The sequence below is a fragment of the Alishewanella agri BL06 genome, from assembly GCF_000272005.1.
GTDB lineage: Bacteria > Pseudomonadota > Gammaproteobacteria > Enterobacterales > Alteromonadaceae > Alishewanella > Alishewanella agri.
This window is the reverse complement of the sequence record NZ_AKKU01000015.1, coordinates 1-56,769: the sequence shown is the minus strand read 5'-3', so window position 1 is coordinate 56,769 and position 56,769 is coordinate 1. Positions and strand designations below refer to the sequence as shown.

The window sequence follows — 56,769 nt, the reverse complement described above, 5'->3', positions numbered from 1 at the left end:
AACAGCAAAGCAGCACTAAGGCAGCGAAGTAAGCGGTAAGACGTAAATAAAAACTATTAATTTTCATTAAGTTTAAGTAAAGCACCTATCAGATAAATAAGCATATGCGATCTGTCCGGCGGCTGCGACTGTCGGGGCCTGATTTTTTCGCCGGTGTGCCTTGTAACTTGCATTCCGTACTACAGACGCGTACTTTAATCCATGTACCTTTGCTATTTAGAAGTTTTTAATCGGAAAAAAGAATGAAACGTTTACCCAGCATTAAACAATTACAGTACTTACTGGCGCTGCACGAGCATCAGCATTTTGGTCGTGCCGCCGATGCTTGCTATATCGGGCAGTCGACACTCAGCGCGGCAATTGCCAATCTGGAAGAAACCATGGACGCGCAGTTGCTGGAGCGTGATCACAAAACCTTTATTTTTACCCCTCTGGGTGAAGACGTGGTGCGCCAGGCGCGGCATATTATTGAACAGTGCGAGGAGCTGACCGATTTTGCCAAATCGCAGGGTAAACCAATGACCGGGCCATTCCGCCTCGGCTGCATCCCGACTATTGCGCCCTTTGTGCTCGGCGATGTGATGACGCTATGCCGCGAGCGTTATCCGGATTTACAGTTATTGCTCCGAGAGGACACATCGGATAATTCCTTGCATGCCTTAGGTGAAGGCCGGCTGGATATGGTATTACTGGCGCTCCCTTATGAAACCGGTGCCCTGCATACTGAAATTCTGGCGCAGGATCAGTTTAATCTGGTGTTGCACAGGGACTGGCAGGATCGCGGTTTTAATCAGGATATTAATCAGTGGCCGGATGAAAGTATCTTTTTGCTTGAGCGCGAGCATTGCCTCAGCGGGCATGCGGTAAAAGCCTGTGAGCTGGAAGATAGCCGTAAGGTCAACCCGTTTTTCGCCACCAGCCTGCATACCCTGACGCAAATGGTTAACAACAAACTGGGCGTGACCTTTATGCCGCAAATGGCGATCAACAGTGGCGTGTTGGAAGGCACCGAACTGATTAGTCAGCCGGCCGCTACGGGTAACGCCTATCGTGATATTGGTGTTGCCTGGCGCCCCACATCCAGTAAAGCTCGCAGCTATCAGCTGATGACGGCATTAATCGCTGAAGTGCTGCAAAAAAGGTGTCGTGGTAACGGCTAGCGCAGCGCGAAATCTGCTAACATAGCGCCCGCCGGATTGGCCGGTAAAGCCAGAGAGTGCATTATGTTAGTTAAAGACTTTAGTTTTGAGCTGCCCGAGCAGCTCATTGCCAGTGAACCCCAAGCCGAACGTTCGGCCAGCCGTTTGCTTTGTATGGACAAACAAAACGGCACACTTTCCCATTATATTTTCAAAGACATTCTGCAGCTGCTTAACCCGGGTGATCTGTTGGTATTTAACAATACCCGGGTCATTCCGGCGCGGCTATTCGGGCAGAAAGACTCCGGTGGTAAAGTCGAAGTATTGGTGGAGCGCTTACTCAACGAACAGCGCTTTTTAGCCCATATCCGGGCCAGCAAAGCCCCTAAAGTGGGCACTGAACTGCTATTAGAGCAGGAAGCCCGGGTGCGGATGGTGGCACGACATGACAGCCTGTTTGAGCTGGAATACCTCGCAACAGAGCCGGTGCTGAGTATGCTGGAACGGTTGGGGCATATGCCATTACCGCCCTATATTGCCCGTCCGGATACCGAAGCGGACAAGGCGCGCTATCAAACCGTGTATAACCAGAAACCCGGCGCTGTCGCTGCACCGACAGCGGGTTTACATTTTGACGAGCCGCTACTGGCTGCGTTACAGCAAAAGGGCATCGAATTCGCATACGTAACACTGCATGTGGGTGCCGGCACCTTTCAACCGGTGCGGGTAGACGAAATTAGCGCTCATAAAATGCACAGCGAGTATTTTGAAGTTGAACAACAGGTTGTCGATGCCATTACCGCCTGTAAAGCCCGCGGTAACCGAGTCGTTGCGGTAGGCACCACTTCGGTACGTTCGCTGGAATCAGCTGCGATGCAGCACGGTGGAGTACTGGCGCCTTTTAGCGGTGATACCGCTATCTTTATCTACCCCGGTTATCAGTTTAAGGTGATAGATGCCCTAATCACCAACTTCCATTTACCCGAGTCGACACTGATTATGCTGGTATCAGCGCTGAGTAGTCGCGAGCATATTATGGCGGCCTACCAAACCGCGATTGCGGAAAAATATCGTTTTTATTCCTATGGCGACGCCATGTTTATCAGTTAGAGACGGTCTTCTGATATACTGCTGCACACAGCCGTGGCAACCCGCTACGTGCTTTGCGATGACAAAAGTGCCGGACTGTTTTTCCGGCCAGATGAGGTTACAACGTGAAATTTGAACTACTGGCCACCGACGGCAAAGCCCGTCGCGGGCAATTGATTTTTCAGCGCGGTGTGGTAGATACGCCCGCTTTTATGCCGGTAGGTACTTACGGTACGGTAAAAGGCATGACGCCAGAAGAGCTGGACGCCACCGGCGCGCAAATCTGCCTGGGCAATACCTTTCATTTAATGCTGCGTCCTGGTACGGAGATTATCCGCAAGCATGGCGACCTGCACGACTTTATGCACTGGCATAAACCGATTCTGACCGATTCGGGTGGTTTTCAGGTGTTTAGCCTCGGTGAGCTGCGTAAGATTACCGAAGAGGGCGTGAAATTCCGCTCGCCGCTCAATGGCGAAAAAATTATGCTGACACCGGAGCGCTCAATGGAAGTGCAGCGTGACCTGGGTTCGGATATCGTGATGATTTTCGATGAGTGCACGCCTTATCCTGCGACTGAACCCCAGGCGCGCAAATCTATGGAGTTATCACTACGCTGGGCTAAACGTTCGAAAGACGCCCATGGCGATAACCCCTCCGCCTTGTTTGGTATTATTCAGGGCGGCATGTATCCGCACCTGCGTGATATTTCGCTGCAAGGTCTGGAAGAGATTGGCTTTGATGGCTACGCCATCGGCGGGCTGTCAGTAGGTGAACCGAAAGCCGATATGATCAATATCCTGAATCACACCACCGATAAGATGCCGGCACAGAAGCCGCGCTATCTGATGGGTGTCGGTAAGCCAGAAGATATTGTTGAGGCGGTGCGCCGCGGCGTCGATATGTTTGATTGTGTGATGCCAACCCGTAACGCCCGTAACGGCCATTTGTTTGTGTCGGACGGGGTGGTGAAGATCCGTAACGCCAAACACAAGGATGATACGGCGCCACTGGATAAAGAATGTGATTGCTACACTTGTAAAAATTATTCCCGTGCATATTTACATCATCTGGACCGTTGCAACGAGATCCTGGGGGCGCGGCTGAATACGATTCATAACCTGCATCATTATCAGAAACTGATGCAAGGATTGCGGGCAGCTATTGCCGCTGGTAAGTTGGACGACTTTGTGGCAGATTTCTATGCCAAACGTGGCCTGCCGGTACCAGCGCTGAGCGCCGCTACAAACGAATAACGCATTACAATACTTAAAGGGGATACATATGAGTTTATTTATTAACCAAGCCTACGCTGATACTGCCGCTGCACCGCAAGGTGGTGGTTGGGATCTGATTATTATGCTGCTGGCTTTTGGTCTGATTTTCTATTTTCTGATCTACCGGCCACAAGCGAAACGCGTGAAAGAGCACCGTAATCTGATGGCCGCTTTAGGCAAAGGTGACGAAGTACTGACCCAGGGCGGTCTGGTAGGTCGGATTACCAAAATTGCTGAAGATAAAGATTTTATTGTTATCGCGTTAAACGATAACACTGAAGTCACGGTGCAAAAAGGTGCGGTAAGCGCTGTGTTGCCAAAAGGCACCTTAAAGTCACTGTAATGCAGTAAGGGTAGCGCTGGCTGAACGGCGCTACCCTCTCTGGTAAGCGGTACTGATATAAAAGGAACTCTGAGTGTTAAACCAAAATCCGCTCTGGCGGTACTTCGTGGTAATAGGGGTACTGCTGCTGGCATTGGTGTATGCCATGCCCAATTTATATCCGGAAGATCCGGCACTAAATATTAACGCTACCCGCGGTGGCGCGGTATCAGAAACCACAAGGCAACAGCTGGAGCAGGCTTTCACCAGCGCCGGTATTACCCCTAAAGCGGTCACGCTGGAAGCCGGGCAGGTATTGGCCCGTTTTCAATCGGCGGAAGAGCAGTTACGGGCAAGGCAGGTTGCCACCGAGTTACTGGGTAACGTTAACTATGTTACGGCGTTAAACCTGGTACCGACCACACCGGACTGGTTGGCCTCAATTGGCGCCAGCCCAATGAAATTAGGTCTGGACTTACGCGGTGGTGTGCATTTCCTGATGGCGGTCGATATGAAAGCCGCTATGGATAAGAATATCAATGATCTGGTACAGGCTTTCCGTGCTGACTTGCGTGAAGCTCGGGTTCGTTATCGCTCAGTAGCTGCAGATTTAGAGCGTGGCGAAGTGCAGATCCTGCTGCGTTCAGCGGAAGATGTAACGGCAGCCCGCAGTGCGCTGAGTAAAATTGACCGGGAGTTTGTGTTTAGCGAGGGTGCTGCCGAGTTTAGTTTGAATGTCACACTGAGTGAGAATCGGATTAAAGAAATCCGGGAATATGCGTTAAATCAAAACATTACTATTATCCGCAATCGGGTAAACGAAATTGGCGTTGCTGAGCCACTGGTGCAACGTCAGGGCGCTGACCGGATTATCGTACAGCTGCCGGGCGTGCAGGATCCGGCGCAAGCCAAAGAAATTCTGGGTGCCACGGCAACCTTGGAATTCCGTCTGGTCGATGAGCAGGGTGACTTAGCCGCGGCCTTAAATGGTCGTTTACCGCCAGGTGCCGGTTTATATTATGACCGCAGCGGTCAGCCTTATCTGCTGGAAAACCGGGTGATGTTAACCGGTGAGCATATTACCAATGCCAGCTCAAGTTATGATGAAATGGGTCAGCCACAAGTTAATATCTCGCTGGATGCGCAAGGTGGTAATTTGCTGTCTACCGCAACGCGCGATTCAATTGGTCGTCGCATGGCCACCGTCTTTATCGAATACAAGCCGGGTGAAGAGTTACAGGCAGACGGGACCCCGGTTTTGGTCAAGCATGAAGAAGTGATTAATGCTGCTACCATTCAGGCGCGGCTTGGCCGCAGCTTCCGCATTACCGGTATTGGTAACCCGGCCGAAGCGCAGAACCTGGCGTTGTTATTGCGAGCCGGTGCGCTGATTGCCCCGACCCAAATTATCGAAGAACGTACTATCGGTCCAAGCTTAGGTCAGGAGAATATTGATCTGGGTATGACGGCGATTATGTGGGGTATGGTGGTGGTGCTGATCTTTATGGTCGTCTACTACAAGGTGTTTGGCCTGATTGCCAACTGTGCGCTGGTGGCTAATCTGGTGCTGATAGTGGGTGTGATGTCGATGATTCCGGGCGCTACCCTGACCTTACCCGGTATGGCGGGTATCGTATTAACGGTAGGTATGGCGGTTGATGCTAACGTACTGATCTTTGAGCGGATCCGCGAAGAGTTGGCTGAGGGCCGCTCGGTACAGCAGGCCATCCATCAGGGTTATGATCGCGCCTTTGCCACTATTGCCGACTCTAATATTACGACCTTACTGGTGGCACTCATCCTGTTTGGTATTGGTACCGGCCCGGTTAAAGGCTTTGCTATTACGCTGGCGATTGGTATTTTAACCTCGATTTTCACTGCGGTAGTGGGTACCCGCTTACTGGTGAATCTGTTCTGGGGCGGCCGTCGTGTACAGTCGCTGCCAATGTAAGGAGGCACAGTGAGAATTTTTAGTTTTTCTGAAGCACTAAACTTTATGCGCTTCAAATGGCCGGCGCTGATGTTGTCAGCGTTGCTGGTGCTTGGCTCGCTCGGCTTGTTAGCGGTAAAAGGCATTAACTGGGGCCTGGATTTTACCGGTGGTACCGTGTTGGAAGTCGGCTTTACGCAAGATGCGGATCTGACGCAGGTTCGCAATGTGCTGGCCGAGCGCGGTTATGCGGATGCCGTGGTGCAATATTTTGGCTCAAGCCAGGATATTTCAATCCGGATTGCGCCGCGTGACGGTGTGGAACAAAGCCGGATTTCTAATGAAATTCTGACGGCGCTGGCCCAAACAACCGCCGATGGCGTTGAAATGCGCCGTATTGAGTTTGTCGGGCCTTCCGTTGGCGGTGAACTGCGCGAGCAAGGTGGCTTAGCCATGCTGGTTGCTCTGCTGGGTATCTTACTGTACGTTGGTATGCGCTTTGAATGGCGTTTGTCGGTAGGTGCGGTACTGGCATTGGCCCACGACGTCATCATTACGCTTGGCTTGTTCTCGTTACTGCAACTGGAATTCGACCTGACGGTACTGGCGGCGATCTTGGCGTTAATCGGTTATTCGATTAACGATACTATAGTGGTGTTTGACCGTATTCGTGAAAGCTTCCGTAAGTTGCGTGATGCCACTGCCGAAGAAACCGTGAACGATGCCGTAACGTCAACGCTAAACCGGACTGTGGTGACCTCGTTAACCACCATAGTAGTATTAGTCGTGCTGTTTTATATGGGCGGTGCCTTAATTCATAACTTTGCGACGGCGCTGTTATTTGGTATTGCGATTGGTACCTATTCGTCGGTCTTTGTCGCCAGCGGTATCGCTGTGCAACTGGGGCTGAATCGCGAAGATATGCTACCGCCGCCACCGCCGGAAAAAGAAGGCGAGGGTACTGAGCCGCTAATGTAATTTGGTACGAGTTGTGCTAAAAATGCCAGTCAATGACTGGCATTTTTTATGGAGTAAAGCGTGAGTAAACAACATGCACCGGGTTTTCTGGCCTTAGTTGCGGCGGCCAAAGCGCAGATTAAGGAAATATCCATTGATGAGCTGCTGAGCCATCAGGAACCCTATGTGTTACTGGATATCCGCGAAGATCATGAATGGTTAGCCGGGCACTTGCCAGAGGCGATGCATCTGGGTAAGGGGATTATTGAACGCGATATCGAGCAAACCGTACCGGATAAGAAGCAAAAGATCGTGTTGTACTGCGGCGGTGGCTATCGCTCAGCCTTATCTGCACAAACCTTACAGCAAATGGGGTATCAGCAGGTATTAAGCTTAGCTGGCGGTTACCGCGAGTGGCAGCAGCGCAATTTGCCGCTGGTCCGGCCCTAAGCGGGCCCTGTGTGCTGCCAAGCTGCCGGCGCAGCAATTAATGCTGCTGCGCCAAGACACTCTGTAAGGCTCTTACATCCATGCCACTGGGATGCTGATACACCCGTAAGCCGAATTCAGGTAAAATTGCCAGCAAGTGGTCGAAAATATCTGACTGAATACCCTCATACTCTAACCAAGCAGTGGTACTGGTAAAGCAATAAATTTCTAACGGTAAGCCGTCAGCTGATGGTGCCAGTTGCCGGACCATGCAGGTCATATTCTGATGAATACTGGCGTGATGTTTCAGATAATTCAGGACATACGCACGAAAAGTGCCGATATTGGTAATGCGGCGGGTATTTACCGGCTCCTTGCCTTTCTCGGCTAATGTCTGGTTCCATTCGTCGATCTCGCGCTGTTTAGCTGCCAGGTAGCTCTGTAACAAACGAAAGCGGCTCAAACGGCTTATTTGCTCAGTATCCAGAAAACTGACACTTTGCTGATCCAACATCAGGCTACGTTTAATGCGACGGCCACCAGACTCCTGCATCCCGCGCCAGTTTTTAAACGGATCTGTCATAAAACGCCGGGTTGGGATGGTGGTGATGGTGCGGTCCCAGTTCTGAATCTTTACGGTATGCAGCGCGATGTCAATGACATCACCATCAGCATTTAATTGTGGCATTTCGACCCAATCGCCGACCCGAATCACATCATTGGATGAAATTTGCACACTGGCAACCAGCGATAGCAAAGTATCCTGAAAAATCAACATCAGCACGGCCGCCATTGCACCCAAGCCCGACAGCAAAATCAGCGGTGAACGATCAAAGAGGGCGGCAATCATCAGGATCAGGGCGACGGCATAGATCACAATCTTTAACAGCTGGATATAGCCTTTAATCGGTTTGTTGTTAGCGTCTGGCCGACGCGAATACAAAGTATTAATCAGCGTAAGCAGATTACTGATAGCAATAGCGATGGTCAGCACGACAAAGGCATTGCTAACATTAATGGTAACTGTCGTCAGCAGTTCCGGCAGCTGCGGTACCCGGCTAATCAGGGTGGAGATCACCAGCGCCGGCACCACATTTGCCAGGCGGTTTACAAAACGAAAATCCAGTCCGCGCTGCTCACATTGCTGCTTTTGTAAACCTAATAAGCGGAATACCGCCCGTAATAAAATATGTTTAACAATAAAGTTCGCCAGCCATGCCAAGCTGAGTAAAATAGCCAGGCCTGCCCACATTGCCAGCTGACCATGCTCCGCCGACCAGGTGTCAACTAGTGCCCATTGTTCTTGCATAGTTTCCTCATAACCATCTGCAGCCGGCTTATCTGCCAGCAAACCAGAGCCTAGTCTGCCGCTTGCATGGAAAAGTTGCAAAAAAAAAAATCCGGCAAGCGCCGGATTTTCAGGATTAGCTTAGCTTACTTAGCCAGAGTTTCTGATAAGTGTGGACGCATATCTTTAACCATCGCCTGCAGCACTTTCGGGCTGGCAGCAACGATATTACCACTCTTCATATGGTTATTGCCGCCGGCAAAGTCACAGACCATACCACCGGCTTCACGCACAATCAGTTCACCGGCAGCGATATCCCATGGCTTTAAGCCGATTTCCCAGAAGCCATCAAAGCGACCCGCTGCAACATAGGCTAAATCCAGTGCGGCCGAGCCGGTACGGCGCATATCAGCGCAATCGGCAAAGAAGCTGTTAAAGATTTTGCTGTAGCTGTCTAAATGGTGTTTGGCTTTAAACGGAAAACCGGTGGCCAGGATAGTGCCTTCCAAATCCGGTAAATTATTAACCCGGATGCGGGTACCATTTAACTGCGCGCCACGGCCACGTGAGGCAGTAAACAGCTCACCACGCAGCGGATCGAAGATCACTGCCTGGTCTAATTTACCCTGGTGTTTTAAGGCGATGGAGACCGCGAAGTGCGGAATGCCTTTAATAAAGTTGGTGGTGCCATCCAGCGGATCAATAATCCATTGGAATTCGCTGTCATTATTACCGTAATCGCCATGCTCTTCGCCAACAATACCGTGGGTTGGGAAGGATTTCTTTAATACAGCCACGATAGCCTGTTCAGCTTCACGATCAACGTTGGTGACGAAGTCGTTAGTGCCTTTCTGTAGTTTCTGAACCATGTCCAGCTGGCCACAGGCCCGGGCGATAACATTACCTGCGCTGCGCGCAGCACGGATTGCGATGTTTAACATCGGATGCATAGCGATTACCTTATTTGTAAAGAGCTGTATAAAGAACAATCAAAAGAGCGGCGCGTATTGTAGCCGCTGGGCGGAAAAAGTAAAGCTTTGTGCAGTGAATTCGTGTTTGCTATGCTCGCTGGTAGCCGTCGGTCGCGGAAAAAGTCATGACAGAGTCTAAATACCCCCAACAAGCGCTGGCCGAGCCGGTTTGGCTTAGCGACTGGCAAGCTAGCTGGCCGGCACAAGCTGCCGCTGAAGCAGCGTTACTCAGAGCGCGCTGGCCACAATTTTTCTGCGGTCGCATCGAGCATTTTGGCAGCACTGCCATTCCGGGGATGCCTGCCAAACCCATTATTGATTTATTAGTGGAAGTTGCAGATTTAGAACAGATCCGGGACCAGGCTGCGCCATTGATGGCAGCTGAGGGATATCAACTATTTTGGTGGCCAAAGGTTAAAGGCGAGCAGGAGATAGACTATCTGTGGTTTATTAAACGCAACGCCGAGGGGCGGCGTAGCCATCATTTGCATATGCTGACGCCAGATTCGGAGCATTGGCAGAAGCTGATATTTTGTCATTATTTGCAGCAGCATCCGCTTGTGGCTGCTGAGTACGCCAGGATTAAACGTCAGGCTGCAGCAGATTTTGCTGACGATCGCCAGGCGTACAATCTGGCGAAAGCGCATTTTATCCGGCAATTAATGGCTCGTATCGCTGCGTCGTCATAAAAAAGTCATTTTAAACGCGTTTAATGCATGACAACTTTAACTTAGGGTTTTGTTATGACCAGCCTATTTTTCTTGCGCCACGCCACTGCCGAAGTAATTCGCCCCGGTCAGTTGGATATTGACCGCTGTTTAATTGAAAAAGGCCGGTTGCAGGCACGCAAGGTGGCTAACTTTATGTTGAAGTACAATCTGACACCGCAGTTGGTGCTAAGCAGCCCTTACCCCAGAGCTAGCCAAACAGCAGCTATCGTCAGTAAGGTGGCAAGGTTACCGCCGGCTGAGGAACGGGATTGGCTGGCACTAGAAACGCCAACCAGTCAGGCGTTAACCGCACTGCAGCAGGCCAGCTTGGCCTGGCCGCAGCAGGTGTTGCTGGTTGGGCATGAACCGGACTTCTCGGCGTTAATCAGCGCTTTGCTCGGTGCTGAGCAGCCACTGCTAAAGGTACGTAAGGCCTCGTTAACCTGTCTTGATCTGCAGCAGGACAACGCCTGCTTGCAGTGGTCCATCCCGGTGCGACTGATGGATTAGCTGGTCGCGAATAATTTGCGTTCAGTGTTTGAAAAACAGCGCTGTAGCGCCGCTATGACTGTGTTACACTCGAACGATAATCTGCAGTGGACCAGACGTAGATGAGTGTAGATCAGGCCGTAACACCCATGATGCAAAAGCTCAATGCCCGCGTGCTCGGCAGTGGCAGCCAGACATTGGTAATGGCGCACGGTTTTGGTTGTGATCAGCGGATCTGGCAAAAACTTCTGCCGCAGCTGCAGTCTTTACCATTAAAGCTGGTGTTATTCGATTATGCCGGCTGTGGTGGCAGTCAGGTTGATGAAGACGCAATTGCGGATTACCCTGATTTACAGGCCTATGCCGATGACCTACTGGCTTTGCTGGCGGAACTGCAACTCAGTTCAGTGTTGTTACTGGCGCACTCTATTAGTAGTGCGATCGGTATGCTAGCGGCAATCCGCCAGCCGCAGCGCTTTAAGAAAGTTCTGGCGATTACCCCTTCAGCCCGTTATCAGAATGCACCGGATTATTACGGCGGTTTTGACACGGCTGATATTGAGCAGTTATTACAGCTAATGGCACAAAACCAGTTTGGCTGGGCAGGCATCTTAGCGCCCAAGGTGTTGGATGAGCCCGAGAATTCAGTGGTAAGCCAGCAGTTGACGCAGAGTTTTTTAAGTAACAACCCGGCGTTTAGCCGCCATTTTGCCCGCTTAGTATTTTATGTCGACATCCGTGCAGCTTTACCACAAGTGCCGATACCAGTAACGATTTTTTATACTAAGGCCGATATGATAGTGCCGCAGCAAGCCATTGATTACCTGGTCGCCAAGCTACCACAAGCCAGAGCGGTATTGCTAAATGTCCGCGGCCATTATCCGCAGCTTTGTCAGCCGCAACTGTTAGCAGAGCAGATTAAACGGGAGCTCGGTTATGGTGTTGTTTGAACTGGATCAGCTACCTTGCGGTATCCTGACATTATCCGCGCGGCAGAAAATTCTGGCTATTAATCTGCCACTGCGCAGTTGGCTTGGTTACTCTGAACAGTTTTTATTGCAGCAGGATATTTATCAGCTATTGCCGCCGGCCAGTCGGGTGCTGTTTTTGGCCCATGTGTTACCGGCGATTCAACACTACGGTAAGCTGAGCGGCTGCTATCTGACGCTGCGTAAGCAAAATGGCCATCAAATCGAAATGCTGGCCAGCGGTAAGGCCATTGCCCCGGAGCATGGTGCGGCAGAGCCCACCTACCAGCTGGCATTGTTGCCGGTGCCAAAAAGCTAAACAGGCTGCCAAAATGGCAACCTGTTTTATTTCAGGTTTGACAATGTATTAATGGCGGAAATGCCGCACACCGGTAAATACCATCGCCATGCCGTGCTCGTCGGCGGCGGCAATCACTTCGGCATCGCGCATTGAGCCACCTGGCTGAATCACTGCCGTAATACCGGCAGCTGCAGCGGCATCAATACCGTCGCGGAACGGGAAGAAGGCATCTGAGGCCATCACTGACCCTTTTACTTCCAGTTTCTCGTCTGCGGCTTTAATACCGGCAATTTTTGCGCTATAAACGCGGCTCATCTGGCCGGCGCCGACACCAATGGTCATGCTGTCTTTCACATAAACAATGGCATTGGATTTGACAAACTTCGCGACCTTCCAGCAGAACAGCAGATCTTTTAGCTCTTGCGCTGTCGGTTGCCGTTTGGTCACCACTTTCAAATCCGACTCGCTGATGCGGTGCTGATCGCGATCTTGCAGTAAGATACCGCCATTAACCTGTTTAATATCCAGCGCCGGTGCCGCAGCGGCAAAGTCGCCACACACCAATAAGCGCACATTCGGCTTGCTCGCCACTACGGCAACGGCTTCCGCACTGGCGCTAGGGGCAATAATCACTTCGACAAACTGCCGGCTAACAATTTCTTTAGCGGTAGTGACATCCAGCTCACGGTTAAAAGCAATAATGCCACCGAAAGCCGAGGTCGGATCCGTGCTGTAAGCGCGGTTATAGGCTTCCAAAATGCTCTCGCCAATCGCGACACCACAAGGGTTAGCGTGTTTAACAATCACACAGGCCGGTTCGGCAAACTCTTTAACACACTCCAGCGCCGCATCGGTATCCGCGATATTATTGTAAGACAGCGCCTTACCCTGCAGCTGCGTCGCGGTCGAGACGCAAGCCTCAGTGGCGTTGGCATCAACATAGAACGCGGCTTGCTGGTGGCCGTTTTCGCCGTAACGTAAGTCCTGTTTCTTCACAAACTGGCTGTTAAAGGTGCGCGGGAAACGGCTGGCGGCTTCTTCGCTGCCATAAGCCGGTAACATGGCACCAAAGTAATTGGCAATCATGCCATCGTACTGTGCCGTATGTTCAAAGGCGCTGATCGCCAGGCTAAAGCGGGTTTCTAAGGTGGTGGCGCCATTATTGGCGTTAAGCTCAGCCAGTACTTTCGGATAATCACTGGCCTTGACGATAATGGTAACGTCCTGATGGTTTTTCGCGGCGGCACGCACCATAGTCGGGCCACCGATATCGATATTTTCTACCGCATCAGCCAAGGTGCAACCCGGTTTAGCGACCGTATTGGCAAAGGGATACAGGTTCACCACTACCAGATCAATAGGGCCAATATTATTGGCTACCATTACCGCTTCGTCGGTGCCGCGGCGCGCCAGAATACCGCCGTGAATTTTCGGGTGCAGGGTCTTTACCCGGCCATCCATAATTTCCGGATGACCGGTGTAGTCTGATACTTCAATCACGGCGATACCTTGCTCGGCCAACAGTTTGGCGGTACCACCGGTAGACAGGATCTCAACCTGCATTGCGGCCAGGGCTTTGGCAAATTCTACAATACCGGTTTTATCAGATACGCTTAATAAAGCGCGGCGCACAGGGCGAAGTGTATTCATCAGCGGGTTCTCTTTGTCACGGTTGTCGTCACGGTTGTCACAGAAACGAATGCTTGCTATTGCTTGCTTCAGGCTGGCTGCAGCTGCCAGCCTGCTATTTTTTTCACTAGGGCGTGTTGACATTTGCTTCTTGTTTTTGCAGCCGTTTGGCTGGTGTTTATACAAGGCAGAGCTTGTGATGTGTAGTTATTCTACATGAACAAGCGATAACGCAGTAGAAACGCCAGCCAAACGCTGCCCGAAGGGTTCGCGCTGGCGGCGCTTTGCTCTTTGTCACTCGTCACTTATTTAGAATAACTAAACCGCACTCCTCGTTTCGCGATCAAAGCGCCGCCAGTGCGAACAAAATCTAAGCAGCAAACGTCAACACGCCCTAAGTTTAGCCAATAAAAAAGCACCCGAAGGTGCTTTTAGCGGGGCCGACCCCGCGTGGCATTATGACATGCCGTATTGTTTTAACTTTTTGCGCAGCGTGCCGCGGTTGATACCCATCAGGTTAGCGGCACGGGTTTGGTTGCCGCGGGTATATTTCATTACTTCTTCCAGTAATGGCCGCTCTAATTCAGATAATACCAGCTCGTACAGATCGTTAACGTCCTGGCCGTTTAACTGTTGCAGGTAGTTGGCAACAGCTTTTTGGACGGCACTGGATAAGGCCTGTGGCTTTTCCTGAGACTGAACGTGGGCGTTAGTGATAAATGGCGAAGTAACGTTCGAATTAAACATTGCTTTTCTCTTTTACGTTAGGTTGCTGCTAGTTTATGAAAATAGCTATTTAAGGCATCCAGCTGCACGTTGGCATGCTCAATACCGTTGAATTCACTACGAAATAACCCGTCTGGATCATGCTCTGCCAGGTACCAGCCCACATGTTTGCGGGCGATACGGGCACCGGCATAGTCACCATATAACTGGTGCAAGCCCTGCACATGTTCCAGCATGATTTGCTGCACTTCGCTAACCGAAGGCGCAGCCAGTTTCTCCCCTGTTGCCAGATAGTGCACCACTTCCCGGAAAATCCATGGCCGACCCTGGGCCGCGCGACCAATCATAATGGCGTCGGCGCCGGTGTAGTCGAGCACGAATTGCGCTTTTTCCGGTGAGGTTATATCACCATTGGCGATGACCGGTATCTTCACTTGCTGCTTAATCGCAGCAATGGTGTCGTACTCGGCTTCTCCTTTATACATACAGGCTTTGGTGCGGCCATGCACCGCCAGTGCCTGAATGCCGTTATCCTCGGCAATGCGGGCGATTTGCACGCCATTGCGATGTTCCGGGTCCCAGCCAGTGCGGATCTTCAGTGTTACCGGTACCTTAACGGCCTGTACCACTGCCCGCACGATTTGCTCTACCAGCTCCGGGTATTGCAACAGGGCTGAGCCTGCCAGCTTTTTATTCACCTTTTTCGCCGGGCAACCCATATTAATGTCGATAATATCGGCGCCGATGTCGACGTTATACTGCGCGGCGGCAGCCATTTGTTCCGGATCGCTGCCGGCAATTTGCACTGAGCGAATGCCAGACTCCTGGCGATGGCCCATCCGATTTTGTGACTTTTCGCTTTGCCAGACCTGCGGATTGCTCGACAGCATCTCTGACACAGCTAAAGCCGCACCAAACCGGCGGCAGAGTTCACGAAAAGTGTGATCGGTTACCCCAGCCATCGGAGCGCAGATCACCTGATTCGCTAACTGATATGGACCTATGCGCACCACTGATTCCAAGGCTCTGTCCTCAAGGGGCGCTAAGTTTACGGATTTTTACCACTAAAGCAAAGGCTGTTTTTTAAACAATTTTTGCTTTTTTTTGCCCTTTCAGGGATTGACATTCCCTAAAAGGCTGAAAATAAGTGTTTTCCGAAAAGCAGGCCCGCGAATTTACTGCATGTCATTAAAAGATAATTTAACTGTTGCTGTTTTTTGCAACAGTAGCCAGCAAAACATAATCGGCTGAATTGGGCCTGAATCAGGCGATTTTTCGTGCGCTTAAGCGCACCCATTCTTCCTGTACTGCGATAGGGTCAAACTCAAATTCGCTGGCATAGGCCGCCATGACGCTTTGTGCCTGACTCTCCAGAATACCGGATAACGCCAGTAAACCGCCCGGCTTAACATAGGCGCTGATAATGGCAGAGAGTTCCGCCAACGGGCCGGCCAGGATATTGGCCACCACCACATCGGCCTGTAAGCTCGGTTGATCTTTGGGTAAATACAATTCAATTTTCCCGGCTACGCCATTACGCTCGGCGTTGGCTTTGGAAGCCATAATCGCCTGCGGGTCAATATCGATACCGACCACCCGACTGGCGCCAAGTTTCAGCGCGGCAATGCCGAGAATGCCGGAGCCGCAGCCAAAATCGACCACGGTTTGTGCCGGTTCGATATACTGATCCAGCCATTGCATACAGAGTGCGGTGGTAGGGTGGGTACCGGTACCAAAGGCCAGGCCCGGATCCAGCAGCACGTTAACGGCAGTGGGGTCAGGAATATCGCGCCAACTGGGGCAAACCCAAAGACGCTGGCCAAATTTAATCGGGTGGAAGTTATCCATCCACTCGCGTTCCCAGTCTTTATCTTCCAGCTGTTCCAGCTTATAGCTGAGGCCTTCTTTAAACAGCGCCGTGCTTTCTAGCTGCCTCAGCACTTTTTGCATCGGGTGTTCAGCATCAAATAAGCCCATTACCACGGTATTTTCCCAGTACAGGATTTCCCCCGGCAGCGGCTCATAAATTGGCGTATCTTTGGCATCAAGAAAGGTTACCGCCTGGGCGCCCCAGCTCATCAGCATATCGCTGACCTGCTCGGCTTTTTTCTCAGTGGTGGTGACCCGCAGTTGGATCCAGGGCATGATAAAACCTCAGCTCGCCAATAAAGGGGCGATATTGTATACCCAAACGCCGGATTTTGCTCGTCACGAAACCAGGAAAATAAAAAAAGGAGCCATGCAGTAATGCCGGTCAGTTAAGCTGACCGGCATTTTTCTTTCTAACAGGGTATTTCTGCTTACTCGACTTTATACACCGTGGGTAACATCGCTCTCGTCGTCCAGGTAGTAAGAAGTAAGACGCCATTTCGGTAATATTCATCACTACCCGTGGGACTCTTCCTGGCGCAACATAGGGTAATGTCGCTAACTGGAATACGATGTAACTTGCTGATTCTTTGAAGCTCAGCTGACTTGGCGTGATATCTTTTCCTAACGAGGCAGCCATAAGTACCATCTGATACCGGATCAAGTTATAGGCCAGCAATACTCCCCACAGCTCTTGTTTCACCATATCTGGTTTTCTTGAGCGCAGTGTGTAGGTATTCTGCAACATTGACTGCTTTATTTCCCTGAAGCCCAGTTCGATTTCCCAGCGGGTCGAGTATAAATCAACAATGTCAGCGGCAGGAAAACGCATCGGGTCTACCAAAGAGCAGAGTATTTTGACTTCTTTGTCTTTAATGGTTTTAGTCAGCAATCTCGCTTCAATCGTATGCGGTAAGTCTGCGAATTTCTTGCGTGATTGGGGCGTCGTTGTCAGTCGTACCAGTTGATCCTGTTTGCCCAATGACCGAATGACTTCATACTGTGTATGCTTCTTCAATGGCAGTAACCAATGGCGTTGTTCACCTGTGCTTTGCCACTTATAAAGCAAACCCAGTGAGTAAAACCCCTTATCGAATATTGTCAGAGAGTTATCACTGGTATGAGGGATTAGGTCCTCAGCTAAAATCATCTCATTAGTATCAACACTGTCAAACCGGCTGGCGGTGAGCAAATGGCTCGTTAACTCCATCTGACATACCATTCGAATTTGTGGGTAGCAGGCTTCTCCCGTGTGCGACTTCGTTCTGGCGAATGCGGCACTATTCTCGGGTGTATCTTCGGTGCGAAACACGACACCATCCACACCTAATAGCGTTAATCCGCACCAATTGGGATGGTCAGCTTGCTGATTCCAATGTCCAGCGGTGAGATTAAATATATGCTCTATCGCTTCGTAGCCTAAACGCTGCCTGGCCTGTACGACGGCACTTGGCGCAACATAAGGTACTTTGCCTGGCAACAAGATATCCATCTGAGATACAAGCTGTTTTATAGACATATTACGAAACAGGGCCATACCCAGTACTGCCCATACCATTTGCTCCATGGGAAGACGGCGAGTTCTGATCGTGGATACACCGGCAATGCTAAGCCCTGTTTCAATAAGTCCAGGGTCTAAAACATCTGACAAACTATCAAAGTCAACGGTATGACTATTTACTAAAACGGTTTCCAGCGCTTGGCTAATATGCATAAAAAAAGCCTACAGAGTTCATTCTGTAGGCCTTTATATACCAACTACTGGATCGGTCAACCGATCTGAAAAGCTATTAACTGATCGGCATTAAGCCATGCAGGCTCCTTTTCACGTGCGAATACCGCGGCTTACTTAATACCCAGTTTCTTTTCCAGATAGTGGATATTGGTGCCGCCTTGGCAGAAACCGGCATCGCGCATAATGTCTTTATGCAGCGGGATATTGGTTTTAATGCCCTCAACCAGTAACTCGTCCAGTGCGTTACGCATCCGGGCGATGGCGATATCACGGCTCTCACCGTAGGTAATCAGCTTGCCAACCATGGAGTCGTAGTTTGGCGGTACGCTGTAATCGGCATAGATATGCGAATCCCAACGGATGCCGTTACCACCTGGTGGATGGAAGCGGGTGATTTTACCTGGTGACGGAATAAAGCTCACCGGATCTTCGGCGTTAATCCGGCATTCCACCGCATGGCCACGGATCACGATATCTTCCTGCTTAATGGTCAGAGGCATGCCAGAGGCAATGCGTAGCTGCTCTTTAATCAGGTCGACGCCGGTGATCATCTCAGTAACCGGGTGTTCTACCTGAATGCGGGTATTCATCTCGATAAAGAAGAATTCGCCGTTTTCAAACAGGAACTCGAAAGTACCGGCGCCGCGGTAGTTCATCACCTTACAGGCATCGACACAACGACCACCGATAAAGGCACGCAGCTCTGGTGTAATGCCTGGTGCCGGTGCTTCTTCCACCACTTTTTGATGGCGGCGCTGCATTGAACAGTCACGTTCACCTAAGTGAATCGCATTGCCCTGACCATCCGCCAGCACCTGAATTTCGATATGACGTGGGTTTTCCAGGAATTTCTCCATATACACCATGTCATTACCAAAGGCGGCCTTGGCTTCGGCCTTGGTCATTTCAATTGAGCTAACCAGTTCTTCTTCGCTACGCACCACGCGCATACCGCGGCCACCACCGCCACCGGCAGCCTTAACGATAATAGGGTAACCAATGCGTTTCGCGATCGCTTTATTGGTTGCTGCATCATCGCCGACTGCGCCGTCTGAGCCCGGTACACAGGGTACGCCGGCTTTTTTCATCGCTTCAATGGCAGAAACCTTATCACCCATCAGCCGGATCGAATCCGGGTGCGGGCCGATAAAGACCAGGCCGCTTTCTTCAACCTGCTGCGCAAAGTCAGCGCGCTCGGCTAAAAAACCGTAACCCGGGTGGATGGCCTGGGCATTAGTCACTTCGGCCGCCGCAATCAGCGCGGGGATATTTAAATAGCTTTGTGGTGACGGTGCCGGGCCGATACAGATAGTTTCATCGGCCAGCAGCACGTGCTTTAAATTACGGTCAACCGTGGAGTGCACGGCTACCGTCTTGATCCCGAGCTCTTTGCAGGCGCGCAGAATGCGCAGCGCAATTTCGCCTCGGTTTGCGATCAGGACTTTTTCCAGCATCAGAGCGTCCTTATCTTATTCGATAATAAATAGCGGTTGATCGAATTCTACCGGCTCGCCGTTTTCAACCAGAATTTCTTTTACCACCCCGGCCTTGTCAGACTGGATTTGGTTCATCATCTTCATCGCTTCGACGATACAGAGCGTATCACCGACTTTCACGCTCTGGCCGACTTCAACAAAGTTTTTCGAGGTTGGCGAAGCGGCGCGATAGAAAGAGCCGACCATTGGTGATTTAACCACGTGACCAGACACCGCAGGTTGGGCAGCGGCTGGAGCTGCGGCCACAGGTGCGGCGGCAGGAGCGGCAACAGGTGCCGGAGCCGGGGCAGCATAATGCATCGGCGCTGGGGCATAGTGCTGCGCCGGGCCATTACGGCTGATACGTACCGACTCTTCACCCTCGGTAATTTCCAGCTCAGAAATGCCTGATTCTTCCAGCAGTTCGATCAATTTTTTAATTTTTCTAATGTCCATCTTTTTCGCCTGATTGAGTTAATTTTGGTTGTGTGGTCGTAACAGTGATACCGCCGCATCCAGAGCATAGTGGTAGCCTCTGGCGCCCAGGCCACAAATGACCCCTTTGGCGATATCAGATAAATAAGAGTGTTGGCGGAAAGCTTCCCGGGCATGCACATTGGATAAATGTACTTCGATAAAGGGAATCGCCACTGATAACAGTGCATCACGCAGCGCAATGCTGGTATGGGTAAAGGCACCGGGATTGATAATAATAAAATCCTGCTGCTGATAACTTTGCTGAATGGCGTCAATCAATTGATGCTCGGCATTGGATTGTAGTGCCGTCAGCGTCACGTTAAGCTCTGCTGCTTGTTGTTGCAAGTCGGCGACAATTTGCGCCAGCGTTGCGGCACCATAGGTCGCAGGCTCCCGAATACCCAGCATATTCAGATTAGGGCCATTCAATAACAGAATGCGTAAATTCGCGGTCATTAATTAAGTTATCCTGTCTTTTCCCGGAAGATGTCAGCAAGTGTTGCCGTAGCTGTTAGATGCACACTTTACGGCCAATTCGGGCACCTTGTCGATGCCTGTCTGACAGATCCGCGCCTTATTATAGTGAAATCGCCGCAAATGGCAGCAAAATACTGGTCTTATCAGCCAGTAGCCATCTGGATGGTTAGGATCTCGGCGACCTAAAGGGGGAGACAAGAGGAAAGGACACGGCTGCAGCCTGGCTTGCTGCAGCCGCCCATTATTATTGCATCATCGCCTGTAAATGATTGGCAAAGGCGCTGGCATTCATAAAGCCGGTGACGCGGCTTTGCTTTAGTTCGCTGCCATCTGGGGCGAAAAATAGCAGGGTAGGTAAACCCAACACCTGATAGCTATCCAGCAGCGCCTGATCTTTGCGGGTCATCCGGGTGACATCAATTTTAATCAGCCGCATCTGTGAGGTGAGGGCGGTAACCTCCGGCCTTGGAAAGGTCAATTGCTCAAACTCTTTACAGGCTACGCACCACTCGGCATACAGGTCGACCAATGCATACTGACCGGCCGCTTTGGCCTTCTGCAGTTGCTGCGCGAGCTCATCGGCATCTTTTACCACGATAAAGCCGAGCGCATTAATATTTTCGCCCTCTGCGCTAATCGTTGCCTGCGGCAGAGCCGGGCTGGCCGGGCGGTAATACTGTAAATTCAGCCAGAAGATACCCAGTAACAACAGCTGTGCCAGCACTGCGACACTGGCTTTAGCGTTGACACTGCTTAGGCTGAACAGCAAGCGATATAAATAAAATACCAGCGCCAGCGTTAAGACGGTGCCAAGGGCTAACACAATCCAGAAAGGTAAAAAGCGCTCTAGCAGGATCAGTGGCACCGCCAGTAACAGGAAGCCAAAGATATTTTTGACCGCGTTCATCCAGTTGCCGGCTTTTGGCAGCAGGCGACCGCCTGAGGTACCGAGTAATAACAAAGGTAAACCCATCCCCAGGCTCAGCACATAAAGCGTCAGGGCGCCAAGGGCCAGATCGCCGCTTTGCGCCACATATAACAGTGCCGCAGATAGCGGGGCTGTGGTGCAGGGCGAGGCAATCAGGCCGGATAACGCGCCCATCACAAAGGCGCCTTTTAGCGAGCCGCCCTGTTGTTTGTTACTGACGCCCGCCACCCTTTCCTGCCAGCGGGCTGGCAGTTGCAGATTAAAGACGCCAAACATCGCCAAGGCCAGCAGTACGAAGATCACCGCAGCGACGATTAACACGGCCGGATGCTGCATTGCCGCCTGGAATTTTACGCCTAAACTGGCGACCACCAGCCCTAGCAGGGAGTAGGTCAGCGCCATACCCTGCACATAAGACATCGATAAGCCAAAGGCGCGTTTGGTCGATAACCGCTGGCCGTGGCCGACAATAATGCTACTTAGAATCGGATACATCGGAAACACGCAGGGGGTAAAGGACAGCCCTAAGCCGAGCAGGAAAAATACGCCCAGACTCACCAGCACTGAGCCTTCGCTTAAGCGCTCCAATAAGCCAAACTGGCTGGAGACCGGCGCTGTTGTCGCTAAGCTGGCGCTGGTTTCAGACTGGCCAGGCTGGGTCAGTGGAATTTCTACCGTGGTTGGCGGATAACACAGACCGGCTTCGGCACAGCCCATAAATTGCATCCGAAAGAGTGCATCTTCATCGATATCTGACAGCGGGATTTTTAGCTGCAGCTGATGGTAATAGACTTCGGTTTTACCAAAGAATTCATCTTCAATACTGATACTGGCCGGATAGGTCGGATGCGAAAAGCTGACCGCCACGCCGCCAAACTTAAACTTATCGCGATACATATAGTAGCCATCGGCGATAGTCCAGCTTAGCAACAGCTCGTTATCCTGCTGGCGGTAGTCCAGCACAAAGGCCTGTTCCACCGGTAAAAATTGTGGCTGGCCCTGCAACAGGCTTTGCAGCACAGCATTATTATTCGTCGGGCTGGTTTGCGGGCTTTGCTGCTGCGCAGTCGCCGTGCTGGTTAGCAACAGGAACAGTAGGGGCAGCAGCAGTAGATAACAACAGCGTTTAATCACAGGTAACCTCATTAATCCAGGCGGCATAAGCCTGATTCAGCTGACAAAACTCAACGGCGATAATTTCCGGCACAGCATACGGGTGAATGGCGCTTATGGCTTGCTCAATTGCGGTAAAGTTCCGCTTTGGCGCTTTAAGTTGCAACTGAATTTCCACCGCCTGCTCCAGTTTGCCTTGCCAGATATAACTGGATTGTACCGCGGGTAGCCGGTTAACACAGGCCACCAGCCGTTGCTGTAACAGCTGGGTGCTAATGGCCGTTGCCGTTGCCTCATCCGGGCAGTTACACAGGATCAGCAGATAATCGCGCATATCAGACCTTGGTTTTTCGTTAGGTTAGCACCATTGTACGGTAAACCGTGGCTGTGTTTTGCGGAATTTTTTTCGGCCAGCCCTTGGAATTTTTTTCGGTTCGCCCCATATAGCGAGCACACAAAATTTAACTGTCACGTTAAAACCCAAACGCTTTAGGAGATAGAGCATGAATATTCGTCCATTACATGATCGTGTCATCATCAAACGTACCGACGCTGAGAGCAAGTCTGCCGGTGGCATCGTTCTGACTGGTGCTTCCGCAGAAAAATCAACACGCGGTGTCGTAGTAGCAGTGGGCAATGGTCGTATTTTAGATAACGGCGATGTGAAACCACTGGACGTTAAGGTTGGCGACAAGGTTCTGTTCGGTGCCTATGTAGAGCGCACTGAGAAAATTGATGGTCAGGAATATGTGATCACCAAAGAAGATAACATCTTAGGTGTGATCCTGGATTAATTTCCCCTTTCTCTTTCTGATTAACAATTAACGACTTTTAAGGATACGAAAATGGCTGCAAAAGACGTACGTTTTGGCGATGAAGCCCGTAACAAGATGCTGAAAGGCGTAAACATTCTGGCGAACGCTGTGCGCGTTACTTTAGGTCCAAAAGGCCGTAACGTGATTCTGGACAAATCGTTCGGTGCTCCTCTGATCACCAAAGACGGTGTGTCAGTTGCCAAAGAAATCGAGCTGGAAGATAAGTTCGAGAACATGGGCGCCCAGATGGTAAAAGAAGTGGCGTCTAAGGCCAATGACGAAGCCGGTGACGGTACCACTACCGCTACGGTACTGGCACAAAACATTATTAATGAAGGTGTGAAAGCCGTTGCTGCCGGTATGAATCCAATGGATTTAAAACGTGGTATCGACAAAGCTGTCATCGCCGCCGTAGCCGAATTAAAAGCCCTGTCACAGCCATGTGCAGACAGCAAAGCTATTGCGCAGGTAGGTACTATCTCTGCTAACTCTGATGATGAAATTGGCCAGATCATTGCCAATGCCATGGACAAAGTGGGTAAAGAAGGTGTGATCACCGTTGAAGAAGGCCAGGGCCTGAACAACGAGCTGGATGTGGTTGAAGGTATGCAATTCGACCGCGGTTACCTGTCTCCGTACTTTATCAACAATCAGGAAGCGGGCCAGGTTGAACTGGATAACCCCTTTATCCTGACTGTGGATAAGAAAATTTCTAATATCCGCGAATTACTGCCGGTACTGGAAGGCGTAGCCAAATCAGGTAAGCCACTGCTGATTATTGCTGAAGACGTCGAAGGCGAAGCCTTAGCGACTTTAGTTGTCAACAATATGCGCGGTATCGTGAAGATCTCTGCCGTGAAAGCGCCAGGCTTCGGTGACCGTCGTAAAGCGATGCTGCAGGATATCGCTACCCTGACTGGCGGTACCGTGATTTCAGAAGAAATCGGTATGGAACTGGAAAAAGCCACGCTGGAAGACTTAGGTACAGCGAAGCGCATCGTGATCACCAAAGACAATACCACTATTATCGATGGTGCCGGTGAGCAAGCGGCTATTGACGCCCGCGTCAAGCAAATCCGTCAGCAAATCGAAGAAGCGACCTCTGACTATGATAAAGAAAAACTGCAAGAGCGTCTGGCCAAACTGGCTGGCGGTGTCGCAGTAATCAAAGTTGGTGCGGCCACTGAAATCGAAATGAAAGAGAAGAAACACCGCGTAGAAGATGCCTTACACGCTACCCGTGCTGCGGTAGAAGAGGGTGTGGTTCCTGGCGGTGGTGTAGCCCTGGTGCGTGTCGCGGCCAAGCTAACTGGCTTAACCGGTGCCAACGAAGATCAAACGCACGGTATTAAGATCGCACTGCGCGCAATGGAAGCGCCACTGCGTCAGATCGTATCTAACGCCGGTGAAGAGCCATCAGTCGTCGTTAACAAGGTTAAAGAAGGTACCGGTAACTACGGTTACAACGCTGCGACCGACGTATACGGCGATATGCTGGAAATGGGTATCCTGGATCCAACCAAAGTGACCCGTTCTGCACTACAGTTCGCTGCATCTGTTGGTTCGCTGATGATTACCACCGAAGCGATGGTGACCGAGCTGCCAAAAGAAGAGAAGCCAATGCCAGATATGAGCGGCATGGGCGGTATGGGCGGCATGATGTGATGTAAATCACTGATTTTATTGAAAAAGCTCTGCGGGAAACCGCAGGGCTTTTTTATTGCCCATTCAGCTTGCATAAATTTTGCGCCGGCTATACTTTGTACAGGTTGATAGAAGGTCTATTCAGACCACAGGAGAACACCATGCGTAACAGTCTTTTAGTGTTAACAATGCTGGCAGCGTTCGGTATTGCTGATGCGCAAGCGGCAGCTGCCGAAGTGAAAGTGACGTTCGAGCAGCCTGAAAAATTTACCGATATCCGACCAACCAACGAATCTCGCAGTCGTTATGAACAGAAAGTACTGAAGTCAGTTGAGAAAATCTTTACTGATTTGGCTGCCAAAATGCCAGAGGGCTATCAGTGGCAAGTGACGGTAACCGATATCGATTTGGCCGGTGATGTTGACTATTTTGCCGGGCCAAGCGGCCAGGCGCTGCGTATTGTAAAAGATATTTATTCACCTGCAGTGCGCTTTAGTCATAGCTTGCGTGATAACTATGGTGAAGAAGTGTTAAGCGGTGAAGAAAAACTGCGGGATATGGCGTTCTTGCAGCGGTTAAGTAAAACCGGTACCCGTCCTGAATTTGAGCACGAACAGTTGATGTTACAAGACTGGTTTAATAAGACTGTGCAGCCAGCAGTAACGCAACATGCAGCAGTAGCGCCAAAAGTCAGTAATTAGGCCGCCACTCCCCACCTTGCCATCATAACAACAGCCGGCGCAGTGCCGGCTGTTTTTTTAGGCTACTATCTGTTTGGCGGTCAGCCCTATCAGGCTTTTACGGCAATCCGCAGCTCTGCCAGGGTTTTATGTAATAACTGTAACTGCTGCACTACGCGTTGCAAAGTGGCAGTATTAAATTGCTGGCTGTGGCGCATTGCGGCGATTTGTTCCGCTGTTTCTGCCAGATAGGGCATAAAGCGATTGCTCTCAACCTTAAACCCCGCATCTTTAGCAAACACCGCCTGATATTTCGCCTGGCCTTGCTGTTGTAACTGCTCCAGTATGGCATCGGCGTCTAACGCCTTGCGATAAAGCTCTTTCAGATTTTCATCCAGCTGTTGTAACAGAGTATCCATAGCTATAAGTCTTTCCGGATTAAATACGGCTATTATGCCATAGCCCGCTTAGTGACGCTGCCGGGCGCAGCATTTTTTCACTTGCCCGTTTGCAATTGCGTGCTTTTGTTATATTATATCGTCTCGTGGAATGCAGAGGGTTTGGTTGTGCTGGCAAAGGCAAGGCTGTTATTTGATAAGTTCGGTATTATGGTCACATCACTCTGTGCCATTCACTGCATTTTATTGCCGGTGATCCTGCCTGTATTACCGCTGTTGGGTTTAACTGCTGCTCATAACCATGCCTTTGAAGGTTTTGTATTGTTATTTACTATGGTGCTGGGCTTTATTACGCTGTTTATCGGCTTTCATCGTTATCACCGCAAACTCTACCCATTTTATTCGCTGTTCTTAGGTGGTTTTATTTACTGGCAGCGCGGTGCCTGGGGGCATGAGTACGAGCATTTAATTCTGGTGATTGGCGCCTCGCTCGTCGTGTTTGCCCATATTATGAATATGCGGCTTTGCAATCAGTGTAATAGCTGTGAAACCGATGATAAAAAACCTGCTTAAAGCAGGTTTTTTTACATCAGGTGGTTGTGGTTTTATGTCAGAAGCTTGCGGCTGCGCGCCGGATAATTAGTAAAAACCCCATCGACACCGAGCGCCTTTAGCCGCGCTAAATCATCTGCCTCATCTACCGTATAAACATAAAGCTGCAGTTGCCGGGCTTTGGCATCGGCAACCAGCGCCGCATCGATAAAGCCGGCATCACAGTGTACTGAGTACGCCTGCAATTGCGTAGCGAAGGCGCAATTGTCGATAGGCAGTGAAGCCGTTAGCGCACCGGTTTTTAGCTCAGGCCGCGCCGCTTTTACGGCGGCCAACAGTTTATGATTAAAGGAGGAAATCAGCAGGCTGTTAAGATCATAGTTCAGCTCGCGCTCAGCGCGCTGCAACAGTTTTAGCAAAGGTTCGAGCGTATCCGCTCCCTTTAATTCGATATTTAGCCAACAGCGGCCTTGTACCAGCTGTAGCACCTGCCACAATAGCGGGATCGGCTCGCCGGCACCGGCGTCGATAGTGGCCAGTTGTGCCAGGCTATGCTGGTAAATACTGCCGCGGCCATTGGTGGTGCGCTGCAGATGCGGATCGTGGATCACAATCAGTTCGCCTTCTACCGCAAACACATCCAGCTCGATAGCATCTGCGCCCTGGGCTAAGGCCTGGCGAAACGCCAGCAGGGTATTTTCCGGATACTCACCACTGGCGCCGCGATGGGCAATAATCTGCATCTTAGTCCGCCATCTTGGCTGGCTTAATATTGGCAAAGGCGGTGCCCATACGGGTCACTGTGCCCGGCTGTTGGTCAGCTAAAAAGTCGATGCTGCCATGCGGGAACGCCAGAATCACAGTAGAGCCCAGTTTAAAACGGCCCATCTCAGCGCCCTTTTCCAGTCTGATGCTGTTTAAACCCTCAGCCGGATATTGCCAGCGAAATACCTCTTTACCGGTCGGTGGTGTGACGGTGCCCGCCCAAACGGTTTCGATACTGGCTACGATAGTGGCGCCAACCAATACCAATGCCATAGGGCCGAATTCAGTATCAAAAATGGTTACTACTCGTTCATTACGGGCAAACAGATCCGGGACATTTTCAGCGGTCAGCGGGTTTACTGAGAATAGCTCGCCCGGTACATAGATCATCTCGCGCAGGGTGCCGCTAACCGGCATATGGATACGGTGGTAATCTTTGGGCGCCAGATAAATGGTAGCGAATTTACCGCCAGCAAAAGGCTCCGCCGTTTCGGCTTTACCGCCGAGCAGACTTTGCAGGCTGTAATCGTGGTTTTTTGCCTGCACCAGCTGGCCAGCGACGATATCGCCGAGCTGGCTGATGGCACCGTCTACCGGGTGCGCGACGATGGCAGGATCGGCGACCAGCGGCCGGATACCGTCTTTCAGCGGCCGGGTAAAGAACTCATTAAAGCTGGCATAGTCACTGGCTTTTTCATGCCTGGCTTCCTGCATATTGATCTTATAGGCTTTGATAAACAGGCTAATCAGGGCATGACTGATAAAACCCAGTTTCGCTGCGGCCAGATAACCCACCAAACGTGATAACAGGTGCTTGGGTAACAGGTATTGCAGAGTGATTTTAAATTTATCCATAAGATGTCAGCTACTCGTATTGAAAGACTAAAAGTTAAAAATAATGCGGTTTATCCTGCGCCATACTGTGCAGGATTTTCTGGTAACTCTCGTAGCGTAGCGGGCTGATCTCGCCCTCTGCTACGGCATGCTGAATAGCACAGCCCGGATCGGTCAGATGCTTACAGTCGCGGAACTTACACCGGCCCAGCCAGGGCCGGAACTCGATAAAGCCGTTGGTCACTTCCTCCGGCGATAAATGCCAGAGTGCAAACTCGCGAATACCCGGTGAATCAATCAGCTTGCCGCCTTCCGGCAGGTGATACAGCCGGGAAACCGTGGTGGTATGCTGGCCCAGACCCGATACTTCTGATACTTCCTGCGTCGCGGCCGCCAGGCCCGGCATCAGGGTATTCATCAGCGATGACTTGCCGACGCCCGACTGGCCGACAAAGATGCTGGTACCGCTATGCAGATACTGTAGCAGCTCGGCCATACCTTGACCGGTTTTGGCACTGACCAGCAGGCAGGCGTAGCCCATCTGCCGGTACAGTTGCAGTTGTTGGTCGAGCGCCTGTTGTTCAGTTTCGGGTAATAAGTCGATTTTATTAATGACCAGTAGCGGTTTAATGCCGGTGATTTCTGAGGCCACCAGATAACGGTCGATAATATTTAACGACAGCGCCGGCAGGATGGCGGAGACAATAATCATTAAATCGATATTGGCGGCGACCGGTTTTAAGCCATCATAAAAATCCGGGCGTAGCAGTACCGAGTGCCGTTCTGCCACCGCTTCAATCACGCCATCAATGCTGCCGGTCGGTTGTTTGCTGCGGCGCCAGCTGACCTGGTCGCCGGTCACCACCGAACTGATAGTGCGGCGCATATTACAGCGCACCACAGCACCGCTCGTATCTTCGACATCGGCATGCTGACCAAAGCGGCTAAGCACTAACCCCGGTTCCGGCGGGTGCAGTAGGGCGTCGTCCCAGTCACTGGCACTGGCTTTATTGCTGCGTTTTAGCCGCCGCTGCTCATTGTCGGCAATACGTTGATGCTGGCGTTGATTCAGGTGTTTTTTCTTGGTCACGGTTTACCGTTTTGCTGGCTTTAGCTATCACAGTTGGTTTCTGGGGTGTATCATACCTGTAAAGCGCCCGCGGACAAAGCCATCTGGCTTCGATATAGCTGAGGAAACTATGGCAGTAAATGATACTAATCTGATTTGGCTGGATCTGGAAATGACCGGCCTGGAACCGAAAACCGACGTCATTTTGGAAATGGCGACCATCGTTACCGACAGTCAGTTAAATATTCTGGCCGAGGGCCCGGTATTTGCGATTAAGACGGCGGACGAGATTCTGGATAATATGGACCCCTGGTGTGTAGAGCAGCATGGCAAAAGCGGTTTGACTGCCCGTTGTCGTGCCAGCACGGTGACGCTGGCAGAGGCTGAGCAGCAAACCATCGCCTTTTTAAGCCAATATGTGAGCAAGGGCAAATCCCCGATGTGTGGGAACAGCATTGGTCAGGACCGGCGTTTTTTGGCGGAGTATGCGCCAGAGCTGGAAGCCTTCTTCCATTACCGTAATTTAGATGTCAGCACGGTAAAAGAACTGGCGCGGCGCTGGCATCCTGAGGTGCTGAACAAGGTGCAAAAGAGCAGCAGCCACCTGGCGCTGGACGATATCCGTGAGTCAATTGCTGAATTAGTCACCTATCGCCAATATTTTTTTCGTTTACCCTGAAAAAAACCTTGCATCGGGCGACTGATTTTGTAAAATGCGCGCCATCAGACGCAAGATTAACCTCGTTAATCACTGCGACCCGATGCGAGTTTAGCTCAGCTGGTAGAGCGCGACCTTGCCAAGGTCGAGGTCACGAGTTCGAACCTCGTAACTCGCTCCAAATTCAACACAAAGCAGCCTACTGGCTGCTTTGTCGTTTCTGGTTACTGGGCAGCTGGCAGCAACGAAGCTATGCTTGCCAAATAAGAATTTTTTGTTAAATTTTGCGCGGGTCTGACGCTGCCGCGCTATACTCAGGCACTATCGATAAGCCGTTGTAGAGGACTGCGTATGGTTAAGTCCCCTTGTGTGCGTAATTGTTGTCTGGATCAGCAGGACTGTTGCCTTGGCTGCGGCCGTTTACTCAGTGAAATTACCGAATGGCATCAGGCCTCAAGCGCCCGACAGCAACAAATTTGTGTGCTGGCGGCAGCTCGCCAGGCACAGCGTGATGCCCAACTTAGCCAGCATCTCTGGGCAAGCCCTTCTGAATAATCCGCACCAGTCTTTCGGTACTACGTGGTAACAGATTCTGCGCCAGATAGCTTTTTTGTTTTTGTTGCTGCAAGGCCCACTCAATATGTTCGGCAACCAGCGGCGTCGCTGTTGGCTGTGCCTGCTTAAGCGAGGCGACAATTTCCGGCTGGTAGGGGGCATTACCCAGCGCCACTGCCAGGTTGCGCTGCCAACGTTCAAAACCAATACGCCGGATGGCACTGCCTTCGGTCAGGCGCAGGAAGGTCGTTTCATCCCACTGAAATAATGCCAGCAGCGATTGATCCTGCCACTGCGGCCGGCGTTGAAAATCCGGCTCCGCAGTCAGCGGTGCCTGCCGGTTCACCGGGCATACCAGCTGGCAATCATCACAGCCGTAAATGCGATTACCCAGTAAGGGTCTGAATTCCGTTGGAATGGCGCCTTTCAGCTCAATTGTCAGATAGGAGATGCAGCGGCGGGCATCAACGACATAGGGCGCAACGATAGCGCCGGTAGGGCAGCTGGTAATACAGGCGACGCAGCTGCCGCAATCGCCGGGGTGTGGTTGGTCAACCGGCAGTTCCAGATTAACCAGTAACTCGCCGAGAAAAAACCAGGAACCGGCTTCTTCAGCCAGCAGTAGACTGTGTTTCCCTATCCAGCCCAGGCCGGCTTGCTGCGCTAAAGGCCGTTCTAAAATCGGCGCCGAATCTACAAAGGGCCGGCCGTCCAGATCCGAGATCAGGGTGGCAATTTTTTGTCCCAGTTGCTTTAAGCGGTTACGCATTAATTTATGATAATCGCGACCCAGCGCATAGCGGCTGATATAGGCCTGGCTGGGGTCGGCCAGATTCGTGGCAAAGGCCGCCGCTTTTGGCAGGTAATCCAGGCGCACGCTGATTACACTCAAGGTCCCCGGATGCAGCCCGGCAGGTCTGGCGCGCAACATGCCATGCTCTGCCATATACTGCATTTCACCATGGTAACCGGCGTCCAGCCACTGCTGTAAACGCTGTTCTTGTTCTGCACCCAGCTGTGGCCGGCTAATGCCACAGGCCTGAAAGCCCAGCTCTTTGGCCCAGGCTTTAATCTGATTGCGGATCTTTTCTGCTTGCATGTTATAACGCCTGTTAAGAAGGCTTTATATTATCACAACTTACTTTTGGCAGCCGCGTTGTGTCACTAACCGGAACTAATCGGCAACTTAGACGTCCAATGGCGGTATTTTATTGGTTTTACTGGCTGTCTGGCTTGTTCCTTTGTTACCATAGCCAGCCAGAAAGTGATATCAAGCACGGTAGGATCAGATAGTGAGTCAACACCACCTTACACTGCAATCAGAAGCTGCTACCCTGGCCCTGGCGGCAAGATTAGCCGGCCTGTTGCATGGTGGTATGGTGGTGTTTTTGCAAGGTGACCTGGGGGCTGGGAAAACGACCTTTTGCCGTGGGCTGATTCAGGCGCTGGGGCATCCGGGCGCGGTAAAAAGCCCGACCTATACGCTGGTCGAACCCTATCAGTTGGCGGAGTTGCAGGTATATCACTTTGATTTATATCGGCTGCATGATCCGGAAGAGCTGGAATTTATGGGCATAAGGGATTACTTTAATCCAAACAGCTTATGTTTAATCGAATGGCCGGAGCGGGGCGCCGGTTATTTGCCGCAAGCCGATTTACAATTACAACTGACTCAGCAGGGAGAACTGCGCACTTTGCAGTTAGTAGCGGGCAGTCAGGCAGGCAGTAAAATAATAACGATATTGACGGATAATGAGCAAAAATAACGCGCTGTCACTGCTGGTTCTGGTCTTAATCTGTTTATTTGCCGCACCGCTGGTGCAGGCAAGCGCGCAGGTACAAAGTGTGCGGATTGCTCCGGCATCGGATAATACGCGGGTGGTCTTTGATTTGGCATCGGCGCCGGATTTTAAATACTTTACCCTCGATAAACCTGATCGTTTAGTGATTGATCTCAGTAACGTTCGAGGTAGCCCGGCGTTACCAGCCAGCAACGGGCAATCGCCGTTGATTAGCGGCATTCGTAGCAGTGGTGGTCAGGGCAAGATGCGTATTGTGCTCGATCTGACCCAAACGATAAAGCCGAATGTGTTTGCGTTAACCCCGGTGGACAGTTTCGGGCACCGGCTGGTTGTCGATCTACCGCTGACGGCCAGCGCTGCGGCCAGTAGCGCTAATGCCAGCCAGGCCAGTCGTCCTGTGGCAACAACTCCAGCCAATACTACGCCGGCCAGAACACCGGTACCTGCCAGTATTCGGGCAGCGCGCGATATTATTATTGCCGTAGATGCCGGGCATGGTGGAAACGACCCTGGTTCTATTGGTCCTTCCGGCACTTTTGAGAAAAACCTGACCTTGCCATTAGCCAAAGCCTTGGTTGAACGTTTTAACCGTGAGCCTGGTATGAAAGCGGCGCTGGTGCGTACCGGCGATTATTATATTCCGGTCAATAACCGCACTGATATTGCCCGGCGGTTGCAAGCCGATCTTTTGATTTCCGTGCATGCCGATGCTTTTACTTCGCCACATCCGCGCGGCGCTGCCGTCTGGGTTTTATCACTGCGTCGCGCTACCTCAGAAGTGGGCCGGATGTTGGAACAAACCGAGCGTCACGGTGAACTGTTAGGTGGCGTGGCCGAGGTGATTAAAGACTCGGCCAATGAACGCTATCTGGCACAAACGGTACTGGACTTGTCGATGAATCATTCGATGGTCACTGCGCATCAGGTGGCGAATCAGGTGTTATCTGAGATGGGTAAAATTACTACCTTGCATAAGCGCGAACCGCAGGCCGCCAGTTTAGGGGTATTACGAGCGCCCGATATTCCATCGATTTTGGTTGAAGTGGGTTTTATTTCCAATCCACAGGAAGAGCGCTTATTACGGACGCCTGGCCATCAGCAAAAACTGGTGCAATCCATTTTTAATGGTGTGCGCCGGCACTTTGAGTTGTCGCCACCGGCAGATTCGTTGTTCGCCCAGCGTCGGGCGAAAGAACACCGTGTTCAGGCTGGCGAATCGCTGTCACTACTGGCGCAACGTTATAATGTGTCGATAGACGAGTTACGCACGCACAATCAGTTACGTTCTGATAGCCTGCGTATCGGTCAGGTGTTACGGATCCCCTGAGATGCCCATTCAATTATTGCCGCCGCAGCTGGCGAACCAGATTGCTGCCGGTGAGGTGGTAGAGCGCCCGGCATCAGTGGTAAAAGAACTGGTAGAGAACAGCCTGGACGCCGGTGCGACGCAAATCGAGCTGGAAATAGAGAAGGGCGGCAGTAAGAAAATCCTGATCCGCGACAATGGCAATGGTATTGCCGAGCAGGAACTGGTGCTGGCGTTAAGCCGGCATGCGACCAGTAAGATCAGTAGCCTGGCCGATTTGGAGCAAATTTGTAGTCTCGGCTTTCGCGGTGAAGCTCTCGCCAGTATCAGCTCGGTCTCCCGGTTAACTCTGACCTCAAAACCGGCCGCGCAGGATAAAGCCTGGCAAGCCAGTGCTGAAGGCCGGGACATGGCGGTGCAGGTGCGGCCCGCTGCCCATCCGGATGGCACCAGTATCGAAGTGCTTGATCTGTTCTTCAATACCCCAGCCCGGCGGCGTTTTTTACGCAGCGATAAAACCGAATTTAGTCATATTGATGAGCTGGTCAAACGGCTGGCGCTGAGCCGGTTTGATGTTAGCTGGTCGTTAACCCATAACGGCCAGCCGATACGCCGGTTACCTCTTTGCCAGCATCAGGGCGCGCGGCAAAAGCGCTTAGCGGCGATCTGTGGCCGGGCTTTTGCTGAACAGGCAGTGTGGATTGAAAATCAGTATCAGCAAATCCGCCTTAGTGGCTGGATTTTGCCGCCTGCCGCTTGCCAGACACAGGCCGCCTGCCAGTACAGTTATGTTAACGGCCGGATGATGCGGGATAAATTGCTGAATCATGCAATCCGGCAGGCGTACGGTGAACAACTCAGCGCCGAACAACAACCGGCCTTTGTGTTATATCTGGAGTTAGCGCCATCCGAAGTGGATGTTAATGTGCATCCGGCAAAACATGAGGTGCGTTTTCATCAGGCGCGACTGGTACATGATTTTGTGGTCAGTGCTTTAGCAGATGCGCTGCAGCAAAGCTTGGCAATGGCGGCGCCACCCAGCACAGCGCAAACCGGCATCAAGCCTAGCCCTACCTCAGCGGAGCCGGTTGCAACTTGGCCGGCTATCACTAAAGATAACCATTATCAAAGGCCGCTGCAGGCGGATAGCAACAGTCCTGCTGGGCGAAGTGTCGGTGAAGGGCGACTGCAATTCACTGCTCAAAATCCGGTGGGCAAGGTCAATTCTTCGCAGCGAAGCAGCTTAACGGGTGGCCCTGGCAAAGAGGTTAACACTAGCACCGTTAACGCTCAGCTGACGTATCTGGCCAGTAGCACTGCACAAGCCCTGCCGCAAAAGGCGCAGGGTTCTTACCTTCTGGTTGAGAACCGCTATGTGCTCTGGTCAGAGCAACAGCAATTATATCTGCAAGATCTGACGCAAGCTGCGGCCCTGGCATGGCAGCAGCAAGTAGTCAGCGCGCCCTTATTGTTACCGCTGCGGCTACAACTGATAACACCAGAATTAGACTGGCTGCTGCAACAAGCTGCGGCACTGGAAGAGCTGGGTTTTGATCTGTTGATCAGAGATAATACCGCCATTATCCGGGCGGTACCGCAGTGGTTGCGGCACACGGCGATCAGTGACTGGTTTAGTTTAATGCTGCAGCAAGGTCGCCAAGCGCAGCAAGCGGTCACAGCGACAGTGCTATTAGCGCTACTACTATCAGCCAATTTTCTGCAGGCAGAAATTTTGTTAAACTCTTATTCACAGCTCTTAACATCGCAGCATCCGACGGCACAACTGCTGAATGTTGCCGCCTGGGCAGACAGCTTACCGGAGCGCGGTCATGGCAGTTGAACAGCCGGTGATCTGTATTATGGGGCCCACCGCCTCAGGTAAAACGGCACTGGCAATAGCGTTAAAACAGCATTTGCAAACCGCCGAGTTAATCAGCGTTGATAGCGCGCTGGTGTATCGGGGCATGGATATTGGTACCGCTAAACCCGATGCGGCAGAGCAAGCGGCAGCGCCGCATTATTTGCTGGATATCCGTGATCCGGCTGACAGCTACTCAGCGGCGGATTTTCGTGCTGATGCGCTGGCATTAATTGCTGACATCAGAGCGCGGGGTAATACACCGATTCTGGTTGGTGGCACTATGCTCTATTTCAAGGCGTTATTGCAGGGCATTTCCAGCTTACCGGCCGCAGATCCGGCAGTACGGGCGGAACTCGAAGCCGAAGCGGCTGTCAAAGGCTGGACAGCGTTACATGCAGAGTTAGCCTTAGTGGATCCCGTATCAGCAAGCAGGATCCATCCGAATGATCCACAGCGGATTAACCGGGCGCTTGAGGTATACCGGATTTCCGGGCAAAGCTTGACCGAACTGACCGCAGCCGCCGGTGAGCCGCTGCCTTACCCGGTACGGCAATTTGCGATAGCGCCGGTTGATCGTGCCCTGCTGCATCAGCGTATAGAACAACGCTTTTTGCAGATGTTAGCGCAAGGCTTTGAACAGGAAGTGCGACAGTTATATCAACGCGGCGATTTGCATCCGGACTTACCTTCGATGCGCTGTGTCGGCTATCGTCAGATGTGGGATTATCTGGACGGTAAAATTGATTATCCGACCATGGTCAGTCAAGGCATCGCAGCAACCCGGCAGCTGGCAAAACGTCAGTTGACCTGGCTGCGTAGCTGGCCCGATTTGATCTGGTTAAAAACAGAAGCAGAACTGTCAGAAAACTTGCAAGCTGTCGTTTCTTCGCTAAGCTAAAAATGGCAGCAAAAATTTCACGTTTAACAACTTGAAATAAAAAAAATAATACCTATATCAGGCATACTTAATAAAAAAGGAAAGCGTGACATGGCAAAAGGCCAATCATTACAAGACCCATTTTTGAACACCTTAAGACGGGAACGCATTCCTGTTTCAATTTACTTGGTGAATGGGATTAAATTACAGGGGCAGGTTGAGTCTTTCGATCAGTTCGTGATTTTGCTGAAAAATACAGTCAGCCAAATGGTTTATAAACACGCCATTTCTACCGTGGTACCAGCACGTGCAGTCAATACGATGACCAGCCAGAATGGTACTGCCGACGATAACGAGGATGTTGAATAATTAGCGGAGTAACAGCGCTTGTTTGATCTGGCTGAGCCGGCTGAGCAAGCCGTACTGGTACACGTTAATTTCCCGCAGGAACACTCAACCGAAGATCTGCAGGAGCTACGGATGTTAGTAGCTTCTGCGGGTGTGGTTGTGTTGGGAGAATTATCCTGCAGTCGACAGGCTCCTGATGCCAAACTGTTTATTGGCTCGGGCAAGGCTGCCGAGCTCGCCGCCCTGGTCGCTGACACGGGCGCGACAGTGGTGATTTTCAATAACGAGTTAAGTCCGAGTCAGACACGAAATCTGGAGCGTTTGTGTCAGGCGCGGGTTATTGATCGCACCAGCCTGATCCTGGATATCTTTGCCCAACGCGCCCGAACCTATGAAGGCAAGCTGCAAGTCGAGCTGGCGCAGCTGCAACACCTCGCATCCCGATTAATCCGTGGTTTCGATAATGAGCGGCAAAAAGGCGGTATCGGTTTGCGCGGTCCGGGTGAAACCCGCTTGGAAACTGACCGTCGGCTGTTGCGCGACAGAGTAAAGGCGTTAAAAATCCGGCTGGATAAACTAGGCCGGCAGCGTGAGCAGGGCCGTCGCGCCCGGCAGCGCTCAGAGCAGCCGGTACTCTCCATCGTTGGCTACACCAATGCCGGCAAATCAACCTTATTTAACCGTCTGACCACCGCGGAAGTTTATGCGGCTGACCAGCTATTTGCGACGCTCGATCCGACGCTGCGTCGTATTGAGCTACCGCAGTTTGGCGAGGCGATCCTGGCCGATACCGTTGGCTTTATCCGACACTTGCCACATGATTTAGTGGCCGCATTTAAGTCAACCCTGCAGGAAACCCGGGATGCCGATTTACAGCTACATGTGATTGATGCCGCCGATGCCCGACGGGCAGAAAATATGCGGCAAGTGCAGCTGGTGTTAACAGAAATTGACGCTGCTGAGGTGCCTCAATTACTGGTTTACAACAAAATTGACCAGTTAGCGCAGTCTCCCCGTATTGATTATAACGAACAGGGGTTACCCGAGGCAGTTTGGTTATCTGCGAAAACCGGTGCTGGTCTGGATTTGCTGCAACAGGCAGTTATCCAGTTACTGTCACAGCAGCATTTGCAGCTTGTACTGCGTCTGCCGCCGCGACTTAGCCAAATTCGGGCACAATTATTTGCCTTACAAGCAGTGCAGCATGAACAGTATCAGGAAGACGGTAGCTGTGAGTTGAGCTTAAAAATAACGGCAGCGAACTGGGCCCGATTGTTAAAGCAATGCGAGCAGCCGCTGGAAAACTATATCGTCAGGCCGCCAGTTTTTTGATACATTAACCTTTGATAGCAACTTTATAAGTGGAGTTAAGCATGGCTTGGAATGAGCCGGGCAATAACGGCAAGAATAACGACCCCTGGAAGCAAGGTGGTCGGGATCAAGGCCCGCCCGATTTAGATGAAGTGTTTCGCAATTTCGGTAAGAAATTTGGCGGTATCTTTGGCGGTAAGGGTAATAACACCGGTGGTAATGGTGCCTCTGCACTGATGACGGTGATTATTGTTGTCGCCCTACTGGTATGGGGCCTGAGCGGTTTCTATACCATTAAAGATGCGGAACGCGGCGTTGTCCTGCGCTTTGGCCAGTACCACACTGAAGTGGGCGCTGGTATCCATTGGAAACCCACCTTTATTGATACTGTGACCCCGGTTAACACTCAGGAAGTTCGTTCACTGCGCACTGATGGTTTTATGTTAACTCAGGATCAAAACCTGGTTCGGGTGACCTTTGAAATTCAATACCGCATTTTCAATGCCCGCCAATACCTGTTCTCAGTAGTGGATGCCGATCGTAGCTTACGCGAAGCCACTGATGCAGCACTACGTTTTGTGATTGGTCATTCTATTATGGATGACGTTCTGACCCGTGGCCGTGAAGTCGTGCGGCAAAATACCCGTCAGGAACTGGAAAGCATTATTCAGCCTTATAACATGGGTCTGACGCTGGTGGATGTTAACTTCCGTGATGCCCGGCCACCGGAAGAAGTGCGTGATGCTTTCGACGATGCCATCAAAGCGCAGGAAGATCAGGAGCGTTTCGTGCAGGAAGCAACGGCTTATGCCCGTGAAGTGGAACCGCGCGCCCGTGGCCAGGTCAACCGCGTAATGCAGGAAGCCGAAGCCTATAAACAGCAAATCGTGTTGAAAGCTCAGGGTGAAGTGGCCCGTTTCGAACAGCTGTTGCCACAGTACCTGGCTGCGCCACAAGTGACCCGGGATCGGATGTATCTTGAGACGATGGAACAGGTTTACAGCAGTACCTCGAAAATTCTGGTTGATGTCAAAAACAGCAACAACCTGATGTATTTGCCGCTGGATCAGCTAATGAAACAAGGCGCCGCCAGTGCGACCAATACTCCGGCCAGCCAGCCGGTGCGCCCAAGCCTGGATAGCAGTAATGCCCCAGTGCAGCAAGTGCCGGTTCGCAGCAGTTCACCACGCAGTGCAAGTGGGAGGTAACATCGGATGAAGAATTTTATTATTGCTATTGTAGTTGTGGTTGCGCTGATTGTGGTATCGGCTATTTTCGTAGTGCCGGAAGGGCAGCGTGCCATTGTCACTCAGTTCGGCAAGATTCAGCGTGATGCGGAAAACCGGGTGCTGGTTTATGAGCCGGGTTTGCACTTTAAATTGCCGGTAATCCAGGAAGTGCGCAAACTTGACGCCCGGGTGCAAACTCTGGACGATCAGGCAGATCGTTTCGTGACCGCTGAGAAAAAAGACCTGTTAGTGGATAGCTATGTTAAGTGGCGGATTAAGGACTTTGGTGCTTTCTTCTTATCTACCGGTGGTATTAAGTCCCAAGCTGAAGTGCTGTTAAAGCAGTATATCAATAACGGTTTACGGACCGAGTTTGGTAGCCGCACCATTCAGGAAATTGTCTCTGGCGAACGGACCCAGTTAATGCAAAGCGCCTTATCGCAAGCGGCGCAGGCAGCCAATGAGCTGGGTATCGAAGTGATTGATGTGCGGGTAAAGCAAATTAACCTGCCAACCGAGATCAGTGATTCGATCTTTGCCCGGATGCGTGCTGAGCGAAAAGCGGTAGCCGATGAACACCGCGCCCGTGGCCGGGAGCAGGCAGAGATTATCCGTGCCGATGTTGATGCCCGCGTTACCGTTATGCTGGCGGATGCCGAGCGGAATTCGCGTACCGTGCGCGGTGAAGGTGATGCGACAGCAGCGAAAGTCTATGCTGATATGTATAGTAAAAATGCCGAGTTCTATGCTTTTGTACGCAGCTTAGAGGCGTATCGCAACAGCTTTAATTCGAAGAATGATGTGTTGGTGGTACAACCTGACAACGATTTCTTCAAATATATGCGTTCTGATAAAGTTAGCAACTAACCGCTGTTTGACCGATAGAAAAGGCCCTGTATGGGCCTTTTTGCTATAAAACCGGTTCGGACAAAGCCAGAGGGTAGGGTATGTATCAACAGTTTTATCAACATTTTCTTGGCGCTAACCAAGGCAAGCAACACTTTGCCTGCCATTCTCATCACTATTGGCCGGACGTAACCCGCGATGCGCAGTTGGCCTACTGGGATGACAGTGCGCGCTTGGTGGATGATAAGTGGCAGCTGATCTTTGGTCAGAAAATTCCGCATACACAACAGCTTATCGCTGATGTCCTAAACTTACCACAGCCGGAACAAATTGTGTTCGCCGCTAATACGCACGAGTTTGTGATGCGACTGCTCAGCTGCTTCGATTGGCAACGGCCGTTAAGAGTACTGACCACTGACAGCGAGTTTTACAGCTTTCAACGCCAGATTAAGCGTCTAAGCGAGTTAGCTAATATAGACGTGGTACAGATCCCAACCGAGCCCTTTGCCACTTTTAGCGAGAGATTTACCGCAGCCGCCGCTGCCGATGATTATCAGCTGGTGTTTTGCAGTCAGGTATTTTTTAACTCTGGCTATGCGATTGCCGATCTGCCAACCTTTGTCAAAGGTCTGGCAGAGGTAACGACAGCGATGCTGGTGATTGATGGCTACCATGGTTTTATGGCTTTACCGACCGATCTGGCAGAAATTGCTGAGCGGATTTTTTATCTGGCGGGCAGCTACAAATATGCGCAGGGTGGTGAGGGCTGCTGTTTTATGGCAGTGCCCACAGGTTGTCAACTGCGCCCACTCTATACCGGCTGGTTCGCTGAATTTGGTACTCTGGCGGCACAGAAATCGGCTTTAGTGCTGTATAGCGAGGACGGTTACCGCTTTGCTGGTGCGACTATGGATTTTACTGCTTTGTACCGTTTGGAAGCCGCTTTGTTGCTGTTTAAACAACAAGGTATTACGGTGGGCAGGATCCATCAGTATGTGCAGCAGCTGCAACAGCATTTTTTAACCTTAATCGATAAGCTTGAGCACCCGCTGTTAAACCGTAGTAACTTGTTGTTATCTGAACCGGCACACGGACACTTTTTTACCTTTCGGCTGGCTAGTGCCAGTCAGGTCGCAGAACTGGCCGCGCATCTAAAACATCATGCTATCGAGACAGATTACCGTGCAGATCGGTTGCGGTTTGGTTTTGCCTTGTATCAGAACGCTGATCAGTTCGATTTATCTTGCCTTAAATCCTTATAAATCAATTAGTTTAATTGGCCATGAAAAATCATGGCCTTTTTTTCGTCTGGACGGCTGAAACTTCGGCGGGCTTTTGTTAAAATCCACGCCTAATTTTTTCCGTGATGTGGGAACCATGGCTAAGAACGTCGTTGTGCTCGGCACCCAATGGGGTGACGAAGGTAAAGGTAAGATTGTTGACTTATTAACCGATAAAGCCAGCTATGTGGTGCGCTATCAGGGCGGCCATAATGCCGGGCATACATTGGTGATTAACGGTGAGAAAACGGTATTGCACCTGATCCCGTCCGGTATTTTGCGTGATAACGTAAAATGTGTGATTGGTAATGGCGTAGTGTTATCACCGGAAGCTTTCTTAAAAGAAATGACCATGCTGGAACAGCGCGGCGTGCCGGTTAAAGACCGTTTACTGGTTAGCGAAGCCTGTCCATTAATTCTGCCATTCCACGTTGCTCTTGATGTTGCCCGCGAAAAAGCCCGTGGCGATAAGCCAATCGGTACTACCGGCCGCGGTATTGGCCCGGCTTATGAAGACAAAGTTGCGCGTCGTGGTTTGCGGGTAGGTGATTTGTTTAATCCGGAACTGTTTGCTGAGAAGCTGAAAACAGTAATGGATCTGCATAACTTTACCCTGACCCAATATTATAAAGTGGATGCCATTGATTATCAGACCACGCTGGACAATGCGCTGGCAATGGCCGACTTACTGAAATCGCTGGTGGTTGACGTCACTGAGCTGTTAGATCAGGCGCGCAAAAACGGCCAGCGCATTATGTTCGAAGGTGCGCAGGGCACGCTACTGGATATTGACCACGGTACCTATCCTTACGTCACATCCTCCAATACAACGGCCGGTGGCGTAGCAACCGGCTGTGGTTTTGGCCCGCGTTATCTGGATTATGTGTTGGGTATCGTTAAAGCCTACACGACTCGCGTCGGTTCAGGCCCGTTCCCAACAGAGCTGGATTGCGCCATCGGCGAACACCTGGGAGTAAAAGGTCACGAATTTGGTGCCACTACTGGCCGTAAACGTCGCTGTGGCTGGTTTGATGCCGTGGCTGTGCGCCGTGCCGTGCAGCTGAACAGTATTTCCGGTTTCTGTTTAACCAAGCTGGACGTACTGGATGGCCTGGAAACAGTGAAAATCTGTATTGGCTATCGTCAGCCTGACGGCTCTGTATTACAGACGCCGCCTCTGGCTGCAGAAGGCTTTGAGCTGGTGCAACCGGTCTACGAAGAAATGCCCGGCTGGAGCGAAACGACCTTTGGTATTCAGCAACTGGAGCAATTGCCACAAGCGGCCCGTAACTATATCAAGCGGTTGGAAGAAGTGACCGGTGTGCCAATTGACATAGTGTCAACTGGCCCGGATCGGGTACAAACCATTGTGCTGACCCATCCATTCGCGGATTAAGCGCTGAATCGTCAAATAACGCTGCCACCTGGCAGCGTTTTTTTTACCCGGATTTTGCCGGCAAAGCAGGTATGCTTTAACTCAAGCTGTGCTATAACCAAACTTTGGCAATAATTAAGACGTAAGCTTTTTGCTAAATTAAGCGGTGCTGATGGAGGAATACGATGTTGATGCGCTTGGTGGTGTTTACGGCGTTAATGCTGTTGGCTGGCTGTGGTGGCTCAGACAGCCAGCCGGTTGCTCCTGGTAATGCGGAGCTTTGTCAGCAAACTAGTATCAACGCCCGGATAGGTTGTGAGCTCAGCCGTAATTATTTGTGGTACCGGGAGCTACGCAATCCGGCGCCAGACAGTTTCAGTAATCCGCAAGACTATTTTTATGCCAGTCTGGCAGCGCGGGACAATTACAGTTTTATGTTAACCGAACAGGAATACCAGGACCGCTTTATTAATGCGGTATTTTTCGGTTTTGGCTTTGCCAGCCAGCGTGCTGATAACGCTTCGGCGCTACAGGTGATCTATGTTTACCCACAAAGCCCCGCCGCTGAACAAGGATTAAAACGCGGTGACAAAATCGTCACTATTGAGGGGATCAGCGTCAGTGAATGGCTGAGCGGCTTTGACAGTGGTCGTTATAGTAGTGAAGACATTTATGGCCCAAATCAGGCCGGAGTGGTGCGTAATTTTGTTTGGCGACAGCCTGATGGTGTTGAGCAGCGGGCGGATCTGGTAAAGAGCCGGGTGTCGACCAATACCGTGTTGCATCGTTCCGTGCAGCAACTGGCAGCGCGCAAAGTTGGTTATCTGGTGTTTAATAGTTTTATCGAGCTGTCCGAAACAGAGCTGGAGCAAGCCTTCGCGTATTTTAATCAGCAACAGATTGACGAGTTAATTTTGGATTTGCGCTATAACGGCGGCGGACTGATCCGGGTGGCAAATCAGTTAAGTTCGCATATTGCCTATCCGCAGCTGCAAGGCAAAGTGTTTGTGAAATACCGCTATAATGATAAAAATACTGCCAGTAACAACACGGTATTGTTCTCACTTGGTCAGGGGCGCACCCTGTTAAATCTGTCACGGGTCTTGGTGTTAACTACTCCCGGCAGCTGCTCGTCGAGTGAATTGGTCATTAACTCCCTCAGTCCTTTTATCGATGTCATTCAGATTGGTGAGCGTACCTGTGGTAAGCCGGTGGGGCAGATTCCGACACCTGTTGGCAATTTCCGTTTATTTGCGATCAATTTTCAAACCGTTAATGCGTTGGACTTTGGAGACTACTTTAATGGTCTGACACCAAATTGTGCCATTACGCCAGCTGTAGTGGGTGATTGGGGTGTACCTAATGATCCCTTATATGCGGCAGCGGTTGATTACATTCAGCTTGGCCGCTGTCCGGCAGTGAGTTTAGCCAGCGCGTCGGCGGAACCAAGTGGCCTGCTGCAGCAAACTGCCACTGCCGTACGTAATCAACCCAGCTGGCGGTTTTATAATGAGCAGTAAGCTGGCGCAAAATTTGCTAAGATTTTCCAGACCCAACCTTAACAACGGTAATCTGACGCTATGCGAAAATCTTCAGCTCTGACAGCACTCATCACCTTGCTGCTGATTCCGGTATTATCAGCGCAGGAGCTGCAACCGGTAGAGTTATATACTCAGGATGAACTGCTGAAAATGATTCGGGTAAATAGTCATTTACAGCGGGTTAAGGCAGATGAATGTCAGCTGGTGCAGGATATCGAAGCCCGGGCTGAGATCATGAAGCTACCATCTTACCAGTTTTTGTTTGGCGATATGCTGGCCTATGGCGTTTGCGTGCCACGTGACGTGGAGCGTGGTTGGGATTTTATGTTGCAGGCAGCATCTCAGGGACTACCGGAGGGGCTGGAACAAATTGGCCGCTATTATCATATTGGCCGTTTTGTGCAGCAGGATCTGGCGAAAGCGATTATCTATTTACGCGAAGCGGCGGCGATGGGTAATTTAAAGGCGCAGCTGCGGCTGGCGGAAATTCTGGTCGCGGGGCAAGGTAGTCCAAACGATTTCGAGCAAGCTTATCGCTGGTTACATCATAGCATTACCGCAGATCAGGCAACTCATGCTAAAATCAATCGCCTGAAAAAACAGCTGGCAGACAAGATGCCAGCACGGGTAGTGGCGAATGCCGAACGCCCTGTCAGATGAAATTCATCTCATTTTCTCTGCGGGGTGTTACACTGAATAGTATCGAAAGGAAACAAAAGTTTAATTAATGACGGTAAATGATCCGCATCTTGCGCGTGAGCAAGAAAAATACGACAACCCTATCCCCAGCCGCGAGTTTATTCTCGAGCACATCGAAAAACGGCAACAGCCGGCCTACTTTGAAGAACTGGTAAGCGAACTTGGTCTGAATGACGATGAGGCGATCTTTGCGCTGAAAAAGCGCTTACGTGCTATGGAGCGCGATGGCCAGCTGCTGTTTACCAAAAGTAAGCGCTATGGGTTAGTCGATCACATGGATTTAGTCAAAGGCACGGTGATGGGTCATCGTGAGGGCTTTGGCTTTTTAAAATTAGAACAAGGCGGGCCAGACTGGTATCTGCCGTTCCATGAAATGCAGCGTTTGCTGCCAGGCGATAAGGTGCTGGCGACCGCTGCCAGCGTGAAAAGCAAAGATAAGATCGAAGCGCGGGTGGTGCGGGTCTTAGAGCCGCGCAGCGAAGCCATTGTCGGCCGTTATTATAAAGACCATGCGCTTTGCGTTGTAGTGCCCGATGATGCGCGGATCTGCCAGGATATTATTGTGCCTGAAGGTGAGCAGGGTGCGGCCCGCCATGGTCAGGTGGTATTAGTAGAAATTACGCAGCGGCCATCGAAGCGGGTGAACGCCATGGGGCGGGTGGTCGAAGTACTGGGCGAGCATATGGCGCCCGGGATGGAAATCGAAGTGGCGATCCGAAATCATCAGATCCCGCACGTCTTTTCCGATGCGGTGATTCAGCAAGTCGCGAAATTTGGCGAAGAGGTACCTGCTGCGGCTAAACAGGGGCGGGTTGATTTGACGCAGTTACCTTTGGTGACTATCGACGGTGAAGATGCCCGTGACTTTGACGATGCGGTCTATGCCGAAGCCAAAGAGAACGGCGGCTGGAAGCTGTGGGTCGCGATTGCTGATGTCAGCGCTTATGTGCAATTTGGCACACCTCTGGATCACAGTGCGCTGGAGCGCGGGAACTCGGTGTACTTTCCGGACCATGTGGTTCCTATGTTGCCCGAAGCCTTGTCGAATGGTCTGTGCTCATTAAATCCGCACGTTGACCGCTTATGCTTTGTCGCTGAAATGCATATCAGTGCGCACGGCAAGCTGGAAAGCTATCAGTTTTATGAAGCGGTGATGCATTCAGCGGCGCGCTTTACCTATAACAAGGTGCATGCCATTTTACAGGGCGATCCTAAGCTACGGCAGGAATATGCCGCCCAGCTAACCAACCTGGAAACTCTGTACAGCCTGTATAAAAAACTGGCGAAAGTACGGGCACAGCGCGGTGCCATTGAATTTGAAACCGTGGAAACCCGTTTTATCTTTAACAGCCACCGCAAGATTGAGCAGATTGTGCCGGTGCATCGCAACGAAGCGCATAAGATCATTGAAGAATGTATGATTATGGCCAACGTGGCGGCGGCACGCTTTATTGAGAAGCATGAAGCTCATGCCTTATTCCGCGTACACGAGCGGCCGGATGGCGATCGCTTTGCTAACTTTAAACGCTTTTTAGCTGAGCTGGGCATTGAAGCCAATCTGTCAGATGAGCCGACACCGTTGGAGCTGACTGAGGTGTTGGCGCGTTTGTCCGATCGCCCCGACCGCGAACTGATTGAAACCACGATGTTGCGCTCAATGAAACAAGCGGTATATCAGGGTGATAACCAGGGACACTTTGGTTTGGCGCTGGAAGCCTATGCCCACTTTACCTCGCCAATTCGCCGCTATCCGGATCTGGTGCTGCACCGGGCCATTAAAGCCATTCTGGCGAAACAAGGCCAGCAGGTTACCGGTCCGAAAGCCTATATTGAAAAAGATATGGCGCCACTCGGTGAGCAGTGCTCGATGACGGAGCGGCGGGCCGATGATGCGACCCGTGAAGTCGCCGACTGGCTAAAATGTGAATATATGCAGGATCACCTGGGCTCAGAGTTTCCGGGGGTGGTGTCAACCGTCACCAATTTTGGGCTCTTTGTCAGACTGAGTGACTTGTATATTGAAGGTTTGGTGCATGTCACCTCGCTGCAGAATGACTATTACCGCTTTGATACCGAACGGCAAATTCTGACCGGTGAGCACTCAGGTGTCAGTTACCGGATGGGCGATGCGGTGACCGTGAAAGTGGTGGCGGTGAATCTGGAAGCGCGGAAAATTGATCTGGTACTGGTGGGCGAAGCTCGCACCCAGGTTTCTGGCCGGCAGATTAAAGCCAGTAAAAATGCCGCTTTTGAAGAAAAACTGGCGCGGCAAGCTGGCAAAACTGCGCCGGCCAAGGCGGGCAAAGCAACCAAAGCAGGCAAAACCACCAAAGCAGCCAAAGCCCCGGCAGGTAAAAAGCCTGCTGTGCCCAAAGCAAAGAAATCCAAGAGTCGCCGCTAATCCGGCGCTCTGTAATTCACTACAGGTAAGCTATGAGTAATGATCTGGTATTTGGCCTGCACGCGGTCGAAGCCTTATTAAAACGCGCGCCACAGGATGTGCTGGAAATTTTCGCGTTAAAAGACCGCGACGACAAACGGATGCAGCCATTGTTGCAGCAAGCGCGGCAACACGGCATTTCAGTGCAATTTTGTAATCGTAAAACCCTGGATGAGATGGTCGGCGGCCAGCATCAGGGTATTGTGGCTAAAGCACGGTTAAGCAGCAGTGGTAACGAGGCTGATCTGGCGGCGATTATTGAAACCCAGAGTAAACCCTTGTTATTGGTGCTGGACGGTGTGACTGATCCGCATAACCTGGGTGCCATTTTACGTAGCGCGGATGCGGCCGGTGTGCATGCGGTGATCGCACCAAAAGATCGCTCAGTAAAATTAACATCAGTGGTACGCAAGGTCGCCTGCGGTGCCGCCGAATCGGTGCCCTTTATTACGGTAACGAATCTGGCGCGCACCTTACGCCAATTACAGCAAGCAGGGGTTTGGGTAGTAGGTACTGCCGGTGAAACTGAAACCCTGGTCTACCAGGCCGATTTAACTGGGCCTTTAGCGCTGGTATTAGGCGCCGAAGGCGAGGGCTTACGGCGTCTGACCCGGGAAACCTGTGATGCCCTGGTAAAGATACCGATGTTTGGCTCGGTGTCGAGTTTGAACGTTTCGGTTGCTACTGGCATTTGCTTATTTGAAGCAGTACGGCAACGGCAGCAGGTGTAACTGGCCCGCCACCCTCTGACTGTGGGTGCTTGCACCACCGAAACTTTCATGTTAATTTCGGGTAAATTTTTAGCTGGAAGCCCTGAATTAAATAGTGGAGGTTGCATATGATTAGTAAAAAATCATTAACAATGTCATTGTTGTCACTTTCCGTGATAACGCTGACGGCGTGTGGCGGTGGTGGTTCCGGTGGCTCTGCCGGTGGTGGTGGCGGTTCTGGCAATACCACGCCTACCGCTCCAACCTGGGTTGCTGGCCAGTTCCCGGCCGAAAGTACCTTAAAGAACTTCTGTCAAACGCCGCGTACCGGTACTGACCCTTTTAATAGTAACCGTCCTTATCCGGATCGTGCCGGCACCGCTATGCACGAAAAAATGTGGTTACGTTCCTGGACTAATAATACTTATCTTTGGTATCGCGAAGTCGTTGATCGTGATCCGGCACCCTACAGTGTGGCTCAGTATTTTAATCTGCTTAAAACAGAACAGCTAACCGACTCAGGCACGCCGAAAGATAATTTCCACTTTACTGAGAACACCGCTGAATACCAGCAACAAACGCAAGCCGGCGTATCCGCTGGCTATGGTATTCGTTGGTCTTTTGGTCGTAACACCCCACCACGTGAACTGACGATTGCTTACACCGAGCCAAACTCACCGGCAGCCAATGCGGGTCTGGTAAGGGGTGACAGATTACTAAGTGTTAATGGCATTGACTTTGTTAACGATAATACCCAAGCCGGTGTTGACCTGCTAAATCGCGCACTTTTCCCGTCAGCTACCGGCCAGCGCTTTGACTTTGTGTTTGAATCGGCTGCGGGTGCACGTAAAGCCGTAAGTATGACATCGGCTAATGTGGCTGCGTCGCCGGTGCAAAATGTCAGAGTGTTGGATACCTTTGCCGGTAAGGTGGGCTACGTGCAATTTAACAGTCATATTGCGCTGGCACAGCAGCAATTGATTAGCGCAGTAAACCAGTTCGCGGATGCCAATATTGACGAGTTGGTGATTGATTTACGCTATAACGGCGGTGGTTTGCTAGCCTTGGCATCTCAGCTCGGTTATATGGTAACGGGTCCGAATATTATTCAGGGTAGCTTCTTTGAACGGACTATCTTTAATGATAAATATCCGAATACCAACCCGGTTACCGGTCAGACATTGTCTCCGGTGCCGTTTTATTCGAAAGTCATTGATTATGAAGCAGGGCGCCTGACTGACACTGATTTGCCGTCATTAAATCTAAGCCGGGTCTTTATCTTAAGTACCGGGAACACCTGCTCTGCCAGTGAAGCCTTTATCAATGGTTTGCGCGGGATTGATGTTGAGGTGATCCTGATTGGCGATCAAACCTGTGGTAAGCCTTATGGTTTTTATCCGACTGACAACTGTGGTACGACTTACTTCACCATCCAGTTTACCGGCGTAAATGCCAAAGGTTTTGGTGAATATGCCGACGGCTTTATTCCAAAAACCAATCCGGTGTTCCAGGCTGATGTGAAAGGCTGTCCACTGGCGGATGACTTCAGCAAACAGCTGGGCGATCCTGCCGAACGTTTACTTGGCGCGGCGGTTTATTATGCGCAGAATGATCGCTGCCCGATGGTTGAAGCAGGCAGTGCTGGGTTTGGTAGCTTACAAATGTCTGATAATCATGCCCGGGTGGATGACGACGCGGCTGGCAAGATGCGTTTGTTAGATCCTCGTTATCAGGACATTCTGTTTAATAATAAGCTGATGACTGAACTGCAGCCGGCGGAGGGTAACCCGTGAAAGCGATAACCATCTTGACCTTGGGCAGTATGTTGTTACTGACCGGCTGTCAAAGTGGTGCAGCGGCAGAGCCGGCTGTGTTAGTGGCTGGTGGCGCTGAAGTCCGCCAGCAACTGAACGATTTTATTACCAGTATTGTCGGTGGTAACACTGTGACCTTAGCCGATGATGTACTGCAACAGAGTCCGGAGCTGTTTATTGAGCAGCGAATGCCGCTCGATAGCCAAGGTCGCCCCTTGGACGGTCGTCACCAATTACCGTCCTATCGCTTTGTACTGGTTAAGGCGGGAGACAGCTGTATTTTACAGCATCCGGGTTCAGGCAAGAGTGTGCGGCTTAACGGCGCCCGTTGCCAGACTGTGGCACGTTAAAGTTGCTCACCCGGTGTATCTAATGTTCAGGCCAGCTTGCTGGCCTGAACTTTTTTTGTGCAATCTGCCGCTTTCACTTGTTATTTCACGGCTGAGTCCTTAAAATACGCGACCTTCGGCCATACACTCAACGTTCCTTGCCTTTATAAGAACCCGGCCGAGTTCTTCCGAGGCTTACTAACCGTAAGGAGCTACAATGCGTCATTACGAAATCGTTTTTATGGTTCACCCAGATCAGAGTGAACAAGTGCCTGGTATGATCGAGCGTTACACTGGCGCGATCAAAGAAGCGGGCGGTTCTATCCACCGTTTAGAAGATTGGGGTCGTCGTCAACTGGCTTACCCAATTCAAAAACTGCACAAAGCACACTATGTGCTGATGAACGTGGAAGCACCACAAAGCGTGATCGATGAGCTGGAAACTAACTTCCGCTACAACGATGCGGTATTACGTAACCTGATTATGCGCACTAACGGTGCCATCGTTGAGCCATCACCAATGGCTAAGGTACGTGAAGAGCGTCGTGAGCGTGCTCCTCGTGAAACTGAAGAGCAAGTAGCAAACGACGAGTAAGTTGTAAATGGACAATATCCTTGTGCTAAGCGGCGCCCTTTGCCGGCACCCTGAGCGCAGCGAGAGTCCGGCGGGGATCCCGCACACTGTGTTAACCCTGGAACATCGCAGCATGCAACAGGAAGCTGGCTTAAACCGCCAGGCTTATGTCCGGATGCAGGTGGTATTAAGTGGCACAGTGTTACAACAACACGCTCAGCATCTGACGTTGGGCAGCATGGTTCGGGTGAGTGGTTTTTTAAACCGGCACCAAAGCCGCAGTGGTCAGGCAAAACTGGTCCTGCATGCGCAACAGATTGAACAATTAAGTTAGGAGACAGACAAATGTCACGTTTTTTCCGTCGCCGTAAATTCTGCCGTTTTTCTGCAGAAGGCACTGTAGAGATTGATTACAAAGACACCGCCGTTCTGAAAAACTATGTTACAGAAAGTGGCAAGATCGTACCAAGCCGTATTACTGGCACCAGCGCTAAATATCAGCGTCAGTTAGCCCGCGCCATCAAACGCGCTCGTTACCTGGCTCTGTTACCATACAGCGACTCACACAGCTAATACAGAGGGGTATAGGCAATGCAAATTATTCTGTTAGACAAAGTCGCAAACCTGGGTGGTTTAGGTGACAATGTAACTGTTAAGTCTGGTTATGCCCGTAACTTCTTATTCCCACAGGGTAAAGCAGTTCCGGCTACTAAGGCTAACATCGAGAAGTTCGAAGCCCGTCGTGCTGAATTAGAAGCCAAACTGGCTGCTGACTTAGCAGTAGCTAACGACCGTGCTGCTAAGGTTGCTGAACTGGCTCAGGTTACCATCGCTTCTAAAGCGGGTGACGAGGGTAAACTGTTCGGTTCTGTTGGTACTCGTGATATCGCTGATGCGATCACTGAAGCCGGCGTAGCTGTAGCTAAAGCGGAAGTGAAGTTACCAAACGGCACTTTACGTGAAACTGGCGAGTTCGAAATCGATCTGCAGTTACACGCAGAAGTGATTGCAACCATTAAGGTTGTGATCATCGCTGAAGCCTAATCATGGCTAAGACGCACTGCCGCCTGGCAGTGCGTTTGTTATTTTCCGCATCATCTGTTTTTCCTGTGTGTTTTTCCTTACTATCCATATCCTATTCAACTGCCAGTCAGTTGGTAGCGCATAAAATTTTATAAGCTTTAATTGGCTTTGGCGCAGTCGCGGGTTAGCATGACGCCATCAGCAAGTTTTTCCTGTGGTAGTAAAACGTGGCACAACAAAGTGTAAAAGATAAACAGGTTGCAGCAGTAAAGATGCCGCCGCATTCGATTGAAGCGGAGCAATCGGTGCTGGGTGGCCTGATGCTGGATAATGAAGCCTGGGACCGGGTTTCTGAAAAGGTAGTCGAGCATGATTTTTATCTGCGCTCGCACCGGCTGATTTTTAATGCGATGGCACGGCTGGCAGAAGGTAACCAGCCGATTGACCTGATCACCGTTTCCGAAGCGCTGGAAGCCAATCAACAGCTGGATGATATTGGCGGCTTTGCTTATTTGGGCGAAATTGCCAAAAACACCCCCAGCGCTGCGAATATTCTGGCCTATGCCGATATCGTGCGCGAACGCGCGGTAGTGCGGGATATGATTGGTGTTGCCCATGATATCGCTGACGCCGGCTACGATACGCAGGGCCGCACTGCGGCAGAGCTGCTGGACTTTGCCGAAACCAAAGTATTCAAGATTGCCGAGCAACGCGCCAAAGCCAATGAAGGGCCGGAGCCCATCAACAGCATCCTCGCCAAAACCATTGATAAAATTGATGCGCTGTATCGTTCACCGCAAAACGGTATCACCGGCGTGTCGACCGGCTATGTCGATCTGGACAAGATGACCAATGGTTTGCAGCCGTCGGACCTGATTATCGTCGCGGCGCGACCATCAATGGGTAAAACCACCTTTGCCATGAATCTGTGTGAACATGCGGCTATTACCAGCGATAAGCCGGTATTGATTTTCAGCTTAGAGATGCCGTCAGACCAGATTATGATGCGGATGCTGGCCTCATTAGGCCGGATTAACCAGACCAAGGTGCGTACCGGCCAGCTGGAAGATGAAGATTGGGCGCGCTTGTCATCGGCGATAGAGCTTCTGAACAGCAAAGGCAAAATGTATATCGATGATGCCTCAGGCTTAACCCCTACCGAAGTGCGTTCGAGGGCAAGGCGAATTGCCCGCGAGCACGGTGGCTTAAGCATGATTATGGTCGACTATCTGCAGCTGATGACGGTACCCGGGATGAGTGAAAACCGCACCCTGGAGATCGCCGAAATTTCCCGCTCGTTAAAAGCCCTGGCAAAAGAATTGAAAGTGCCGGTAGTTGCGCTATCGCAGCTTAACCGTTCACTGGAACAACGCGCCGATAAGCGGCCGGTGAACTCTGACTTGCGGGAATCGGGTTCGATAGAACAGGATGCGGATTTGATTATGTTTATCTATCGTGATGAGGTCTACCACGAGGATACAGCAGATAAAGGTACGGCTGAAATTATTATCGGTAAGCAGCGGAACGGCCCAATTGGCCGGGTGCGTCTAACTTTCCACGGCCATTTCTCGCGCTTTGATAACTATGCCGGCAGTGCCCGTTTTGAGGATGAGTATTAATGAGTCGGCGGCCGGTCGCGCAGATCAATTTGCAGGCGCTACAACATAATCTAGCCCGGGTGCGGCAATTGGCACCACAGAGTCAGGTATTGGCGGTGTTAAAAGCGAATGCCTATGGCCATGGTTTGGTCAGGGTGGCACAAGCACTCAGTGATGCCGATGCCTTTGCGGTGGCACGAATAGATGAAGCCCTGGCGCTGCGTACTGGCGGCATTGTGAAACCGATAGTGTTACTCGAGGGCTTTTATGAGGCCGCTGAGCTGCCGCTGTTACTGGCCAATAATCTGCAAACCGTGGTGCATAACGAACTACAACTACAGGCGCTGGAGCAAGCGGCACTGGATGGCCAGTTAAAGGTCTGGCTAAAGATCGATAGCGGTATGCACCGGCTGGGCATCGAGCCGGCGCAATTTGACGACTTTTACCGTCGCTTGTGGCAATGCAGCGCAGTGTTACCGGGGATCCGCCTGATGAGCCATTTTTGCTGTGCTGATGAGCCCGGCTCAGATCGTACCTTGCAGCAATTGGCGGTATTTACTGATCTTATTGCCGGTAAAGCAGAACAGCGTAGCTTGGCCAACTCAGCGGCGATTCTGGCCTTTCCGCAAAGCCATGCTGAGTGGGTAAGGCCTGGGCTGATGTTACACGGCATTTCGCCTTTTATTGACCAGATTGGCACTGCGCATCATTTACAGCCGGTAATGCGTCTGAGTAGTCGTCTGATTGCGTTGCGTAAGGTGCGGGCCGGTGAGCGGGTTGGCTATGGCGGGCATTGGCAGGCGGCTTGTGATACCACTGTTGGCGTAATTGCTGTCGGATACGGTGATGGCTATCCTCGGCATGCCTTCAATGGCACACCAGTGTGGTTAAATGGTCGCGAGGTGCCGTTGGCTGGCCGGGTATCAATGGATATGATTACCGTCGATCTTGGACCGAACGCACAGGACAAGCTTGGGGACGAGGCGGTGTTGTGGGGGCCGGAGCTAGCAATAGAGCGGGTGGCTGCCTGCGCAGCAACCATCCCTTATGAACTGTTATGTAATATTACGCCGCGGGTCGATTATCAGTATTTGTTATAAGCTGAGCCGCTACAGCAGGCGGCTATTTATCAAAGCTCACTTCGATATGGACTTTGCCAAACTCTGAGCTGAAAGGCATCAGAATAGTCGGGCCATCGCATTTATGGGTAATAGTATGGTTCTTCCCGGAGACTACGATTGGGGTCGCCATTGAAAATTCATAACCTTTTTCACCAAGGATCCGCTTGGCACCGCCAGTAACCATATTGGTGATTTCGCCCACCATATCGGTCACATCGGGGTTAATGCCGCTGGGGCGCTCACCCAGCATCCGGAACATAATTTCAATCGCGAGCTTTTCGTCAAAGCTGACCGAAAATGAGCCTTTCATAGTCGGTCCGACCATGCCGATTAAGCCGGACACATCACCTTGCGCCACCTCTTCTTTTTTTATACGCGGTTGACCAGGTACAATCTTGGTATTGGCCATAGTTGACAGCACATTCACCAACGAAGAAAGAAAAGGGTTTATGTATTCAACATTCATTTAAATGCCTATGGGTTTGAGAATCAACATACTGGCAACAGTCTTAAGCCTAGAAGTTTTTACTTTATAATACAAGAGCGAACAGCAGTTTGTGCGTTTAATTTCCACGACATTGCCGACAACTGCCCCGTGCTTCAATAGTTTGATGGTGAATATGAAACCCGAGCGCGGCGGCCTGCTTACTAAACTCGGTATGCAGGGTAGCAGAATGCAGTTCGGTTACGTTGCCGCACTTTTCACAGATCAGCAACTGTGCCGGATGATGTTTATCAAAATGCTGGCACAGCATAAAGGCATTACTGGATTCAATTTTGTGGATAAAGCCTTGTTCGGTTAAAAACTCCAGGGCGCGGTAAATGGTCGCAGGTTTAGCCGCAGGTTCGGTTTGTTTCAGTTGCTCCAACAGTTCATAGGCACCCTGACCACCATGATTCTCTGCCATCAGGCGAAACACTTTTTCCCGAATGCTGGTAAAGCGGGCACCATTTTGCTCGCAAATTGCTCGCGCCCTGGACACTAAACTCTCAGTTGACATTCCTGTACTCCCATCGGCAACCTTTCTGACGCAGTGTATCATATTGCCGGTTCTGCGCTAGTGTTGCCGGGGCATACCGATACGCTGCAACACAGGCGCAGATAGGGTATAATGCGGTGCTTTAGTAGTAGACGTTGAACCTAGAATGCCCAAATTACCGTCCAAAATGGCTGCTTTTGTGATGCCATTACTGTTATCGATATTGATGACCTTTATTGTGTCTCTGGTTAGTACTTTGAAAAGTCTGGGTCTGGAAGCCTTTACGGTACAAGGATGGCTTTCTGCCTGGGGGTTGTCCTGGTTGATTGCTTTTCCAACCTTACTGTTGGTACTGCCGCTGGTTAAAAAGCTGACCAGCTACCTGGTACACACCTAATTATTGAAAGGTCTGCTGAATTGAACAACCTTGTGCTGCCACAAAAATTCTCCGTTGCTCCGATGCTGGATTGGACAGATCGGCATTGTCGTTATTTCCATCGTTTGATGAGTAAACACGCGGTGTTGTATACCGAAATGGTCACCACGGGTGCCATTATCCATGGCAAAGGCGACTATCTGGGCTTTAGCCAGCAGGAGCAGCCACTGGTACTGCAACTGGGGGGCTCTGAGCCGGCTGAACTGGCTCATTGCGCCAAGCTGGCTGAGCAGCGTGGTTACGATGCGTTGAATCTTAACGTTGGCTGCCCGTCAGATCGGGTACAAAACGGTATGTTTGGCGCCTGCCTGATGGCCAGACCACAGCTGGTCGCTGATAGTGTAAAAGCAATGCAGGATGTGGTCAGTATCCCGGTCAGTGTCAAAACCCGCATTGGTATTGATGATTCTGACGAGTATCAGTTTTTGCAGGATTTTGTTGCTACTGTTGCTGAAGCCGGTTGCCAGCAGTTTGTAATCCACGCGCGTAAAGCCTGGTTAAAGGGCTTGAGTCCGAAAGAAAACCGCGAAATCCCGCCACTCAATTATGATCGGGTGTATCAGCTTAAACGTGACTTTCCGCAGCTGGATATCAGCATTAATGGTGGTATTAAAACGCTGACAGACGCACAACAGCATTTACAGCAACTGGATGGTGTGATGATAGGCCGGGAAGCTTACACCAACCCCTATCTGCTGAGTCAGGTTGATGCGCTGTTGTACCAAGATCATTGGGCCGTACCAAGCCAGCATCAACTGGTACGCTTGATGGTACCCTATATTCAGCAGCAGATACAGCAAGGGGCGCGTTTTTGGCACATCGCCCGCCATATGTTGGGCTTATTTCAGGGCATGCCGGGTGCCCGGCAATGGCGACGTTTGTTGAGTGAGCAAGGACATTTGGCGAGCGCTGAGCCTGAGCTGTTGTTGCAGGCGCTGGCATTGGTACCAGAACCTGGCTAGAATAGCATCATCATTGCGAATAAAACAAAAAAGTAGTC

The 56,769-nt window shown here is 51.1% G+C and carries 61 protein-coding genes and 1 tRNA gene (1 of these 62 only partly in view); 42 read left to right on the top strand and 20 right to left on the bottom strand.

Annotated elements, in window-relative coordinates; all coding sequences use genetic code 11:
• Positions 1-67: the beginning of a sensor domain-containing diguanylate cyclase gene (locus AGRI_RS08300; protein ID WP_008984503.1), read on the bottom strand. 1,583 nt of this gene lie to the left of the window's left edge; only the first 67 of its 1,650 coding nucleotides appear in the window; it begins with the start codon at positions 65-67; its stop codon lies off the left edge, out of view.
• 175 nt (positions 68-242) lie between these two features.
• Here AGRI_RS08300 and AGRI_RS08295 point away from each other — a divergent pair, with 175 nt between their 5' ends.
• The 7 genes from AGRI_RS08295 to AGRI_RS08265 all read left to right on the top strand — a co-directional run bounded on the left by AGRI_RS08295 (position 243) and on the right by AGRI_RS08265 (position 7,164).
• A complete protein-coding gene (locus AGRI_RS08295) occupies positions 243-1,160 on the top strand; it encodes a hydrogen peroxide-inducible genes activator (RefSeq protein WP_008984502.1) in 918 nt (305 codons plus the stop codon).
• A gap of 63 nt (positions 1,161-1,223) precedes the next feature.
• Positions 1,224-2,249 carry a tRNA preQ1(34) S-adenosylmethionine ribosyltransferase-isomerase QueA gene (gene queA, locus AGRI_RS08290; RefSeq protein WP_008984501.1) on the top strand — a complete coding sequence of 342 codons (1,026 nt, stop codon included), beginning with the start codon at positions 1,224-1,226 and terminating at the stop codon, positions 2,247-2,249.
• A 104-nt stretch (positions 2,250-2,353) separates the two neighbouring features.
• Complete coding sequence (gene tgt / locus AGRI_RS08285) at positions 2,354-3,484, top strand: tRNA guanosine(34) transglycosylase Tgt (protein ID WP_008984500.1); 1,131 nt, start codon at positions 2,354-2,356, stop codon at positions 3,482-3,484.
• A gap of 28 nt (positions 3,485-3,512) precedes the next feature.
• Positions 3,513-3,848, top strand: a complete 336-nt coding sequence (yajC, locus tag AGRI_RS08280; RefSeq protein ID WP_008984499.1) for a preprotein translocase subunit YajC — start codon at positions 3,513-3,515, stop codon at positions 3,846-3,848.
• Positions 3,849-3,921: 73 nt separating this feature from the next.
• Entirely contained in the window at positions 3,922-5,778 is a 1,857-nt protein-coding gene (gene secD / locus AGRI_RS08275) for a protein translocase subunit SecD (RefSeq protein ID WP_008984498.1), read from the top strand.
• 9 nt (positions 5,779-5,787) lie between these two features.
• Positions 5,788-6,735, top strand: coding sequence for a protein translocase subunit SecF (secF, locus tag AGRI_RS08270; protein WP_008984497.1), 948 nt, complete (start codon positions 5,788-5,790; stop codon positions 6,733-6,735).
• A gap of 60 nt (positions 6,736-6,795) precedes the next feature.
• A complete protein-coding gene (locus AGRI_RS08265; RefSeq protein WP_008984496.1) occupies positions 6,796-7,164 on the top strand; it encodes a rhodanese-like domain-containing protein in 369 nt (122 codons plus the stop codon).
• Between the two features lie 37 nt (positions 7,165-7,201).
• On the opposite strand, the gene AGRI_RS08260 is transcribed toward AGRI_RS08265, so the two are convergent.
• Positions 7,202-8,452 (bottom strand): mechanosensitive ion channel family protein, encoded by a 1,251-nt coding sequence (locus tag AGRI_RS08260; RefSeq protein ID WP_040291741.1) that lies wholly within the window; start codon positions 8,450-8,452, stop codon positions 7,202-7,204.
• Positions 8,453-8,577: 125 nt separating this feature from the next.
• Entirely contained in the window at positions 8,578-9,381 is an 804-nt protein-coding gene (gene suhB, locus AGRI_RS08255) for an inositol-1-monophosphatase (protein ID WP_008607043.1), read from the bottom strand.
• A gap of 146 nt (positions 9,382-9,527) precedes the next feature.
• On the opposite strand from suhB, the gene AGRI_RS08250 reads away from it, so the two are divergent.
• The 4 genes from AGRI_RS08250 to AGRI_RS08235 all read left to right on the top strand — a co-directional run bounded on the left by AGRI_RS08250 (position 9,528) and on the right by AGRI_RS08235 (position 11,888).
• A complete protein-coding gene (locus AGRI_RS08250) occupies positions 9,528-10,091 on the top strand; it encodes a GrpB family protein (RefSeq protein ID WP_008984494.1) in 564 nt (187 codons plus the stop codon).
• A 54-nt stretch (positions 10,092-10,145) separates the two neighbouring features.
• Positions 10,146-10,622: a SixA phosphatase family protein gene (locus AGRI_RS08245; protein ID WP_008984493.1), complete on the top strand. Its 477-nt coding sequence runs from the start codon at positions 10,146-10,148 to the stop codon at positions 10,620-10,622.
• 101 nt (positions 10,623-10,723) lie between these two features.
• Positions 10,724-11,551, top strand: coding sequence for an alpha/beta fold hydrolase (locus AGRI_RS08240; protein ID WP_008984492.1), 828 nt, complete (start codon positions 10,724-10,726; stop codon positions 11,549-11,551).
• Positions 11,538-11,888 (top strand): PAS domain-containing protein, encoded by a 351-nt coding sequence (locus AGRI_RS08235; protein ID WP_008984491.1) that lies wholly within the window; start codon positions 11,538-11,540, stop codon positions 11,886-11,888. Before AGRI_RS08240 ends, AGRI_RS08235 begins: the two co-directional genes overlap by 14 nt.
• 48 nt (positions 11,889-11,936) lie before the next feature.
• On the opposite strand, the gene purH is transcribed toward AGRI_RS08235, so the two are convergent.
• The 10 genes from purH to cutA all read right to left on the bottom strand — a co-directional run bounded on the left by purH (position 11,937) and on the right by cutA (position 22,633).
• On the bottom strand, positions 11,937-13,520 hold the full coding sequence (gene purH, locus AGRI_RS08230; protein WP_008984490.1) for a bifunctional phosphoribosylaminoimidazolecarboxamide formyltransferase/IMP cyclohydrolase: 1,584 nt from the start codon (positions 13,518-13,520) through the stop codon (positions 11,937-11,939).
• 435 nt (positions 13,521-13,955) lie between these two features.
• On the bottom strand, positions 13,956-14,246 hold the full coding sequence (gene fis / locus AGRI_RS08225) for a DNA-binding transcriptional regulator Fis (RefSeq protein WP_008607059.1): 291 nt from the start codon (positions 14,244-14,246) through the stop codon (positions 13,956-13,958).
• 17 nt (positions 14,247-14,263) lie between these two features.
• Entirely contained in the window at positions 14,264-15,235 is a 972-nt protein-coding gene (dusB, locus tag AGRI_RS08220) for a tRNA dihydrouridine synthase DusB (protein ID WP_008984489.1), read from the bottom strand.
• Between the two features lie 253 nt (positions 15,236-15,488).
• Positions 15,489-16,370 carry a 50S ribosomal protein L11 methyltransferase gene (gene prmA, locus AGRI_RS08215; RefSeq protein WP_008984488.1) on the bottom strand — a complete coding sequence of 294 codons (882 nt, stop codon included), beginning with the start codon at positions 16,368-16,370 and terminating at the stop codon, positions 15,489-15,491.
• A gap of 109 nt (positions 16,371-16,479) precedes the next feature.
• Positions 16,480-17,808, bottom strand: a complete 1,329-nt coding sequence (locus AGRI_RS08210) for an IS4 family transposase (RefSeq protein WP_008983000.1) — start codon at positions 17,806-17,808, stop codon at positions 16,480-16,482.
• Positions 17,809-17,939: 131 nt separating this feature from the next.
• The gene (accC, locus tag AGRI_RS08205; RefSeq protein WP_008607065.1) at positions 17,940-19,283 is read right to left on the bottom strand and encodes an acetyl-CoA carboxylase biotin carboxylase subunit; all 1,344 of its coding nucleotides are present in this window, start codon (positions 19,281-19,283) and stop codon (positions 17,940-17,942) included.
• A gap of 15 nt (positions 19,284-19,298) precedes the next feature.
• Positions 19,299-19,760 carry an acetyl-CoA carboxylase biotin carboxyl carrier protein gene (accB, locus tag AGRI_RS08200; protein WP_008607066.1) on the bottom strand — a complete coding sequence of 154 codons (462 nt, stop codon included), beginning with the start codon at positions 19,758-19,760 and terminating at the stop codon, positions 19,299-19,301.
• Positions 19,761-19,778: 18 nt separating this feature from the next.
• Positions 19,779-20,237: a type II 3-dehydroquinate dehydratase gene (aroQ, locus tag AGRI_RS08195; protein ID WP_008984487.1), complete on the bottom strand. Its 459-nt coding sequence runs from the start codon at positions 20,235-20,237 to the stop codon at positions 19,779-19,781.
• Positions 20,238-20,502: 265 nt separating this feature from the next.
• Complete coding sequence (locus AGRI_RS08190; RefSeq protein ID WP_008984486.1) at positions 20,503-22,320, bottom strand: protein-disulfide reductase DsbD; 1,818 nt, start codon at positions 22,318-22,320, stop codon at positions 20,503-20,505.
• Complete coding sequence (gene cutA / locus AGRI_RS08185) at positions 22,313-22,633, bottom strand: divalent-cation tolerance protein CutA (protein WP_008984485.1); 321 nt, start codon at positions 22,631-22,633, stop codon at positions 22,313-22,315. The genes AGRI_RS08190 and cutA overlap by 8 nt, the downstream gene beginning before the upstream one ends.
• A 169-nt stretch (positions 22,634-22,802) precedes the next feature.
• Between cutA and AGRI_RS08180 the strand changes: the two genes are divergently transcribed.
• From AGRI_RS08180 to AGRI_RS08170, 3 genes are all read left to right on the top strand, one after another.
• Positions 22,803-23,093, top strand: coding sequence for a co-chaperone GroES (locus tag AGRI_RS08180; protein WP_008607071.1), 291 nt, complete (start codon positions 22,803-22,805; stop codon positions 23,091-23,093).
• 51 nt (positions 23,094-23,144) lie between these two features.
• Complete coding sequence (groL, locus tag AGRI_RS08175) at positions 23,145-24,779, top strand: chaperonin GroEL (RefSeq protein WP_008984484.1); 1,635 nt, start codon at positions 23,145-23,147, stop codon at positions 24,777-24,779.
• 140 nt (positions 24,780-24,919) lie between these two features.
• Positions 24,920-25,459 (top strand): DUF3016 domain-containing protein, encoded by a 540-nt coding sequence (locus tag AGRI_RS08170; protein ID WP_008984483.1) that lies wholly within the window; start codon positions 24,920-24,922, stop codon positions 25,457-25,459.
• An 89-nt stretch (positions 25,460-25,548) separates the two neighbouring features.
• Here AGRI_RS08170 and AGRI_RS08165 read toward each other — a convergent pair whose 3' ends face one another.
• Entirely contained in the window at positions 25,549-25,857 is a 309-nt protein-coding gene (locus AGRI_RS08165) for a hypothetical protein (protein ID WP_008984482.1), read from the bottom strand.
• A 147-nt stretch (positions 25,858-26,004) separates the two neighbouring features.
• Between AGRI_RS08165 and AGRI_RS08160 the strand changes: the two genes are divergently transcribed.
• Positions 26,005-26,409 (top strand): MerC domain-containing protein, encoded by a 405-nt coding sequence (locus tag AGRI_RS08160; protein ID WP_040291739.1) that lies wholly within the window; start codon positions 26,005-26,007, stop codon positions 26,407-26,409.
• Between the two features lie 32 nt (positions 26,410-26,441).
• Here the strand turns inward: AGRI_RS08160 and AGRI_RS08155 are convergent, their stop codons facing one another.
• Genes AGRI_RS08155 through rsgA form a run of 3 tightly spaced genes read right to left on the bottom strand, consistent with a single transcriptional unit; the run spans position 26,442 to position 29,077 of the window.
• Positions 26,442-27,131, bottom strand: a complete 690-nt coding sequence (locus AGRI_RS08155; protein WP_008984480.1) for a glycerophosphodiester phosphodiesterase — start codon at positions 27,129-27,131, stop codon at positions 26,442-26,444.
• 1 nt (position 27,132) lies between these two features.
• On the bottom strand, positions 27,133-28,008 hold the full coding sequence (gene asd / locus AGRI_RS08150; RefSeq protein WP_008984479.1) for an archaetidylserine decarboxylase: 876 nt from the start codon (positions 28,006-28,008) through the stop codon (positions 27,133-27,135).
• Between the two features lie 34 nt (positions 28,009-28,042).
• Positions 28,043-29,077 (bottom strand): small ribosomal subunit biogenesis GTPase RsgA, encoded by a 1,035-nt coding sequence (rsgA, locus tag AGRI_RS08145; RefSeq protein ID WP_008984478.1) that lies wholly within the window; start codon positions 29,075-29,077, stop codon positions 28,043-28,045.
• Between the two features lie 109 nt (positions 29,078-29,186).
• Here rsgA and orn point away from each other — a divergent pair, with 109 nt between their 5' ends.
• The 3 genes from orn (at position 29,187) to AGRI_RS16375 (ending at position 30,269) form a co-directional block, all read left to right on the top strand.
• A complete protein-coding gene (gene orn, locus AGRI_RS08140) occupies positions 29,187-29,735 on the top strand; it encodes an oligoribonuclease (protein ID WP_008984477.1) in 549 nt (182 codons plus the stop codon).
• 84 nt (positions 29,736-29,819) lie between these two features.
• Positions 29,820-29,895, top strand: a tRNA-Gly gene (locus AGRI_RS08135).
• 170 nt (positions 29,896-30,065) lie between these two features.
• The gene (locus AGRI_RS16375; RefSeq protein ID WP_008984476.1) at positions 30,066-30,269 is read left to right on the top strand and encodes a DUF1289 domain-containing protein; all 204 of its coding nucleotides are present in this window, start codon (positions 30,066-30,068) and stop codon (positions 30,267-30,269) included.
• On the opposite strand, the gene queG is transcribed toward AGRI_RS16375, so the two are convergent.
• Complete coding sequence (gene queG, locus AGRI_RS08130) at positions 30,235-31,368, bottom strand: tRNA epoxyqueuosine(34) reductase QueG (RefSeq protein ID WP_008984475.1); 1,134 nt, start codon at positions 31,366-31,368, stop codon at positions 30,235-30,237. The genes AGRI_RS16375 and queG overlap by 35 nt on opposite strands.
• 193 nt (positions 31,369-31,561) lie before the next feature.
• Here queG and tsaE point away from each other — a divergent pair, with 193 nt between their 5' ends.
• The 22 genes from tsaE to alr all read left to right on the top strand — a co-directional run bounded on the left by tsaE (position 31,562) and on the right by alr (position 54,332).
• Positions 31,562-32,035, top strand: coding sequence for a tRNA (adenosine(37)-N6)-threonylcarbamoyltransferase complex ATPase subunit type 1 TsaE (gene tsaE / locus AGRI_RS08125; RefSeq protein ID WP_008984474.1), 474 nt, complete (start codon positions 31,562-31,564; stop codon positions 32,033-32,035).
• Complete coding sequence (locus AGRI_RS08120; RefSeq protein WP_008984473.1) at positions 32,022-33,398, top strand: N-acetylmuramoyl-L-alanine amidase; 1,377 nt, start codon at positions 32,022-32,024, stop codon at positions 33,396-33,398. Before tsaE ends, AGRI_RS08120 begins: the two co-directional genes overlap by 14 nt.
• A gap of 1 nt (position 33,399) precedes the next feature.
• Entirely contained in the window at positions 33,400-35,217 is a 1,818-nt protein-coding gene (gene mutL / locus AGRI_RS08115) for a DNA mismatch repair endonuclease MutL (protein ID WP_008984472.1), read from the top strand.
• A complete protein-coding gene (gene miaA / locus AGRI_RS08110) occupies positions 35,207-36,136 on the top strand; it encodes a tRNA (adenosine(37)-N6)-dimethylallyltransferase MiaA (protein WP_008984471.1) in 930 nt (309 codons plus the stop codon). The genes mutL and miaA overlap by 11 nt, the downstream gene beginning before the upstream one ends.
• A gap of 90 nt (positions 36,137-36,226) precedes the next feature.
• Positions 36,227-36,484, top strand: a complete 258-nt coding sequence (hfq, locus tag AGRI_RS08105) for an RNA chaperone Hfq (RefSeq protein WP_008984470.1) — start codon at positions 36,227-36,229, stop codon at positions 36,482-36,484.
• Between the two features lie 18 nt (positions 36,485-36,502).
• Positions 36,503-37,795, top strand: a complete 1,293-nt coding sequence (hflX, locus tag AGRI_RS08100) for a ribosome rescue GTPase HflX (RefSeq protein ID WP_008984469.1) — start codon at positions 36,503-36,505, stop codon at positions 37,793-37,795.
• A 41-nt stretch (positions 37,796-37,836) separates the two neighbouring features.
• The gene (hflK, locus tag AGRI_RS08095; RefSeq protein WP_008984468.1) at positions 37,837-38,982 is read left to right on the top strand and encodes an FtsH protease activity modulator HflK; all 1,146 of its coding nucleotides are present in this window, start codon (positions 37,837-37,839) and stop codon (positions 38,980-38,982) included.
• A gap of 6 nt (positions 38,983-38,988) precedes the next feature.
• Complete coding sequence (gene hflC / locus AGRI_RS08090; RefSeq protein ID WP_008984467.1) at positions 38,989-39,870, top strand: protease modulator HflC; 882 nt, start codon at positions 38,989-38,991, stop codon at positions 39,868-39,870.
• 80 nt (positions 39,871-39,950) lie between these two features.
• Positions 39,951-41,111, top strand: a complete 1,161-nt coding sequence (locus tag AGRI_RS08085; protein WP_008984466.1) for an aminotransferase class V-fold PLP-dependent enzyme — start codon at positions 39,951-39,953, stop codon at positions 41,109-41,111.
• A gap of 115 nt (positions 41,112-41,226) precedes the next feature.
• The gene (locus tag AGRI_RS08080) at positions 41,227-42,525 is read left to right on the top strand and encodes an adenylosuccinate synthase (RefSeq protein ID WP_008984465.1); all 1,299 of its coding nucleotides are present in this window, start codon (positions 41,227-41,229) and stop codon (positions 42,523-42,525) included.
• Between the two features lie 164 nt (positions 42,526-42,689).
• Positions 42,690-44,024: a S41 family peptidase gene (locus tag AGRI_RS08075; protein ID WP_008984464.1), complete on the top strand. Its 1,335-nt coding sequence runs from the start codon at positions 42,690-42,692 to the stop codon at positions 44,022-44,024.
• Positions 44,025-44,084: 60 nt separating this feature from the next.
• Positions 44,085-44,705: a tetratricopeptide repeat protein gene (locus tag AGRI_RS08070; protein ID WP_008984463.1), complete on the top strand. Its 621-nt coding sequence runs from the start codon at positions 44,085-44,087 to the stop codon at positions 44,703-44,705.
• Positions 44,706-44,772: 67 nt separating this feature from the next.
• Positions 44,773-47,145: a ribonuclease R gene (gene rnr / locus AGRI_RS08065; protein WP_008984462.1), complete on the top strand. Its 2,373-nt coding sequence runs from the start codon at positions 44,773-44,775 to the stop codon at positions 47,143-47,145.
• A 32-nt stretch (positions 47,146-47,177) separates the two neighbouring features.
• On the top strand, positions 47,178-47,915 hold the full coding sequence (gene rlmB / locus AGRI_RS08060; RefSeq protein ID WP_008984461.1) for a 23S rRNA (guanosine(2251)-2'-O)-methyltransferase RlmB: 738 nt from the start codon (positions 47,178-47,180) through the stop codon (positions 47,913-47,915).
• A 107-nt stretch (positions 47,916-48,022) separates the two neighbouring features.
• On the top strand, positions 48,023-49,687 hold the full coding sequence (locus tag AGRI_RS08055; RefSeq protein ID WP_008984460.1) for a S41 family peptidase: 1,665 nt from the start codon (positions 48,023-48,025) through the stop codon (positions 49,685-49,687).
• Complete coding sequence (locus tag AGRI_RS08050) at positions 49,684-50,058, top strand: Slp family lipoprotein (protein ID WP_008984459.1); 375 nt, start codon at positions 49,684-49,686, stop codon at positions 50,056-50,058. Before AGRI_RS08055 ends, AGRI_RS08050 begins: the two co-directional genes overlap by 4 nt.
• Before the next feature lie 196 nt (positions 50,059-50,254).
• Entirely contained in the window at positions 50,255-50,632 is a 378-nt protein-coding gene (rpsF, locus tag AGRI_RS08045) for a 30S ribosomal protein S6 (protein ID WP_008984458.1), read from the top strand.
• A 7-nt stretch (positions 50,633-50,639) separates the two neighbouring features.
• Positions 50,640-50,945 carry a primosomal replication protein N gene (gene priB / locus AGRI_RS08040; RefSeq protein WP_040291688.1) on the top strand — a complete coding sequence of 102 codons (306 nt, stop codon included), beginning with the start codon at positions 50,640-50,642 and terminating at the stop codon, positions 50,943-50,945.
• Positions 50,946-50,956: 11 nt separating this feature from the next.
• Positions 50,957-51,184 (top strand): 30S ribosomal protein S18, encoded by a 228-nt coding sequence (rpsR, locus tag AGRI_RS08035; RefSeq protein WP_008218940.1) that lies wholly within the window; start codon positions 50,957-50,959, stop codon positions 51,182-51,184.
• A gap of 18 nt (positions 51,185-51,202) precedes the next feature.
• The gene (gene rplI, locus AGRI_RS08030; RefSeq protein ID WP_008984456.1) at positions 51,203-51,655 is read left to right on the top strand and encodes a 50S ribosomal protein L9; all 453 of its coding nucleotides are present in this window, start codon (positions 51,203-51,205) and stop codon (positions 51,653-51,655) included.
• A gap of 206 nt (positions 51,656-51,861) precedes the next feature.
• The gene (gene dnaB / locus AGRI_RS08025; protein ID WP_008984455.1) at positions 51,862-53,253 is read left to right on the top strand and encodes a replicative DNA helicase; all 1,392 of its coding nucleotides are present in this window, start codon (positions 51,862-51,864) and stop codon (positions 53,251-53,253) included.
• Complete coding sequence (gene alr, locus AGRI_RS08020) at positions 53,253-54,332, top strand: alanine racemase (RefSeq protein ID WP_008984454.1); 1,080 nt, start codon at positions 53,253-53,255, stop codon at positions 54,330-54,332. The genes dnaB and alr overlap by 1 nt, the downstream gene beginning before the upstream one ends.
• 22 nt (positions 54,333-54,354) lie before the next feature.
• Here the strand turns inward: alr and AGRI_RS08015 are convergent, their stop codons facing one another.
• Both AGRI_RS08015 and AGRI_RS08010 read right to left on the bottom strand, forming a co-directional pair.
• Positions 54,355-54,819 carry a chemotaxis protein CheX gene (locus AGRI_RS08015; RefSeq protein ID WP_008984453.1) on the bottom strand — a complete coding sequence of 155 codons (465 nt, stop codon included), beginning with the start codon at positions 54,817-54,819 and terminating at the stop codon, positions 54,355-54,357.
• A gap of 97 nt (positions 54,820-54,916) precedes the next feature.
• Complete coding sequence (locus tag AGRI_RS08010) at positions 54,917-55,354, bottom strand: transcriptional repressor (protein WP_008984452.1); 438 nt, start codon at positions 55,352-55,354, stop codon at positions 54,917-54,919.
• 145 nt (positions 55,355-55,499) lie between these two features.
• On the opposite strand from AGRI_RS08010, the gene AGRI_RS08005 reads away from it, so the two are divergent.
• Both AGRI_RS08005 and dusA read left to right on the top strand, forming a co-directional pair.
• Positions 55,500-55,730, top strand: coding sequence for a DUF2798 domain-containing protein (locus tag AGRI_RS08005; RefSeq protein WP_008984451.1), 231 nt, complete (start codon positions 55,500-55,502; stop codon positions 55,728-55,730).
• Positions 55,731-55,750: 20 nt separating this feature from the next.
• The gene (gene dusA / locus AGRI_RS08000; RefSeq protein ID WP_040291683.1) at positions 55,751-56,731 is read left to right on the top strand and encodes a tRNA dihydrouridine(20/20a) synthase DusA; all 981 of its coding nucleotides are present in this window, start codon (positions 55,751-55,753) and stop codon (positions 56,729-56,731) included.
• The last annotated feature ends 38 nt before the right edge of the window (positions 56,732-56,769 follow it).

Excerpts from the sequence above, each read along its gene's own strand:
- AGRI_RS08295 (WP_008984502.1), top strand. The coding sequence starts at position 243 with ATGAAACGTTTACCCAGCATTAAACAATTACAGTACTTACTGGCGCTG.
- queA (WP_008984501.1), top strand. The coding sequence starts at position 1,224 with ATGTTAGTTAAAGACTTTAGTTTTGAGCTGCCCGAGCAGCTCATTGCC.
- yajC (WP_008984499.1), top strand. The coding sequence starts at position 3,513 with ATGAGTTTATTTATTAACCAAGCCTACGCTGATACTGCCGCTGCACCG.
- AGRI_RS08260 (WP_040291741.1), bottom strand. The coding sequence starts at position 8,452 with ATGCAAGAACAATGGGCACTAGTTGACACCTGGTCGGCGGAGCATGGT.
- suhB (WP_008607043.1), bottom strand. The coding sequence starts at position 9,381 with ATGCATCCGATGTTAAACATCGCAATCCGTGCTGCGCGCAGCGCAGGT.
- AGRI_RS08250 (WP_008984494.1), top strand. The coding sequence starts at position 9,528 with ATGACAGAGTCTAAATACCCCCAACAAGCGCTGGCCGAGCCGGTTTGG.
- AGRI_RS08245 (WP_008984493.1), top strand. The coding sequence starts at position 10,146 with ATGACCAGCCTATTTTTCTTGCGCCACGCCACTGCCGAAGTAATTCGC.
- AGRI_RS08240 (WP_008984492.1), top strand. The coding sequence starts at position 10,724 with ATGAGTGTAGATCAGGCCGTAACACCCATGATGCAAAAGCTCAATGCC.
- AGRI_RS08235 (WP_008984491.1), top strand. The coding sequence starts at position 11,538 with ATGGTGTTGTTTGAACTGGATCAGCTACCTTGCGGTATCCTGACATTA.
- purH (WP_008984490.1), bottom strand. The coding sequence starts at position 13,520 with ATGAATACACTTCGCCCTGTGCGCCGCGCTTTATTAAGCGTATCTGAT.
- fis (WP_008607059.1), bottom strand. The coding sequence starts at position 14,246 with ATGTTTAATTCGAACGTTACTTCGCCATTTATCACTAACGCCCACGTT.
- prmA (WP_008984488.1), bottom strand. The coding sequence starts at position 16,370 with ATGCCCTGGATCCAACTGCGGGTCACCACCACTGAGAAAAAAGCCGAG.
- AGRI_RS08210 (WP_008983000.1), bottom strand. The coding sequence starts at position 17,808 with ATGCATATTAGCCAAGCGCTGGAAACCGTTTTAGTAAATAGTCATACC.
- accC (WP_008607065.1), bottom strand. The coding sequence starts at position 19,283 with ATGCTGGAAAAAGTCCTGATCGCAAACCGAGGCGAAATTGCGCTGCGC.
- accB (WP_008607066.1), bottom strand. The coding sequence starts at position 19,760 with ATGGACATTAGAAAAATTAAAAAATTGATCGAACTGCTGGAAGAATCA.
- aroQ (WP_008984487.1), bottom strand. The coding sequence starts at position 20,237 with ATGACCGCGAATTTACGCATTCTGTTATTGAATGGCCCTAATCTGAAT.
- cutA (WP_008984485.1), bottom strand. The coding sequence starts at position 22,633 with ATGCGCGATTATCTGCTGATCCTGTGTAACTGCCCGGATGAGGCAACG.
- AGRI_RS08180 (WP_008607071.1), top strand. The coding sequence starts at position 22,803 with ATGAATATTCGTCCATTACATGATCGTGTCATCATCAAACGTACCGAC.
- groL (WP_008984484.1), top strand. The coding sequence starts at position 23,145 with ATGGCTGCAAAAGACGTACGTTTTGGCGATGAAGCCCGTAACAAGATG.
- AGRI_RS08170 (WP_008984483.1), top strand. The coding sequence starts at position 24,920 with ATGCGTAACAGTCTTTTAGTGTTAACAATGCTGGCAGCGTTCGGTATT.
- AGRI_RS08165 (WP_008984482.1), bottom strand. The coding sequence starts at position 25,857 with ATGGATACTCTGTTACAACAGCTGGATGAAAATCTGAAAGAGCTTTAT.
- AGRI_RS08155 (WP_008984480.1), bottom strand. The coding sequence starts at position 27,131 with ATGCAGATTATTGCCCATCGCGGCGCCAGTGGTGAGTATCCGGAAAAT.
- asd (WP_008984479.1), bottom strand. The coding sequence starts at position 28,008 with ATGGATAAATTTAAAATCACTCTGCAATACCTGTTACCCAAGCACCTG.
- orn (WP_008984477.1), top strand. The coding sequence starts at position 29,187 with ATGGCAGTAAATGATACTAATCTGATTTGGCTGGATCTGGAAATGACC.
- AGRI_RS16375 (WP_008984476.1), top strand. The coding sequence starts at position 30,066 with ATGGTTAAGTCCCCTTGTGTGCGTAATTGTTGTCTGGATCAGCAGGAC.
- queG (WP_008984475.1), bottom strand. The coding sequence starts at position 31,368 with ATGCAAGCAGAAAAGATCCGCAATCAGATTAAAGCCTGGGCCAAAGAG.
- AGRI_RS08120 (WP_008984473.1), top strand. The coding sequence starts at position 32,022 with ATGAGCAAAAATAACGCGCTGTCACTGCTGGTTCTGGTCTTAATCTGT.
- mutL (WP_008984472.1), top strand. The coding sequence starts at position 33,400 with ATGCCCATTCAATTATTGCCGCCGCAGCTGGCGAACCAGATTGCTGCC.
- miaA (WP_008984471.1), top strand. The coding sequence starts at position 35,207 with ATGGCAGTTGAACAGCCGGTGATCTGTATTATGGGGCCCACCGCCTCA.
- hfq (WP_008984470.1), top strand. The coding sequence starts at position 36,227 with ATGGCAAAAGGCCAATCATTACAAGACCCATTTTTGAACACCTTAAGA.
- hflK (WP_008984468.1), top strand. The coding sequence starts at position 37,837 with ATGGCTTGGAATGAGCCGGGCAATAACGGCAAGAATAACGACCCCTGG.
- hflC (WP_008984467.1), top strand. The coding sequence starts at position 38,989 with ATGAAGAATTTTATTATTGCTATTGTAGTTGTGGTTGCGCTGATTGTG.
- AGRI_RS08085 (WP_008984466.1), top strand. The coding sequence starts at position 39,951 with ATGTATCAACAGTTTTATCAACATTTTCTTGGCGCTAACCAAGGCAAG.
- AGRI_RS08080 (WP_008984465.1), top strand. The coding sequence starts at position 41,227 with ATGGCTAAGAACGTCGTTGTGCTCGGCACCCAATGGGGTGACGAAGGT.
- AGRI_RS08075 (WP_008984464.1), top strand. The coding sequence starts at position 42,690 with ATGTTGATGCGCTTGGTGGTGTTTACGGCGTTAATGCTGTTGGCTGGC.
- AGRI_RS08070 (WP_008984463.1), top strand. The coding sequence starts at position 44,085 with ATGCGAAAATCTTCAGCTCTGACAGCACTCATCACCTTGCTGCTGATT.
- rnr (WP_008984462.1), top strand. The coding sequence starts at position 44,773 with ATGACGGTAAATGATCCGCATCTTGCGCGTGAGCAAGAAAAATACGAC.
- rlmB (WP_008984461.1), top strand. The coding sequence starts at position 47,178 with ATGAGTAATGATCTGGTATTTGGCCTGCACGCGGTCGAAGCCTTATTA.
- AGRI_RS08055 (WP_008984460.1), top strand. The coding sequence starts at position 48,023 with ATGATTAGTAAAAAATCATTAACAATGTCATTGTTGTCACTTTCCGTG.
- rpsF (WP_008984458.1), top strand. The coding sequence starts at position 50,255 with ATGCGTCATTACGAAATCGTTTTTATGGTTCACCCAGATCAGAGTGAA.
- priB (WP_040291688.1), top strand. The coding sequence starts at position 50,640 with ATGGACAATATCCTTGTGCTAAGCGGCGCCCTTTGCCGGCACCCTGAG.
- rpsR (WP_008218940.1), top strand. The coding sequence starts at position 50,957 with ATGTCACGTTTTTTCCGTCGCCGTAAATTCTGCCGTTTTTCTGCAGAA.
- rplI (WP_008984456.1), top strand. The coding sequence starts at position 51,203 with ATGCAAATTATTCTGTTAGACAAAGTCGCAAACCTGGGTGGTTTAGGT.
- alr (WP_008984454.1), top strand. The coding sequence starts at position 53,253 with ATGAGTCGGCGGCCGGTCGCGCAGATCAATTTGCAGGCGCTACAACAT.
- AGRI_RS08015 (WP_008984453.1), bottom strand. The coding sequence starts at position 54,819 with ATGAATGTTGAATACATAAACCCTTTTCTTTCTTCGTTGGTGAATGTG.
- AGRI_RS08010 (WP_008984452.1), bottom strand. The coding sequence starts at position 55,354 with ATGTCAACTGAGAGTTTAGTGTCCAGGGCGCGAGCAATTTGCGAGCAA.
- AGRI_RS08005 (WP_008984451.1), top strand. The coding sequence starts at position 55,500 with ATGCCCAAATTACCGTCCAAAATGGCTGCTTTTGTGATGCCATTACTG.